The organism is Acinetobacter lwoffii, from assembly GCF_024129735.1.
Taxonomy (GTDB): Bacteria; Pseudomonadota; Gammaproteobacteria; order Pseudomonadales; family Moraxellaceae; genus Acinetobacter; species Acinetobacter lwoffii_H.
This window is the reverse complement of the sequence record NZ_JAMXXK010000016.1, coordinates 1-57671: the sequence shown is the minus strand read 5'-3', so window position 1 is coordinate 57671 and position 57671 is coordinate 1. Positions and strand designations below refer to the sequence as shown.

Below are 57671 nucleotides of genomic sequence, written 5' to 3'. Positions count from 1 at the left end.
ACGTTCGCTGCCGTTTATTATCCTGCTAATCGCAGTCATTCCACTGACCAAGTTAATTGTCGGCACATCGATTGGTACATGGGCAGCGATTGTTCCATTGACCATTTATGTCGGTCCATACATTGGTCGCCTGATTGAAACATCTTTACTCGAAGTGAATGAGGGTATTATCGAATCTGCCCAAGCCATGGGCGCGACGCCAATGCAGATTATCTTTAAGTTTATTCTGCCGGAAGCGCGTAGTTCCCTGATTCTAAACTTGACTACTGCTACCATCAGTTTGATTGGTGCAACGGCAATGGCCGGTGCTGTCGGTGCCGGGGGTATTGGTGACTTAGCGATTTCTTATGGTTATCAGCGTTTTGATACCTCTGTGGTCATCATGACGGTGATTGTATTGTTGATTCTGGTGCAGATTGTACAAAGCCTCGGCGACTGGTTATCCCGACTTCGTTAAGCTAGTTTCTATGTATGAATAAAGCCCTCTAAAAAGAGGGTTTTATTGTTTTTAATACTTACGAACCCTTTCTCATTATTTCAAAGTAAAGTCCTGCAACTATTTGATACGTGCCACGGCGACATGGATGCTGCCGTTGTTCTGTCTTGCACAAGCTTTAAAGCAATGCTTAAAGCTTGCTCAGGAAGTGCCATCAGATCAACAAAGGGGTTTTGTTACTTTTGTCCCGTCAAAAGTAAAAGAAAATATCTTCTAACAACTAACTAAATAATCAGCTTAAAAAATCAAATTCAAACTTGACCTAAAAGTTAGCCATTTCCCCTCAATTTCAAACTGAAACAATAAATCCCATGTTAAACTATTCAATGGTTTTAGCAGGGACTCATCTATGCACTTTGTTCATCTTGGTATTCATACAGAATTTTCGATTACTGAATCCATCGTACGGATACCTGACTTGGTCAAAGCTGCCGAAGAAGAACAGATGCCTGCCCTTGCGCTCACGGATCTTTCTAACCTGCATGCTGCCGTCAAGTTCTATGGCAAATGTCTGAGCAAAGGCATCAAGCCGATTCTGGGTTCTGAAATTCGCCTGAATGATGCCGAACATCGCATGACCTTATTGGCCATGACCAATACCGGCTGGCGTAATTTGACTGAATTAGTATCTGAAGGCTTTATCAGTGGCCAGCAACTGGATATTCCCTGCGTTCAAAAACAATGGATTTTAAATCAGTCTGAGGACATGATTGCCCTGCTCGGCATGCATTCCGATGTCGGCAAAATGCTGATGAGTTCAAATCCGCAAAAAGCGGAACCGCTGCTAGAAGAATGGGTCGAAAAATTTGGCAATCGTGTTTATCTTGCCCTGACCCGCACCAATCGTCCGGATGAAGACAACTTCATTCTGGAAGCCGTGAAGCTGGCAAAAAAATACAATATCGGTGTGGTCGCACATAATGATGTGCATTTCATGACCCGTGAAGATTATGAAGCGCATGAAGCGCGGGTATGTATTGCCGATGGTTACGTGCTCGGTGATAATCGCCGCCCTAAAACCTATTCACCTGAACAATATTTCAAATCTGCTGAAGAAATGACGGCGCTGTTCTCGGATATTCCCTCTGCGATTGAGAACACCTATCACATTGCCAAACGCTGTAATGTCACATTGCGACTGGGTCAATACTTTCTGCCGGATTATCCGATTCCTGAAGGTCATACCATTGATACTTTCTTTGCACACTTGTCCAAAGAAGGTCTGGAAGAACGTCTGAATTTCCTGTATCCGCCTGAACAACGTGATGAAGACTGGCCAGAGATTCGCAAGCCTTATGATGAGCGTATCGAATACGAGATTAACATCATTAACTCGATGGGATTCCCGGGCTACTTCCTGATCGTGATGGACTTCATTCAGTGGTCGAAAAGTAACGGCGTTCCGGTCGGTCCGGGCCGTGGTTCGGGTGCAGGTTCACTGGTCGCCTATAGCTTAAAAATTACCGATCTTGACCCGCTGCGTTATGAACTGCTGTTCGAACGTTTCCTGAACCCGGAACGTGTTTCGATGCCCGACTTCGACGTCGATTTCTGTATCGCAGGCCGTGACCGCGTGATTGACTATGTAGCACGTACCTATGGCCGTGATGCGGTCTCCCAGATTGCAACATTCGGCACTATGGCTGCCAAAGGTGCGATTCGTGATGTTGCCCGCGTTTTGGGTAAATCTTATGGCTTGGCGGATCGTATCTCGAAAATGATTCCGACCAAGCCTTTGGGTTTAAGCTTGCTTGAGTCACTAGAAGCTGAACCCCAGCTTAAAGATATCGTAACCAATCCATCCAATCCAGACCATGACGATGCAGCCGAAATCTGGGAAATGGCACTGAAACTGGAAGGTATTACCCGAAACACCGGTAAACACGCCGGTGGTGTGGTGATCTCGCCAACCAAAATTACCGATTTCTCTGCGGTCATGTGTGATGCCGATGGTACTGGACGCGTGGCACAGTTCGATAAAGACGATGTCGAATCTGCAGGTCTGGTGAAGTTTGACTTCTTGGGTTTGCGTAACCTGACGGTGATTGAAGATGCGGTTAAAAATATCAATAAACGCATCAAATCTGACAAGCCTTTAGACATTGCCTATATCCCGCTTGAAGATAAAGACGCGTATCTGGTCTTTGCCAATGCCAACACCACTGCGGTATTCCAGTTTGAATCCGTGGGCATGAAAAAGATGCTGAAAGAGGCACGCCCAAGCAAATTTGAAGAAATTATTGCTTTCGTATCACTGTACCGTCCAGGTCCGATGGATCTGATTCCTGACTTTATTCACCGGATGCATGGTGGCGATTTTGAATATCTGCATCCCTTGCTTGAAGGCGTACTAGAACCCACTTATGGGATTATGGTGTATCAGGAACAGGTAATGCAGGCTGCACAGTACTGTGCCGGCTATACCCTCGGCGGCGCGGATTTGTTACGTCGTGCCATGGGTAAGAAAAAACCGGAAGAAATGGTCAAACAGCGCCAGATCTTTATTGAAGGTGCATCGAAAAAAGACATTGATGAAGCCACGGCCAACCATATCTTCGACTATATGGAAAAGTTCGCCGGCTACGGTTTTAACAAATCGCATGCGGCTGCTTATGCTTTGGTTGCCTACCAAACTGCATGGCTGAAAGCGCATTATCCGGCAGAATTCCTGTCTGCGGTATTGACCTCGGAGATGCAGAACACCGACAACGTGGTATTCCTGATTGATGACTGTCGCAAGAATAATCTGGAAGTTTTGCCACCGTCAGTGAATATGTCGCTGTATCAATTCCATGCTATCGATGAGCAAACCATTGTCTATGGTCTGGGGGCGATTAAAGGCGTTGGTGAAGCGGCGATGCAGTCGGTGATTGACTCGCGTGCGCAAGAAGGTCCATTCCGTGACTTGTTTGATTTCTGTCATCGTATTGACCTAAAAAAAATCAATAAGCGTACTCTGGAAGCACTGATTCGTTCAGGTGCATTGGATTGCTTAGGCATTGACCGCGCCGACCTGATGGCGCAACTGCCTGAAGCGGTTCAAGCTGCGGAACAGGCACGTTCCAATCGTGAAACCGGCATCATGGACCTGTTTGGCGAAGTGGAAGAAGTTCAGCGCAAGCCATCTAAGCCAGTCAAACCATGGGCAGATGAAGTTCGTCTGAAAGGTGAAAAAGATACACTTGGTCTGTATTTAACCGGTCACCCGATTGATGTGTATCGCAATGAACTGAAAGCCTTTGTGCCTAGTCAGATCAATGAGCTGACGCCAACACGCCGTGGTGTGACCACCGTGTTTGCAGGACTGGTGGTGGATATTGCCAATTTCCCGAACCGGATGATGATGACCCTGGATGATGGTACGGCACGGATTGAAATTTCAGCCAATCACGAACGCTTCAACCGCTTTAAAGAGATTATCCAGCTCGATAAAGTGGTGGTGATTGAAGGCGAAATCTATGAGCGTGAAGGCTTTGACCGTCCGATGGGACGCCTCACCAAAGCATTCAGCCTGAATGAAATTCGCCAGAAACGTGCCAATAGCATCAAGATCACTCTCACAGCCGAGCATTTCAGCAAGAGCTTGAGCCGGGACTTGCAGCAGATTCTGACTCCTTATTGCAATGTTGATATGTCCGCACATATTCCGGTGATTCTGTATCTGGACTATCCGTATGCCACGACTGAACTGCATCTGGGTCTCAACTGGAAAGTCGCCCCACTGGATGAGCTCTTAGCCAAATTGCGTGACTATTTTGGTAAAGAAGCCTTGCATATTGAGTATCAGGTCAAGTCCAAAGCTGCCAAAGCCGTGTCCTATGAACAGGCCAAGCCGGTGGATATTCCTCCGCCGCCTGCGGGCATGAGCATGCATGATGCACTGGAGCTGTATCAGGCTGAATCCCAGCCGCAATATTCATAAATCCTGATCTTTAAAACACCTTAAAATTGGAATCCTCATGAGTCAAATTGACAATGCTGCTGTTTCAGCACATCTCTCCCATGTGCGTATTGTCATGGTCAATACCACTTTACCTGCCAATATCGGCAGTGCCTTACGTGCCATGAAAACCATGGGCTTGTCCAAGCTGGTTCTGGTGGCACCAAAAACCTATCCGCATCCGGATATTGACGCGCTGGCAGCGGGTGCCACTGACCTGATCGAGAAGATTGAGATTGTCGAAACCCTTGAAGATGCCATTAAAGACTGCCAGATTGTATTCGGCACCAGTGCACGCAGCCGTACTATTCCTTGGCCGCTGTTAGATGTGCGCCCTGCCGCTGAAAAAGCCATGTCCGCCGTGGTACAAGATCAGCAGGAAGTCGCGATTCTATTTGGGCGTGAAGACCGTGGTCTGACCAATGAAGAACTGGCGATGGCCAATTATCATCTGACTATTCCTGTGAATACTGACTATGGCGTACTGAATGTAGCTCAGGCGATTCAGGTAATCTGCTATGAAATGCGTATGGCAACGATGAGTCAAATTGAACAGCCACGTGATGCTAAAGCGACCATGCAAGTCATTGATGGCATTGAAATGGAATGGGATGAACCCTTGGTTAATCATGCCCAGATGGAACAGTTCTATCCGCACTTGGAAAAAATGCTGGCAGAAATTGAATTTATGGATCCAAAAAATCCAAGATTATTGCCTTTACGCTTGCGTCGTCTCTTCGGACGTATACAATTAGATCGTATGGAATATCACTTACTTCGTGGTATTTTCAGCCGTGTTCAGGCATTGAACAACGGTACCTGGAAAAAATCTTCACACACATCATCACAGGACGAGGATCAAATCTAATGCTAAAACAGCTCAAAGAAGATATACAAGCTGTCTTTGCGCGCGATCCTGCAGCACGCAATACCTTAGAAGTCTTAACCACTTATCCTGGCATTCATGCGCTGATCATGCATCGCATGGCACATGAGCTATGGAACAAAGACTGTAAAGGAACTGCGCGTGCGTTGTCTTCGTTTAGCCGCTTTGCCACCGGCATTGAAATTCATCCCGGCGCAAAAATTGGCCGCCGTTTCTTTATCGATCACGGTATGGGTGTCGTAATTGGCGAAACTGCTGAAATTGGCGATGACGTGACGCTTTATCACGGCGTGACTTTGGGTGGAACCACCTGGAATAAAGGTAAACGTCATCCAACGCTAGAAGATGGCGTGGTAGTCGGTGCTGGTGCCAAGATTCTTGGACCATTTACCGTGGGTAAAAATGCCAAAGTCGGTTCTAATGCGGTCGTCACCAAAGCAGTTCCTGAGAACGCCACAGCGGTGGGCAACCCGGCACGTTTTATCACCAAAGACAAACCTAAAGATGATGCTGAAGCGCGTCGTCGTGACTATGCAGAAAGTATCGGTTTCCAGCCCTATGCCGCAACTGAAGACCAGTCTGATCCGATTCTTGAAGGCATGCGGATTTTGCTGGATCGCATTCAGCAAAATGAAAAACGCATGAACAACTTGTGCAATCGTCTTTCTTTGTTAGATCCGACCTTTAACAAGCAGCAACAGGATGGCCAGCCTTTGAGCAAAAAAGAGTTGGAGATTCTGGAAGAAGCGCGCCGTGAATGTGAAGCGCAAACCAGCCAATCCAAGGCCTGAATATCACACTTCACTCTGTAACACGGGTTTACTTGCATGATGGTTATAGTTTTCATAGACTGACGATCATGCAATTTTTGAATAGATGTTTTAAAAATAACAGAATGGATGACTATTATGACCTTTAAGCCCTTGGCACTTGCTTGCTTAGCATTCACAATTACTGCGTGTTCCACCACTCCTCAGAAATCTGCTGAGAAACCTGTAGACCAAGTGGTTTTTGTAGAGCCTGAACTGTCCCCACCATTTTATGCTTTAAATCCATTCAATTATAATGAACCGCCTGAATTTGAAGTGCATTTGAAAAAGGCTGCGGCCCAGCCTGTAACCAAGATGGTGGTGACGGATCCTAATGATCCATCCAAGCAATTGACCCTGGATGTGAATAAACTGATTATTCCAGTGGTAGATAGCAATACCCGTGCAATGCGTTATGCAGCACTTGCCAATTCAAATGAAATCGATATCACCGAAATTGACGATTTCCTGCAAATGGTCGAAGGTAAGGCACGTCATTATCCACCACGTTTCAGCGATCGTCAGGAACGCCGTGGCTTTGAAGCCAAACTACGTGAAGTCACCCGACAACTGGATACTTTAGCGGCCCGTCCAAATGCCTCTTTTGATGTATTGATGCGTGCTTTTAAAGCCAGCGTGATGGCACGTAACCTGGATCTGGGTTCAGTCTATACTACCAATTCCCTGACCTATGCCCAGCGTATTCTCAAAATCAACCCGGATGATCCTGAAGTCAACTTCTGGTTTGGTTTTGGTCTGTCTGAAGGCGGTGGTCAACGAGAAGCCATCGCTTATCTGGACAAAGCCATGAAAGCTGGCGTTCAGGAGGCTTATCTTTCTGCAGCCAATAACTATATTGCATTAGAACAGAAAAAAAATGCCACTCAAACCTTGGCGAACTATAAGGTGAAATATCCGCAAGAAGCTGAAGTAGCCGACCGTCTGATTCAGGAAATTGAAAAAAATGGCCGCTGGAATGTTTGGCAAATTCTGCAAACATCAACACCCGCTCCGGCTACAGACCCAGCAACAGCACCGGTAACCCCATAATCAAGATTCGCTTCAATTTGATTACAAATAGACTGCTACGGCGGTCTATTTTTATGGGAAAAAATTAGTAAAATACAAAACATTATCCCGCTTTATAACTTGAATTCAGTGAAAAGTTTTATGCACGAAAAAATAAATAAAAGATTAATGCTGTGCACTTTACTCATCACCAGCGTACTCAGCGGCTGTCAGGTGGTCAGTGTTAAGGAACAGGCGATTAATGTCACGCTGAACAATGAGCGTGACAGCATCTTGACCCGCGACAAGCTTAGCGAAGCCAGTCTGAATGTGTTGTCCATGACAGGTCGTGAAGCTCAGATCTGTATTGATCAGCCCGAAGAATGTGTGGAAGATCTGAAAAGTATTCCCCAGATTTTAGATGAACAATTGCTTTCTACAGCAAGTGAATTATATCTAGCCAACTCCTTACAAAATGCCAAGTCTGCCGAATGCAACACCGGTGTTTTAAACAAAACCCGATCACCGGAAAAACAGCAACAACACAAGCAGAATATCCAGAAATGTCTGGATCAGCAGCTCACGATGCTGGATAAAAGCATTCGTTATAGCTATGCCTATCTATTTAAAACCGAGCGTGCGCCGCAAGAGCGTATTTTTGATAACCGCCAGGTTCAGATTCGTGATTTTTATAACCTGGCGATTGCTCATCTGATTCAACGCTATGCTGAACGTTATGAAACCAAGCGTTCCGGCCAACGGATTCAGGTGGGTAACAGTGTGTATAGCATTGATCTGGAAAATTTTCCGCAGCTGAAAAACCAGCCCATTGAGCAACTATTATCCACCTACAACATGAACTTCTCTGGGCTTCGTTCAATTACCCGTCGTGACGGTTTTGGTTCAGAATTTTTAGTGGTCTTACCTGAAGCACAGCAAACCGAGCAGGATAAAAAATATATTACTGACCCACTCAATCACAAATATCCGAATGGTATCAATCCCAATATCCACGCAGCACGATATCTGGCCACCACGATCACCGCTGTACCTAAATCAGCCAATAGTACTGAACAGATTTTATCGACCTCCGAATTTCATCTGAAACTCTATGATCCCTATAAATATGAAAAAATTAAGGTCGCTTCTAAGGAATATGCGCTGGCCGCCAACTTTTCTGCACCTTACGGCTTATGGCTGGCCGAGAACAATCTGGGGCGTTTAGCCTATCTGACCCTGATTAATCGCGAAGACAGTCTGAGCATGCCGCATCTGTATATGCTGGAACCTTATAATCCGGACAAGAAAGTGCTGGTATTGATTCATGGCTTGGCCAGTAGTCCTGAAGCCTGGATTCGTCTGACCAACGACATTATGGGTGATCCGGTATTAAGGGAAAATTTCCAGGTCTGGCAGGTATTTTATTCTACCAATATGCCGATTCTGGAAAGCCGTTTTCAAATTAATGCCCTGGTTCAGCAAGGCTTTGCCCGGGTTGCGAACAATGCACCAGCCAAAAAAGATGCGGTACTGGTCGGACATAGTATGGGAGGCGTGATTGCCCGTTTAATGGTCAGTCAGGCCGATATTACTCAAGATGCATTCAAGCTGGTACAAAATACCCGCATTGCACAATTTAAGGATAACCCGCTCTTTAAAGCACGCCTGCAAATGCAACCTATTCCGAATTTCACCCGGGCCATTTTCTTAGCGACACCGCATCGTGGGACGGAATATGCCGATCGCTGGCATACTAAACTGGCCCGTAAAATTATCCGCATACCAGGCGCATTTTTGGGTGCCTTTGCCGATACCTTACAAGGCGAAATCGGATTAAAGGACTTTGTCAAAGAACTGGGACATGACCTGATTCAGAATGGTCCAAGCGATCTGAGTGAAAATTCGAAATTTACTGCATTAACTAAGGATATTCAGCCTTCTAAAAATATCAAATTTCATTCTATTATCGGCAATACCGTAGATACGCAAGATACCAAGCTCATGAGCGATGATATCGTTTCATACGAAAGTGCTTACTTGGAAGGTGCTGTATCTAGCAAAGTCATTAAGGGTGGCCACTCGATTCAGGAAACGCCTGAAGCCGTACTGGAATTACGCCGGATTCTCAGATTACATCTGACCGATCTTGGTCTTTATGATCCGGAATAAACTATCGTCTTGATTTAGACTCACCACCGCATGCTCACATCCGGTGGTTTATTTTTTAAAATTGCAAATAGTGCTGAATAAGAAGCCATAGCGGCAGATCTGAGCGCTGACTTAAACATTCATCTGGAATTTCATTTCTTTCTAAAAATTAAATTTGATAGACTTGCTGCAATACAGCTTTAAAGCTGAATTGAATCAGCAGATTCATTTCACATTTTCGATCTCCTATGCTCAATCATGTGGGATTGGCCAGACTGAAAACGTGCTTTAAATTTTCCTGCATAGCCTATTGAGCAGTATTTGCATTTATCTCTTGTTGAAAGGATTTATTTTTAATGACCAGTTCAGAAATTATGGCTGATCTTTCTACCTTAACGCCCATGATGCAGCAATACATGTCGGTGAAAATGCAGCATCCGCATTCTTTGATGTTTTATCGTATGGGTGATTTTTATGAACTGTTCTTTGAAGATGCACACAAGGCAGCCAAGATTTTAGGCATTACCCTGACCCATCGTGGTAAAGCCAATGGTCAGCCGATTCCTATGGCGGGCGTGCCTTATCATGCAGCCGAGGGCTATCTGGCACGTCTGGTCAAAAAAGGCGAAACCGTGGTGATCTGCGAGCAGATCGGCGAGGTTACTGGGAAAGGACCGGTTGAGCGTGGTGTAGTTCGGATTATTACGCCGGGCACCCTGACCGATGATGCCATGCTCGGTGCACATCAAAGCTCGAATCTGGTGGCTTTATGTATTCAGCAGAGTCAGATTGGCATTGCACTTCTCGATCTCAGCGCTGGCTTATTTAAAGTACAGCAGCAGGATTATGATCTTAACCAGCTCATGATTGAACTGGCACGTTTGATGCCAAGCGAAATTCTGCTGGATGAAAATATCGCTGATCCGACATTGACCGAACAACTCAAACAGCAACTGGATATCTCGGTCACCAAACGTCCAAATGTTGATTTCAACCTGAATAATGCACAAAAAACCTTATGTGACCAGTTTGCCGTCAGCACGCTTTCAGGTTTCGGAATTGATCATTTACCTTTGGCTAAAGCAGCCGCAGCGGCACTGATTCACTACGCCAAAGAAACCCAGAAAACTGCGTTACCGCATATCCGCACGATTCAGCTAGAACAGAGTTCAGATTTTATTGCTTTAGATCCGGTCACACGCCGTAATCTTGAATTGATTGAGCCTTTATTTGAACATGGGACATCCTTATTTCAGCTGATCAATGATTGCCAGACTGCCATGGGGGGGCGCTTGCTCAGTCGCACCCTGATGCAACCTTTACGCGATACCGCCTTGCTGGATGAGCGCCTGGATGCCATTCAAGCCCTGCTGCAAGGTTTCCACGAAGTACCTGTACGTTTGGTACTTAAAGAGATTAGCGATATTGAACGGGTGCTGAGCCGTATTGCGCTTGGCAGTGCCCGTCCACGTGATCTGGTACAACTGCGTCAGGCCTGTGCGCAAATTCCATTTTTACGTCATGCCCTGCAACCGATTGTGAGTCAGCAACAGTCCAAGCTTTTAGTACAACTCAATGAAGAGCTAGGCGACTTCCATGGTCTACATCAACGCCTGATGTCAGCCATTGTTGAAAATCCGCCAGTCCTGCTTCGTGATGGTAATGTCATTGCAGAAGGTTTTGACAGTGAACTCGATGAACTGCGTCAGATTCGTGATCATGCCAGCCAGTTCCTGATTGATCTGGAAATCAAAGAGCGTGAAGCTAGTGGTATTCCGGGACTGAAAATTGGCTACAATCGTGTCAGTGGCTATTATATTGAGCTGACTCGCGCACAGGCCGAACAGGCACCTGAGCACTATATTCGTAGGCAAACCCTGAAAAATGCCGAACGCTACATCACACCTGAACTGAAAGCATTTGAAGACAAAGTCTTATCCAGCGAATCACGTGCCTTGGCCCGTGAAAAAATGCTGTTTGAAATGCTACTGGATGAACTCCGTCAGGATATCGGCAATTTACAGATGATGAGCAGCGCCATAGCCCAGATTGATCTGATTGCGAATTTTGCCCATCAGGCGCGTTTACGCAACTGGTCGCGTCCAAAATTCAGCCCTGAGGTCGGCGTAAGTATCACTGCCGGACGACATCCGGTGGTAGAGGCCCTGAGTAAAACCGCCTTTACCCCGAACGATACGCAACTGGATTTTTCTCATCGGATGGCCATCATTACCGGCCCCAACATGGGCGGTAAATCCACATTTATGCGCCAGACTGCATTGATCGTGTTGCTGGCTTATTGTGGTGCCTATGTTCCAGCGCAAGCTGCAACCTTAGGTCCGGTTGACCGTGTTTTCACCCGTATTGGTTCGGCCGATGATTTATCGACCGGCAAATCGACCTTTATGGTGGAAATGACCGAAACCTCGCAAATCCTGCATCATGCCACCAGCCAGTCTTTGGTACTGATGGATGAAGTTGGCCGTGGAACCAGTACCTATGATGGCTTGTCGCTGGCTTGGGCCTGTGTGCTAGATCTGACGAAACGCATTCAATGTTTGTGTCTATTCGCCACTCATTATTTCGAACTGACTGAACTGGATAAGGAAAGTGGCATTGATAACTACCATGTCACGGCCAAAGAGCTGAATGGCAATCTGATTTTATTGCATAAAGTACAGCATGGCCCGGCCAGTCAGAGTCATGGCTTGCAGGTCGCCAAACTGGCAGGCATTCCAGCTGCAGTGATTAAAGAAGCGCAAAACCGCTTGAAGATTCTGGAAAAGCAGCATCAGGCCAAGCCACTGAGCCCGCAGCATGATCTGTTTGCGATGCCTGAAATAATGGAGCCTGTAGAGCGTATCATCGAAATTGAGAAAGAATCGCCTGCACTGGACTTACTTGAAGATATCGATGTAGACAGTTTGACGCCACGGGAAGCCTTGCAGCAGTTATATGCGCTCAAAGACCTGATCAAACAGCCAAGTTAATTCTCGGTCCTCGACCTCATCTGGTATGGGGTCAAAGTGCTGAACATACCGATGAATGCTGTAATTCATCGGTATGCGACCTTTTTTCAAATTTAACAGCCCTATATATAACAAATATCAATAAAAGGAATTGTTAGTTCCCCCTGTTTTTGCCTAAAATACAGCATTCGTAATTAGAACCATATTTTTTAGGTAGCTGTCGCCATGACCTTCGTTGTCACTGAAAATTGTATTAAATGTAAATATCAAGACTGTGTTGAAGTTTGCCCTGTAGACTGTTTCTATGAAGGTCCTAACTTCCTTGTGATTAACCCGGACGAATGTATCGACTGTGCGTTATGCGAACCTGAATGCCCGGCAAATGCAATTTTCTCTGAAGACGAATTACCAGAAGGTCAGGAAGTCTTTATTGAACTGAATGCTGACCTGTCACAAAAATGGCCAAATATCACACAAATTGGTGACCAGCCAGCAGACCGTGAAGAATGGAATGGCAAAGCAGACAAATTACAATACCTTGAAAAGTAATTAGTTTAAACTTTAAAAGATCAGCACTTGCTGATCTTTTTTATACTCAACGCACACATTTCATTGCAATATTCTCCAAATTTCTCCCTATATTTAGTCTAAAATAGCGCTATTTTGTAAATATCTGATTTCTATAAATGAAGAACTTGTTAAAGGGATTATTGAGTCTTTGTATAATTCCTCTTGTTTTTGTGGGCTGTACTACGACTACAAAACAACCTGGACAGGCCACCACACCTGCTGGAAAACGGATTTACATTCCACAAGAACGTGTTCAATACGATCGTAAAGCCCACCCAAAAACTGTGCCTTATGTGTATACCCACTGGGTATCGGCACTGGATAATTTGTCACGCGTGCGTGAATATGAGGTTTTTCTGGAACGTCATGGGGTTGGCAATATCATTCCGAGTTTCGAATTGATGCGTACTGCACGTGATTGGGCCAAGTGTGGCCGTTCCCAATACATGATTCCAAGCCGTGAATTATGGGCCAATCAGATCCCAACTTTAAAAGTCTTTAAATATCTGGTTGCAGCCAATGTACTGACTGATTTTGAAGTCACGTCAGTCTATCGTGACCTGCCTTTAAACCAGTGTGCCGGTGGTGCCAACTCTTCACGTCATCTGTACAACTCTGCCATCGATTTCCGGATTGGGCCTGAATATCCGCAGGCACAAGATTATAGCTATATTGAAAATACCAAGTTCAAATTGTGTCAGTTCTGGGTACAGCATGGTCAAAGTCTGAATATGGGACTTGGCATGTATGCTTCAGGTCAAATCCACATCGATACCCAAGGTTATCGTACCTGGGGACCGAGTTTAGGCCGTAATTCCTCGATGTGTAATTACTAAGTCATGACAACCACTCTACAAAGTTCATTCAGGACATTGTAGAGCCTAAAAAATCATCACCTATAGAACAATAAATTGCGCTCTGCCGCGAAAAGTTTAAAATGCACGCATCGCAATCGAGGTGCTAAGACTATGCAACAAATGTGGACAGACATTGATCACTATATTGATTCACATTTAATTCCTGAAGACCCTATTCTGAATCAAACTCTTGAGAATACCGCAGCGCACGGTTTTCCTGATCATCTGGCTGTAGCACCGAACCAAGGCATGTTGTTGCAGATGCTAATCCAGATGAACCAATGTAAACGTATACTGGAACTCGGCACATTTGCAGCATATAGCACCATGTGGCTGGCACGTGCTTTGCCGGATGATGGCTATATCCTGACCATTGAAGGACGTGATACCCATGCAGCGATGGGTCAGGAAAATATTGATCGCGCGCAGCTTAAACAGACCGTCGAACTGAAATGCGGCCGTGCAGCAGATGTGCTTAAAGCCCTGCCTGAAGATACGGAAGCTTTCGATTTCATCTTTATTGATGCAGACAAACAGAGTTATCCGGAATATCTGGAACTCAGTTTAAACCTGTCGCACTCAGGTACACTTATTTTTCTGGACAATGTGATTCGTGCTGGCGAAATCATTAACCCGGACAATAATAAACCAAGTATTGAAGGCATTCGTGACATGTTTAAAGCGCTTCAAAATCATCCACGTATCTTGTCATGCACTGCTTTACAAACGGTTGGCAGCAAAGGACATGATGGTTTTGCACTCGCGATTGTGAAATAAAACAAGAAGAACAAAAATCACCCAATGACATATTTACCATAAATAACATTAACTTATAAATATTAACCACAGAGTTATCCACAATATATGAGGATAACTCTGGTCATTTTTAAATCAAGCTGTAACAATTTACGATTAGACTTCGCGCTTGGCTATTATATGCAATTCTCACTTCGCAACCAGTAAAGGCACTTTTGAATTCCGGAAAATCGTGGTCGCAATACTGCCCAAAAAGAACTGGTGAATTTTACTGTGACTAAATGCACCCAACACGATCAGCTGAATTCCGAGTTCCTGCTGATAGGTCAAAATATTTTCTGCGACATCGCCATAGCGGTATTGTGGCACCACATCTAAACCAGCCTGATTTAAATATTGCAAAGGCTCATTCAGAATCTCAGCATGATCACCGATATATAACAAATGGCATTGCAATAAGCGCAGCAGATCACTTTCCGCAATCCGTTTCATCATCTTGATACAGGTCGGTGAATATTCATAGGCGAAAATAAATCGTGTCGGCGGCTTAAACTGTTCTCCGACAGTCATCACGGTACAATTGGCCCCACGAATAAAATTTTCGACATTGGTGCCGATCGGTTTATTCTTTTCAGCTGAGCGCTCACCGAGCAATCCAATTAATGCGATATCATCCGGCTCAAGAATCTGGAAACTTTGCTCCAGAAAATCCCCTTTTTCCTGAATATGTGTGGTTTGAATACCATGTTCTGCCAGAATCCGCTCGGAAATGTGTTGCAGCAGGTTATTGCTATAATCCAGCGCAATTTCACTTTGTTTTTGTTCAAGCTCAGCCAACTCTTTGAGTAACATGGCATTGCTTTCAAAGCCAATAACCCCACTGATTTCCCCCAGATGATAACTGGCCGGGTAATAATCCAAAACCTGTAACAGGACCAGTTCACGGCCAGTCTGTTTGGCAATCCATGCCGCCGCGTCAGCCAGCGCGTTTATACATGGTGATGAGTCGATGCAGGCGATGACACGTTTCATGTTTAGCCTCTCTTCTATTTATGATAAAAATTTCTTAGTTATTTTTAACTTAGCATAAGCATTCAAAAATGTGCAGCGAAATCTGTAAGGCTTGACTTGAAATATGTTAACTTTTATGTGAACAAATATAGATCAATATATCGAATCATCTGCTGAGTCAGGCTGTTGCATCAAGCACTTGACTTCCAAAAGCTTATTCACGATAGCGAATGAATTGGGCCGGATTACCGGCGACAATCGCACGCTTCTCGACATCCTTGGTCACCATACTGTTCATTCCCACCACGGCCTGATCTGCGATTTTAATTCCGTCCTTGATACCGACATGCGCACCGAGCCACACATCCCGACCAATCTCGATGCCTTGCGAACGTACTGGCTGCTGATAAATCGGCTGCTCCAAATCCATGCCATGATCAAAGGCATAAAGATGACAATAAGCGGCGATGCGCACCTGATCATGCAGTTTAATCCCCACCCGGCCACCATCCAGAATACAGTGATGATTGATCGCCACTTCATTACCGATCTCTAGGGGGCCATGTAAGGTGCAATCTGCAGCAATAAAGCTATTATCACCAATAATGATTTTGCGTCCCGGCTCCGCGAAAATATGTGCCAGTGGTGAAATAAAACAGTTTTCACCAATCTCGATGGTTTCCATTTCCATCAAGTAAGCCTGATAGTCCTTTTGCCACGCTTCTGCCCAGCTACGATTTTTAGGCTTTAAAGACCAGTACAGCCAAGGCATATAATTCAGGCGATGTTTGTGCTGTTCACGATATTTCAGTAATGGATCTACGTCAGTCATCTGTCGCTTCTTCTATGATTTTGAGCTGTTCACGGCCGCGGGTCACATCTTGAATTTTTAAGGCAAAAGGTTGAATTTGATGTAACTGAAATAAGGCGCTGATCTGCACCCCTTCGGCTGTATATTCTTCCTGATAATCGATTTGCTGCTGATTCAATTCATATTGAAAGATGGCCCATTCATTGAATTGACAGGAAAATTGCACCTTCTTCTTTTCAATCAGTTCAATTTTTTCTGCCAACAACAAACATTGTCCAGCGCAACCGCCATAGGCACGTACCAAGCCCCCTGTTCCCAGCTTGATCCCGCCATACCAGCGATTGACCAGTACCAGCACATTGGTCAGCTCATTGCCTTCAATGGTCGCCAGAATCGGGCGTCCCGCTGTGCCTGAAGGTTCACCATCATCATTAAAGCGTACCTGATGGCCAATTTTCCAGGCCCAGCATTGATGCGTGGTGCTTGGATCACGATAAGTTTCCAGAAAATCTTTGACGTCCTGCTCATTCTCAACAGGGGTGGCAAAGGCCTGAAAGCGGCTTTTTTTGATGTCTTCCTCAAAACTGACCAGGCTGGCAATGGTAAATGGCATAACTTCAGGCTTTAAACTCTCACTGCTGCAGTATACCCGCTTTGCACAGACAAATAAAAAGCCTCTCCACGGAGAGGCCTGATTTTGATCGATTGTTTTACTCAATTGCTTGGCAAATATTACCGTTCACGCAAGGCTTCTTTGGCTTTATTAAATGGCTTGATCAGATAATCCATTACGGTTTTTGAACCAGTACGAATATCCACGGTGGCCACCATCCCTGGAGTAATATTGAACTCCTACCCGGCATTATTGCTGAGCTTGTCGCTATCGGTACGGATATACACCCGATAATAAAATTGATCCTGCTTGACTTCATCACGCAAGGTATCCGGTGAAATCATCGCAACTTTACCATTCAACCCACCATAGATCGAATAATCATAAGCTGTAATTTTAACCAATGCTTCCTGATCAGGGCGAATAAAGGCAATATCACGCGGCGAGATTCGTGCTTCAACCAGTAATTTTTCATCCAGTGGCACGATGGTCATCAACTTGCCATTTTGTGGAATCACGCCGCCCAGCGTCATCACATCAATCTCTTTGACGACACCGCGAACCGGTGATTTAAAAACAGTTCGGCTCAAAGTATCCGACTTGCCACGTACCACCTGTTGCTGGGTTTCTACATCAGTATTGGCTTTGGACAATTCTTCCCGCGCATTCACATAATATTGATTACGGATATCATTCATCTGATTACGCAGGTCATTGGCTTCACGTTTTAGACGCAACACTTCAACTTCACTGGCTGCCCCTTTGGCGACCAAGGGAGCGGTCATTTCCAGTTCTTGCTGCACCAGTAACAAAGCCTGTTCCAGGCCTGCAACAGATTCTTGCAAATTGGCTCGACGCGACTGATACAGGGCCGTTTCTTCTTTAACCAATTTGGGGTATTTCAACACATCTTCAGGAAAGACCAACGGTGCGCCGGTGACTTCCGCACGTAAACGGGCTGAAGTGGCACGTGATGACACCAGCAAGGATTCTGATTCACCGACGTTGGATTCAAAGCGGGTCGGATCAAGCTGGGCCAATACTTGCCCACACTCGACAATCTCACCTTCTTTGACATTAAGTTTAGTCAAAATACCGCCATCCAGAGACTGAATCACCTGCTATTTGGATGATGGAATTATTTTTCCAGTACCGGTAGATACTTCTTCCAATTTGAATAACCAGGCCCAGGTCAGTAATACCAGTAGGCCAATGCCGATAATCCAGATGATGACACTTGATTTGGGTAATGGCGGTTCCTGAAAGCTGACCTTGCTGGAACGTTTTAGTTGCTGTAGTTCACTCATGCACTTGCTCCCACAACCCGCTTATTACCACCCTGCGACTGATTCAGGATCTGATCCCGTGGTCCATCCATCACAATCTTGCCATCATTGACCACCAGAATACGATCCACCAGTTCCAATACCGCACGGCGATGAGTGGCGACGATCATCGTACGATGGGTTAAATAACCTTTAAGATGATCAATCAACTGTTTTTCTGACACATCATCAATGGCGGCAGTCAGTTCATCCAGCAGCAAAATCTTTGGTTGACGGATCAACAGCCGTGCCAATAACAAGGCTTGGCGCTGTCCACCAGAGAAGCCGACACCGCCCTCTAAAATGATATGATCCAGCCATTCTTTTTTCTCCTGTACAAATCCCAGTGCGCCGGTAATTTGTAAGGCTTCCAGAATTTGCTGATCGGTGGCCAACGGCGCACCCAAAGTCAGGTTTTCACGAATGCTGCCATAGAATAATTGTGAATTCTGATTCAGCAAGCCCATATCACGACGTACATCTGACGGGTCAATCAAGGTCAGATCAATACCATCCAGCTTGACCTTGCCCTGTAGCGGTGTCTGCATCCCAGACAAGAGCTGCAACAAGGTTGACTTTCCTGCACCGTTACGGCCCAGAATCGCAATTTTCTCTCCGGGCTTGATCTCTAGCTTGGGAATCATCAAACTCGGTTTCGGATCATCATCACCATATTTAAACACCACACCGTTAAGCTCATAATGCCCATCCAGTGCCGGACGATGAATCAGGTGCGAATAGTCCGGCTGGTCCACCGGTTTTTTCATCAATTCATCCAGACCGGATTTCGCTACTTTGGCCTGCTGCAAGCGACCCAGTACGCCCGTAATTTGTGAAATTGGTGCCAGCATGCGTGAAGATAGAATCGAACAGGCCACCAGTGCGCCTGTGGTCATGTCACCCTCCATCACCGCAAAAGCCCCGACCAAGACTACAATTGCAAAGGTCAGTCCCTGAATTTTTTGGGTCCAGGCGGTTATCAAGCCGACAATTTTACGTTGCTGCATGCTGACATCGGCTGACACTTCATTCATATGATTCCACTGATTCTGGAAACGCGTTTCAGCTCTTAACAGCTTGATGTCTTCAATTCCTTGTACAGCTTCTACCAGCAAGGCATTGCGGATGGCAGATTCACGCATCCCCAACTGGGCCAGCTGTGCCAGTTTTTTCTGCGCCAGAATCCCTGGAAGAATCATTAAGGGCACAACGAGTAACATGACCCAGAACAGATTGCCACCGATCACCCAGAAGATGCCTAAGAACAGGAAGAAAAATGGCAGATCGGCAATGGCCGTAACTGTGGTTGAAGTCACCAGCTCGCGGACGCCTTCCAGCTCGCGAATTTGTGAAATAAAAGTTCCTGTCGATTTGGAACGTTCGCTGTTTTTAATCCGTAATGAATGACCAAATACCCGGTCAGAAATTTTTAAATCCGCGCGTTTACCAATAATGTCTGAAAGATAAATACGGGATACCCGTAATACAAACTCAAAAATCGCAGCGATCAGTACACTACCTGCCAACACCCATAACGTCGGAATGGATTGTGATGGAATGACACGGTCATAGACATTCATCGAGAAGACTATCGTGGCCAATGCCAGAATATTGGCAATTAAAGACGCAAACATCACATCGATATAACGCTTCCAGTCATTCAGGACAATCGACCAGAACCAGTTTTTTTCAAAAGGTTTGATATATTCATCAACACGTGCATCCGGAACTGAAGATTCAGGACGCAGCACATAAAGATGCTTTATGCCAGTCTCTAACTGTTCAATCGTGAAACTTTGAGATAAACCCTCATCACCACTGAGCTGAATGCTGACATTGCCCTGCGTGTCGATGCGTTCGATCACGCCCACATCATCACTATCGAATTCAACTAGTAAAGGTAAACGCCATGGATTCAGCAGGCTGCGCTCAAATTTATTTTTACGGACATTTAAACCCATCTGACGACTGACTATCTTGAGCATGTCATCGATGTCATGATGCTGGTTCCAGTCCAGTTGCAGGCGTATCCGCTCCTCAGAAGGCTCGATCCGGTAATGCCGGGCAATATTTAAAACTGCCTGAAGCCAAGGTTGATAATTTATTATTGTAGTACTCATGGCTGAACTTCAAACCCCTGAATAGAAATGCTGTTAAGCGCGTAAATATCCCGTGTACGGCCCGTGACCTGAATGTACTGTACGATCGCCGAGTAAATGTCATAGCGTGCCGATTCAATTTCCTGCGCGGCACTATGAATGGCTTGCTCTGCATTCAGCAAATCCACCACGGTTCGGGTACCCAATTTATATTGTTCTTGATACAGCTCTTTGGTGCGTACCGTGGTTGCGCGGCGCTGGGATAAAACCCCCATTTGTTTTTGTTTATTTTCAATCTGCTCGCGGATCAAGCGCACCTGATCCAGCACATCCAGATAGACCGTATTGACCTGTGCGCGTGCAGCTTCTTCGGCATAGCTTGCGGCACGGGTCTGTGAACGCGTTGCACCACCCTGATACAAATTACTGCTGGCTTCAATCATGACTGAATTATAAAAGCCATCATCTTCATTATTATTTGGATTCCGTCCATTCATCGCCTGACTTAGACTACCTTTAACACTAATGGTCGGATAAGGGCTTAGCCGCGCCTGATCTTTTTGCAAACGGGCAACATTGACCCCGGCATGGGCCAGAATCATGTTCGGAATCTGGGTAAATTCCGGATCCTGATAAAGATCGGCCTGTGCCACAATACGCTCAGGAATATCCCATTCAACGGCGGATACATCAAATCCCAGCAAGGTACGCAAGCGTTGTTGATATTGTCTGAGCTGGGTCTGCTGTACAATCAGATTCGATTGCGCTGCTTCCAGATTGGACTGCGCCTGAATTGGATCGGCCTGACTGCTGATCCCGGCGCGGGCACGCAAATTGGCAATTTCTGCAATCCGTGCAATGCCCTGAATCTGCTGCTGGGCAATCTTGGTAATCTCCTGATAGCGCTTAATATTCACTATTGCATCAGCCACTTCAAATGCGACCTGGTCCAGACTGACCAGCACCCTGGCCTGTTGTTCTGCCAAGCGGGCTTCTTCCACATTGACATTGGTTTTAATTTTGCCAAAGTCATACAGCATCTGGGTGGCATTCAAAGAAACCATTTGTCGTCCACGTTCACCGGAAGTGAGGTCACCTGTCCCGATACCCCCGGATAACTGCGGATAATAACCCGATCTCGCCACATCAATATTCGCGGCCTGCGCAGATAATGTCGAAATACTCTGGGTGATTTCAGGACGGCGCTGCACCGCCCGATGTACGGCTTCCATCAGATTCATTTTCTGTGGAATGCCAGCTGTGATCGTAGAACTTAAAGCTGGCTGTCCTGACTGTGGCCGGGTAATTTGCGGCAGCTCAGCTACTTTTGATGTATCTAATGAATAATGACCAAGCGAGGTAATATCAATGGTATGCGCTGACCGTGTTGGTTTGGGTGCAATCAACTGGCCCAAGCCATTCTTGAGATTGGCAAAATAATGGGGTGAGCTTTCTGCATGCCCCAAAGACACAGATAAAGGCAAAAGAAGAAGTATCAATTTCCTTCTTTTTTGATCTGTTTTCCCCTGATTTTTTTAAAGTGTTCTGCCCTAAATCGCATAATTATGTAATGTTTCTTGTTTTAGCCTAACAATATATCAAATCCCTTTAAAAGAAATCTTTTTCACTTTGATTTGATCAAAAAAAACCCTGCATCCGACAACTGGCGCCTGATGCAGGGTTTTTATAGAAAGCAGGATTATTTAAACAGTGAAATCATCACCCAGATAAACTTTTCTCACAGTCTCATTCGCCAGGATTTCTTCTGGTGTACCTTCAGCAAGCAATGCACCCTCACTGACAATATAAGCATGCTCACAAATCGCCAGCGTTTCACGCACATTATGATCGGTAATCAGCACCCCAATTCCGCGATCTTTCAAGGTCGTAATAATATCCTTAATATCTCCAACCGAAATCGGATCGACACCGGCAAAAGGCTCATCGAGTAACATAAATTTTGGGTCGGCCGCAAGTGCACGTGCAATCTCGGCACGACGTCGCTCACCTCCCGATACACTCATGCCCAAAGAATCTTTGATATGAGTGATTTTAAAGTCTGCCAGTAACTCCGCCAGACGTTGCTGACGTTGTGCCTTGGTCATATCTTTACGGGTTTCCAGAATTGCCATAATATTTTCTGAAATCGTCAGTTTTCGGAAAATTGAAGCTTCCTGCGGCAAATAACCAATCCCCTTACGTGCCCGTTCATGCATTGCGAGGTCGGAAAGATCCAGATCATCGAGATAGATTTCTCCCTTATCCATCCGCACCAGACCAACCACCATATAAAAACTGGTGGTTTTACCGGCGCCATTTGGTCCCAGTAACCCGACAATCTGGCCACTTTCCATGCTGAACGATACATCTTTCACTACCCAGCGTTTATTATAGTTTTTCGCCAGATGTTTAATGGTGAGGGTTTGAACCTGCTGCGATTGCTCCATTAATCACGCGCTCCCGGGAAGGATGTTGAACTAGAGGGTGGAATCACGATTTGTACACGACCAGACGATGAACCGGTTTTGTTTGGTGTTCCGGTGGCTTCGATATCGCCTTTGTTCATGCTGTATTTTAAAGTCGCACCACGAATACTGGCACCGTCCTGTTGCAGGAAGGCATTGCCTGACAAGGTAATAATCCCGGTTTCAGCATTGTAGACAATTTTCTGCGCCTGACCTTTGGCAAGACCTTTGGCCGGATCCACTTTTTGCTGGAACTGTGCCGGGCTGCCAGTAGCCGTAATCAGGCTGATCTGACGCTTATTGTTCAGATTGGCCACAATCGAATTGGCTTGCAGCTTCATGGTGCCCTGTTCAATGATGACATTGCCCGAATACGTCGTCACACCCGTCCGCTCATTGAAAGTCGCCCGGTCAGCCAGCAAGGTGATTGGCTGGTTACGGTCAGATGGCAGCGCAAAAGCAGTGATTGAACCGAGTCCAACCACAGCCGCCAGCGTCATACGCTTCAGGAAAGTGTGCATCATTTTGGCTTTAGGAGTTTGGTTCATACTTTCCTCGAATATTAAAGAATTCGTATTGACCATCATTAAGATTGGCTTTAAGACCCTGGCTGACAAATTCAGCCTGTGGAGATTCCACAATCACTGTCTTGTCTGTTTCAATTTCACGTGTTTTCGGAAAAGCGGTCAGTTCTTCAGTACGAAACTGCATTTTCCCATTTTGCATGATTTTGGTGGCGAACACTTCTTGAGAGAGTACAACTTTTGTATTGTCATCATAACCATGCGCCATTTTGGCAAAGAAAGTTGCATCGACTTTGCCATTGTCATAAGTCGATGCTCGCAGATTTTCTAGCTTTGAAGTTTCTAGCTGCAGGTTCTGCTCAAGTCGGTCCACTTGGGCACGAACCGACACCTGGCCTGTTTCATCCGTCTGGGTTAAGTTAATATTTTGAGCGGAATAGGTCATGCTGCGCGCAGAATCTGCCTGCAGCTTGTTGCCCTTGCCGCTGTAATAGTAATAACCACCACTTATTGCGGCAATAATCACAGCCGTAATATATAAAACTTTAGTATCCATAAGCGGTGTACTTAATCCAAAAGATATGACTTATTAATAAGGCGCACGAGTATATTTTTCAAGTAACTCTTGGTACATGCCTTTGGACATTAACAGCATATCGCAGATTTCACGCACCGCACCACGTCCACCTTGGGCCTGAGTCACCAGATCGGCACGGCGGCGAACTTCAACATGACCATTAGGCACGGTCACTTTCATGCCGGCAATGGCAAAAGCAGACAGATCAGGCCAGTCATCGCCCATGTACAGGCAATCTTCAGGATCAATGTTGAGCTGTGCGCAGGCTTCACGAAGTGCTGTACCTTTGTCTTCACGGCCCTGATAGACCAGATCAACACCCAGATCCGACATACGCTTTTCTACGATATTGCTTTTACGTCCGGTGATAATAATCACCTTGATCCCTGCTTGCTGAACCAGTTTCATGCCCAGACCGTCACGAATATCAAAGGATTTGATCTCATCGCCAGTATTAGTCAGCGTTACAAAGCCATCACTTAAAATACCATCTACATCAAGCACCAGTGCTGCAATATGACGTGCCTGCTCTAATAATACATAAGATGCCATTTATTAATTTACCCCAGCCTGAATCAGGTCATGCATACTAATCACACCAATGACTTTATTGGCATCATCAACAACTACAAATTGATTAATTTTATGCTCATTCATACGTTCCAGTGCCACCACTGCACGTGCTTCCTGAGAAATGGTCAACGGATTTTTGGTCATCACGTCCTGAATAGCCAGATTGACATCAAAACCTTGCTGCTTATCAATCAAGCGACGCAAGTCACCATCGGTAAAAATCCCCAGCAACACATCATTTTCATCGACGACTGTGGTTAAGCCCAAGCGCTTGTTGGAAATTTCGTACAATACTTTATTCATGGCGGTATCAGGCGAGACTTTCGGCAAATCGGCTCCAGTACGCATCAGATGCTTCACATGCAATAACAGACGCTTACCCAGTGCACCTGCAGGATGTGAGCGTGCAAAATCATCCGAGGTAAAGCCGCGAGCGTCCAGTAAAGCCACCGCTAAAGCATCACCCAAAGCCAATGTTGCCGTCGTTGACGATGTCGGCGCTAAACCCAGTGGGCACGCTTCCTGAATATTACCCAGCGTCAAAGCTACATCAGCATTTTGTGGCATTGGACCACGATCATCACCACTGATGGTAATCAGCGGAATTTCCAGATGTTTGATGAGTGGCATCAACATCATGATTTCATCACTCTTGCCCGAGTTTGAAATCGCAATCAGCACATCACCAGCCACCAGCATACCTAAGTCACCATGACCGGCTTCACCAGGATGCATAAAGAATGAGGGAGTTCCGGTCGAAGCAAATGTCGCCGCCATTTTACGGCCAATATGACCTGACTTGCCCATTCCGGTAATCACCAGACGGCCGGTACACTGTAGAATAATTTCACATGCCCGGCTAAAACGGTCATCAATCTGTGTTGCTAAAATCTGTAGTGCATTTTCTTCGATGCGCAGTGTTTCAAGTGCGACTTTCTGGAAATCTAGTTGATTCGCTGTTTTTTGTGGATTCAAAGCCTGTTTACCTACGCTAAGGACAGAGAAAAACTCTGGTTTGATGGGCATAATTTTCGCAATTTTAGCATAGCTATGCAATTGTAAGCTTTCTAAATGTAGAAGATTCGACGGATTTTTAATATATTCAGATTGTATTTAACTTGCACAATCTGGTATCTCCACCTCTACATTCGCTTCATTTTTGACGCTGTAAAAGGCGCTTGTTTTTATTTTTTAGGGGAACGCGCTTACGCTATCCAAAATAGGTTTGGTTCAAATCAGACCAGACTCATTCAAATATAATTTAATCATACTGGCAAACATTACCTCTGAAAATGTAAGCTCAATATCGCTATTTCACTTCCTGAACCTCTTCTTTCTAAATCACTCTCGTTGCCTAACTATCCTAAATAACTGAGGCTTTTTGCGCTTTTATCTTTATGAATAATTATGCTTAGGTTAAGATGATTCATCCTTTTATTTGAAGTCTTTTGAACAGCTATGCAACCATTTGTTCTATATAACTCAGAGCAACGCAAAAAAGTAGAATTCGTACCTCGTGTTGAAGGTCAAATTGATCTGTATGTCTGTGGTATGACGGTTTATGACTACTGTCATATTGGACATGCACGTACAGTGGTTGCATTTGACTATATTATCCGTTTCCTGCGTAGCCAAGGCTGGAAAGTCAAATATGTGCGTAATATTACGGATATTGACGACAAAATTATTAAACGTGCCAATGAAAATGGCGAAAGTATCTCAGAGCTAACCAGCCGCTTTATTGATGCGATGAATGAGGATTTTGCCAAACTGGGCTGCCTTGCACCTGATGTAGCACCTAAAGCCACAGATTACATCGATCAGATGCAGGATATGATCAGCAACCTGGTCGACAAAGGTACGGCTTATCCATCCAATAATGGTGATGTCTACTTTGAGGTCGAGAAGTTTGCCAAATATGGTCGTCTTTCTGGCCGTAAACTAGAAGATATGCAAGCCGGTGCCTCTGAACGTGTCGATGTTGAAGTCGAAAAGAAACATCCGTTTGACTTTGTCCTCTGGAAACACGCCAAAGAAAATGAACCGTCATGGGCATCTCCTTGGGGTAATGGTCGTCCAGGCTGGCATATTGAATGTTCAGCAATGTCGACCTGCTGCCTGGGTAATCATTTCGATATTCATGGCGGCGGTGCCGATTTAACCTTCCCGCACCATGAAAATGAAATTGCACAATCTGAAGCTTCTACTGGCGAACAGTATGTCAATTACTGGATGCATGCCGGATTTATTAATGTCGATGGCGAGAAAATGTCGAAGTCTTTAGGCAATTTCTTCACTATTCGCGACGTGATTGAAAAATTCCATCCGGAAGTGGTGCGTTATTTCATTGTCTCTTCCCATTATCGTAGCCCGGTGAATTACTCGGATGTTGCCTTAAAAGAAGCAAAAAATACCTTGTCTCGTTTCTATCACTCGTTTAAAACCTATCAGGCGGTTTATGGTGATCATCTGATTGAAACTCTGGATGAGGCTTTTGTTGAACGTTTTAATACCGCTATGTGTGATGATTTCAATACGCCTGAAGCGATTGCGGTATTGTTCGAAATCAATAAAGAACTGAATCGTGCCGTGAAAGAAGAAAATGCGGAACAGGCAGCGATTTATTATGCAACTTTACGTCACCTGACCAATATTCTCGGTCTGGTACAGCAGGATGTAGAAGAGTTCCTCAAGTCTGACATTGGTCAGGAAGCTCTAGGGTTGTCACCTGAACAAATTGAAGATTTAATTCAACAGCGTCAGGATGCCAAGAAAGCCAAAGAATTCGCACGTGCGGATGAGATTCGTCAATCTTTACTTGATCAAGGTGTTGTTCTTGAGGATACCCGTCAAGGTACGGTTTGGCGCCGTGCTGATTAATTAATCAAACAGATTTATAGAGAGTTGACACTGCTGTGGAATTCTCTATAATTCACCTCATTGCGGGAATAGCTCAGTTGGTAGAGCATAACCTTGCCAAGGTTGGGGTCGGGAGTTCGAGTCTCCTTTCCCGCTCCAGAATACGAAAAACCCTTATCGAAAGATAAGGGTTTTTTATTGTGTTTGAAAAAAATTTATTAATAAAATGCATATCTCAAATCACTTATTCATCCTCTTTTACCCTGACAATTTTTTTGGGTTATTTATGACAAAGTGCTATTGTGGATAAACTTTAAAACTTTCAATCCCTTTCATAACGATATCGTTTCATGACTTATAAATTAAATGCTCGTCATCTAATTCTAGATCTTTTATATGCCTCTAAAAACTCCACCCTGTCTATTAAGCGGATATTAACTGCTGCTGAATTATTGGGTATATCTGACAATGGGATCCGTGTCGCTGTGGCCCGATTAAATCAGGAAAATGTGATTCAAGCTGTAGAGCGCGGCGTGTATCAATTATTAGAGAAAAAGTTCGATACTTCTTTTATCAGCTTAAACAAACATCCTGATATGCAAACGGCGACTACATGGAACGGAAAATATGTATTGGTCTATACCGGTGCTTTAGGACGTGTAGACCGTACCGCCTTATCTAAAAGAGAAAAAGCGCTGCGTTATTATGGTTTTCAGGAACTAGAGCAAAATGTTTTTATTCGTCCCGATAATTTAACACTAAACCTAAGTCCATTAAAAACAGCTGTAATCCAGTTTGGATTAGATCCTGACGCACGTTTTTTCCAGGTCAGTCAACTGGAAAGTGAAACCGAAGTTCGTGATTTATGGGATATCGAAGCGCTACATCAGACCTATCATGCAGTACAGCATGATATCAATGACTGGTTTGAGAATTACCAAAATCTGACTTTAGCAGAGGCTGCAAAAAGTGCCTTTTATCTAGGTAAATCTGCCCTATTTAGTTTACGTGCTGATCCTTTGCTTCCTGCAGAATGGATAGACACCGATGCCCGACAACAATTTGAGCTCACAGTCCGCAAAATAGAAAAACAGGGACAATTTTTATGGCAACACTATTTTAAAGACCAAGGGGTCTAATTTATTTCTTTTTTATACACAAAAATAAATTGACTGTAATATTCCCTCCAAATATATTGAATACAGCAATAAGAACTAAATATAGGCAGAAAAATGAACAGCAAGGTCAGTGTCACAGAACTTTTTAGTCGTGATGAAATTAAAGAGCTCACCACGACCTCAGACTTGCATGGTGCTTGGGCAGTAGGTTCAACCTGGACCGTAATTGTCATGACCTTTGGCACGGTAGCCTATAGCTGGGAATATTTACCTACGTGGGGAAAAGTCCTGATGTGTGCATTGGCATTGGCCATTTTGGCTGGCCGACAACTTGCGCTGGCCATACTGATGCATGATGCTTCGCACCATAGTCTATTTAAAACCAAATGGTTGAACACTCATTTGACTGACTGGCTCTGTGCACGCCCGATCTGGAATGATGTCAGCAAGTATCGTCCTTATCATCTAAAACATCATGCTAAAACCTCGCAGCCAGATGATCCTGACCTGGGGTTGGTAAAAAATTTCCCCATTACTCAAAGCTCACTATTCAGGAAATTCTTCCGTGACCTGAATGGGCAATCTGGACTTAAGTTCCTTGCAGGTCGAGTATTAATGGATCTTGAATTACTGGAATGGAGCGTTTCCAATGACCCCAAGCCAATTCCGCGTGGTGATCGCAGCAATTTAGAGTTAGCAAAGAATCTGTTTAAGAATAGTTCCGGTATGCTCATCTCAAATGCAGCAATTTTTTCTGCTCTTTGGGCCAGTGGGCATCCTAAACTGTATTTATTATGGCCTCTAGCCTATATCACTCCATTTCCCTTGTTTATCCGCATCCGCGCCATGGCTGAGCATGCGGGCCTAGAAACCAGTCATTCTGCCCTTAGCAATACCCGCACCACCCGTGCAGACTGGCTGGCACGTGCTTTTGTAGCCCCAATTCATGTGAACTATCATATTGAACATCATTTGATGGCCTCTGTGCCGCATCAAAAGCTGGCGAAAATGCATCAGATGTTAAGGGAGCGTCAGTATGTCGATGCTCCGCCAAGTTATCTGGATGTGATTCGCTCACTTTTAAAAAAATAATCAACTTTCCCGACGCTTAGATTATTCCACTTCAATGCTGATGGGTTTCAGCATGTGAATGCGGATGTGAGGATTGTCCCCGATGTTCCGGCGGGCAATCTTCCGCTTCAATCTGCAAGGTCATCTCGGTAATATGATGCTCATGGTGAAGCATCTCAAAGGTCTGATGCCGCAGTTTCTGATAATCCACATTCGGTGCAACCAGATGCACGGTCAGCATGACTTTTTTGGAAGTAATCGCCCAGACTTTGAGCTGATGAATATCCTGGACCCCATCAAGCGCCAAAAGATCGTGACGTAATTTTTCAATATCAATTTCCTCCGGCACACCTTCAAGCAGAATATTGATGCTCTGTTTCAGCAAAATCCAGGTCCTTGGCAATACCCAAAATCCGATTAATACTGCAATGAGTGTATCTATCCACATCCAGCCGGTGAAATAAATCACTAGTGCTCCAATAATCACGCCTACAGATCCCAGTGCATCACTGAGCACTTCCAGATAAGCACCTTTGACATTGAGACTTTCCTGACTACTAGACACCAGAATTTTCATGGAAATCAGATTAATGATCAGCCCCAAAACAGCAACAATCATCATGCCAAGGCTTTGAATTTCTGGTGGATGACTCAAACGCTGATAAGCTTCAAACAAGATATAAATCGCAACCACAAACAGCATTAAGGCGTTAAACAAAGCAGCCAAAATCTCAAAGCGCTGATAACCAAATGTCCGTTTATTGTCTGCCGGTTTTTGTCCAATTTTGATAGCGACTAAAGCGATAGCCAGTGCAGCAGCATCGGTAAACATATGCGCAGCATCAGAAAGTAAGGCCAAACTTTGAGTTAGAAAACCAGCAATCACTTCCACAATTAAAAAAGTGGTGGTTAATCCCAGTGCTATTGATAATTTTCTGGCATTTTTTGCAGTCACGGTGACATGACTATGCTCATGATGATGTGAATTTCCCACCGGCCACTCCTTCCTTCTTATTCAACGAGGACTGTATCCTCAGCATCTTTCAAGTCTTGTTCTGATTCATATTACGCTTGAATTTTATCTATTTAAGTAGGTTTTTTATGAACTGTTTTATCAGTCGACATTAGATTAAAGTTTTAGCTTTTTCATGCTCTGCCAGCCAAGCCTGTACCGAAGCCCGCTTAAAATTACGCTCGACATATTCTATTATTTTCACAGGAAGTTTCACCTGATGACTCAGCAGACGATGCAACATAAAGGCCAGATCAAAGTCTGCAATGGACCAGTGTTCAGTCAACCATATGTCCTCCAGCATATGTTCTGCCACATTCACCAAGCGCTGAATTTCTTCGGTGATCGGAGCTGTAAGAGATGTAGATATTTTTGGTGGATGAAATACCGAATCGGAAGGCATTTGTTGGCGGATTTGCATAAAATCGGTTTTGACCAAGGCTTGTATGGCGCGACATTTGGCTCTCGCCTGAATTTCCTTTGGATATAGTGCCGGATAACTTGGAGCCGAAAAGACATCTTCCAGATATTCAGTGATCGCCCATGATTCAAACAGGCTAAAGTTATCTACTATTAAACACGGAACTTTAGCACTTGGACAAATGGCTTGATAAGCCGCAGATTTCTGTTGCTGCTGATCTAAATCAATCACGATTTCCTGAAAATCTAAACCCTTTTCTTTTAAAGCAACATAAACCGACATGGCATAAGGGCTGATTCTATTTTTATCGACATATAAACGTATATTCTGCATATCCTTGTTCCTGATGACCTTGTTGTTTTTATTCAGTACGGCAGCCTTACTCTACTCTCTTTTCTATATAAAAGGAAAAATGAACTGCTTGATGTAGCGATCACACGAAAAATGTTTACACACTTACTGATAGTGCAGAGATGCTTATTATTTTTTATTTTGCACGTGATGTGGGGCATAAAGCCTTTTATTTTGCTTTTGATTCACGTTAAATTAAATCATTCTCTTGATATCAAAAAACTATGTTGAACTTAGCCCACCTCCCCGATACCGTGTATGCCATTCAACATCTGGCCTTTGAAGACTTAGGTGCTTGGGAAGATATTTTTTATCAGCTCGGCTTACGTGTGCGTTATTTCGAAGCCGGTATCGATGATCTCACTAAGGCTTTTGAACATCCCGGATTAACAGTCATTCTCGGTGGCCCGATTGCAGTCTATGAAACTGAGGATTATCCTTTTTTACAACAGGAAATAGACTTACTTAAAGTTCGCCTACAAAAGAATTTACCGACATTAGGCATCTGTTTAGGTGCGCAGTTAATTGCTGCTGCATTGGATGCCAAAGTCTATCCAGGAGATGTAAAAGAAATTGGCTGGTCTAAACTCAGTCTTACTTCTATTGAAAATAATCCACTAAAAGCTCTGGAAGATATTGACGTCCTGCATTGGCATGGTGATACCTTTGATCTACCTGAACAGGCAGAGTTACTGGCCAGCTCTGACCTTTATCCAAATCAGGCCTTTCAGGTAGGACAGAATATTCTGGCACTACAATTCCATGCTGAAGTGGTCAGTGAAAGTTTAGAGAAATGGCTGATTGGACATACCTGTGAGTTACGCAAAGCCCAGATCAATATCCCTGCATTGCGGACGGATCATCAAAGCTATGCACCCGCGCTTGAACAGGCCGCCAGTTCGGTATTGCTGCATTATTTAGAAAACTTGCAACTTAAATAACCGTAATAAAAAAGCACCCAGTTGGGTGCTTTTTTAATTTGTCATGCTTATTTTTTCGGAGCAGGAACAAAAGCCTCGGTAGTAATGTTCACTGTAATTTTATCGCCCACATTTGGAACATAACCGCCTACCCCAAAGGCTGAACGGTTAAATGAAGTGGTTGCATTAAAACCAATCGTTTGTAATTTGGTCATTGGGTGTACACCTTGTTTATTTAAAACTGCATCCAGTACCACAGGTTTAGTGACATCTTTCACGGTTAAGTTACCGGTGATTTTGTATTTGTTTTTGCCTAAAACCTGAACTTTAGTACTTTTAAAAGTGATATTCGGATATTTGGCAGCATCAAAAAATTCTGCTGTCTTAATATGGTCATCCAGTGCTTTCACATTCGTATTAATGCTTGCAACCGGGATGTTCACATTAACCGAAGAATTCGCAGGTTTTTCATTATCAACATTAATGGTACCTTGGATGTCACTGAAGTTTGCAGATGGTGTAGAGAAACCAAAGTGGCTCCAAGAGAAAACAGTTGCTGAATGAGTCGGGTCAATCGTATAGCCCACTGGTTTTGCCATAGAAACTGTTGCTACAGATGCGACCGCCAAGCCTAATACTAATGTTTTGAAATTCATGTTTTTATCTCACGTTTTGGATGTTATTAAGTGTATAGAATCTGGAACCGTTTACAGCCCTAAAGATAAAACGTTTTGTTGCAGTGATGAAACGATAAAATTGTAAGTTATTTTTTTTAATTTTTGAGCTTTAATCCATACGGTACTGGATGAATCCAGTTTTCTTGGCGACTTTGTTATACAACGCTTGTGCCTGATGGTTTAATTCATGAGTCAGCCAGTAAACCCGGTCGCAATTACGCTGCTGTGCAACCTGATAGACATGTTGAATCAACTTACGCGCCACGCCTTGTCCGCGATAGTCCGGATGGGTAAATAGATCCTGCAAATAGGCATAAGGTCTTACTGTCCAGCTACTGTTATGTTCGATGACATGCACAATCCCTACGACCTTTCCATCCATTAGCGCAGCAAAACCGTACATTGAATCTAATTCATAATTGGTTAATTTATCCCAGGTATTTTTACTCACCTCATCCGAAATTTGCGCCTGATAAAAGCGTTGATAGTCTTGCCATAAAAATAGCCATTCTGCCTGTGATATTTGCTCTAAAGATTTGATCTGGATCTGGGGCTGTATATTCATGTTTAACCGCTTCTTTGGCTTATTTCTTTAATTTAAGTCATTTCGATAGTAGTCGCTGAATTTTTATAGCGGCCTAAACTTAGCTTTATCTCATCTGGTGCTCATAAGCAACCTGTCAGATGAAAATCATCCGGCATAAAAAAAGCCCCAATCAGGGACTTTTCATGCTTTATGTTTAAAGTTTTTCAACCAGAATACGATCAACTTGTTTTAGGCCAGTCGTCTTTTCATGATTTTTACGACGCACTTTAATGACCTTTTCTTCGGCTAATTCTTGCAGCATTAAATCAACTGCAACCATCGCTTCAAGAGCTAACTCCTGTCCAATCCACTTGAGTTCGCCTGCATCCATTAAAGTAATTTCATCGTTAATTTGTTCATACAAGCTCATGTTCATCTCACTCTTTCATATCGACTATGGGAGAACTTTCTAACGGTTGCCACATGAAAACAACGCTAAAAAGCGAAAAACAAAAGACGCCCCAAAACTGGAGCGCCTTTTAATAAACCGCCGAATCAGTTGATTATGCAGTAATCTCTTTTACAGCTGCTACAACTGCTTCAGTGGTAATCCCGAAGAACTGGAACAGATCTTTTGCAGGTGCAGATTCACCATATGTCGTCATACCGATGACGCGACCATCAAGACCTACAAATTTCCACCAGTAATCTACATGTGCAGCTTCAACAGCAACACGTGCACGAATATTCGATGGAAGAACCGCTTCACGATAAGCCGCATCTTGCTTCATGAATTCTTCAGCACATGGCATAGATACCACACGCACGCCTTCAAGCTGTGCGTAAGCTTCCATTGCCAGAGAAACTTCAGAACCAGTTGCAATGATGATGGCTTTCAATTCGCCTTTTTCTTCAGCCAATACATAGCCACCTTTCGCAGCGTTCTCAATTTGAGCTTGAGTACGGGTTTGGAATGGCAAGTTCTGACGAGAGAAGATCAATGCGGTTGGACCTTCAGCACGCGTTAATGCAGATTTCCAAGAAATTGCTGCTTCAACGGTGTCACATGGGCGCCATGTATTTAGGTTTGGTGTACCACGAAGGGATGCGATCTGCTCAACAGGTTGATGCGTTGGGCCATCTTCACCCAGACCAATTGAGTCATGCGTATACACATGGATCACGCGCTGTTTCATTAATGCAGACATACGTACCGCATTACGTGCATATTCCATAAACATCAGGAATGTTGCTACATAAGGGATGAACCCGCCATGCAGTGCAACACCATTCGCGATTGCAGTCATACCGAATTCACGTACGCCATAGTGTACGTAGTTACCTGCCGGATTGTCCTGTACGCCTTGCGCGCCTTTCCAAAGGGTCAGGTTAGAACCTGCAAGATCCGCAGAACCACCTAGAACTTCTGGCAATAATGGAACAAGTGCTTGCAATGCATTTTGGCTGGCTTTACGCGTTGCAATTGTTTCAGCTTTGACATTCACTTCTGCAATATAGGCATCCGCTTTTGCAACGAAGTCAGCCGGTAATTCACCAGATAAACGACGTTTAAATTCAGCGGCTTCAGTTGGATATTTTGCAGCATAAGCAGCAAATGTTTCGTTCCAAGCTGCTTCTGATTCAGCACCTTTGGCTTTCGCATCCCAAGCTGCATAAACATCTTCAGGAATCACAAATGCTTCGTCAGTCCAACCTAGCGCTTCACGAGTCAAGACGATTTCGTCATGACCGAGTGGTGCACCATGACTGTCTTCTTTACCTTGCTTGTTTGGTGAACCCAAACCAATCACGGTTTTACAGATAATGATGGTTGGTTTAGCAGTTTCAGCTTTCGCCTCAATCGTTGCCTGACGGATTGCATCTGCATCGTGGCCATCAACTTTAATCACTTGCCAGCCGTACGCCAGGAAGCGTTGTTCTGTATCGTCAGAGAACCAGCCTTCCACTTCGCCATCAATCGAGATGCCATTGTCATCATAGTAAGCAATCAATTTGCCCAGACCCAATGTTCCTGCCAAAGAACATGCTTCGTGAGAAACACCTTCCATCAAACAGCCATCGCCAAGGAAGCAGTAAGTGAAGTGATCTACAACTTGGATATCGTCTTTGTTAAATTGTGCAGCTAGGGTTTTTTCAGCCAGTGCAAAACCAACAGCATTCGCGATGCCTTGACCTAAAGGACCAGTCGTCGTTTCAATTCCTGGCGCATAGCCCAATTCCGGGTGACCAGGTGTTTTAGAATGAAGTTGACGGAATGCTTTTAGATCTTCAATCGAAAGATCGTAGCCCGTTAAATGAAGAAGCGCATATTGAAGCATAGAGCCATGGCCATTTGACAATACAAAACGGTCACGGTTTGCCCAATTCGGGTTGGTCGGGTTGTGGTTCATGAATTCACGCCAAACCACATCAGCGATATCTGCCATCCCCATTGGAGCACCTGGATGTCCTGAGTTTGCTTTTTGCACAGCATCCATTGCCAATACACGAATTGCGTTTGCAATACGACGTTCATTAAGCGGGGTTGTCATAAATCAGAGTCCAAAATATTCAGAAATAGGAAATGATGAAAAGACTTTCAAAACTGCTGTCTATTGTCTTAAAAAAACAGCGAGGGGTAAAGACTAACCAACAATATTTATCAGTTTATTGAGTGTCTCTTGCCTTATCGTACAATTATTCCACATTTCTTCTTCGGCTTTGATTCGCTCTACTGGTTTACAGATTGAATTATCCTGCATTTCAAAAGCGACTTTAATTTCTGTATCTGGATTTCAAGCTGATAAACAGGATTGAATTTACGCTGATTTTGTTTCTATTTCATATGTCTCACACCATTATTTTTGAAGAAAATTCATACAATTCTCTGATCTATTCATAATGTAATTTATATTAAATTTTATAAAATATTGGCAGGATTGTTTGATATACAGGTGAAATCTAATTTGCTTAGGCTAATTTCCAACCTCGGCAGACTTATTGTCCTTGACAATCTTTAGGCAAATAGCGCTGCTGAATATCAGTGGAATAACATTTGCCACTATGAACATCAAAAGCGACTGATTTCCCGCGAATGGCCATATCGACTCCCTGCTCTCGTATCTTGAACTCTATCCGGCAAGCGGCATTAATAATGACTTTTTCGATATATTGACCATGCCCACCAATCTGGCGTCCGGCATCACAGTGCTGATCCGAAGCAATAAACTGGGTTCGATATGCTCCAGCCTGTTCAAACACTTCGGCCAATTGATTACGCACGACATAAGCTTGATAACTCATAAAAGCCATCGTCACTAAAATCGCGATAATGATGAGCACGATCAGCACTTCAATCAGGGTAAATGCCTTTTGATACATGATTTCTGATCTCCGTACAGTCTTGCTCCAAGAAGTCCATAGCAAAAGATATCGCCATTCCTAAACAGCCAATGCTGAAGACTTAGCGCTAATATGAAGATATACCCGAACATCAACAAGACATTTGGTCGCAAGGCGCACAGCCTGAATCTGCTTTATTGATGTAATGATCACTTGCTTAAGTAAATTTTGAATTTTGAGCTTTGTATTTTTTCTATCGTCTATTTTTTTAAGATTTAATCGGAAATCTAAGCATTTAATTTTCTGACAGTCTGACGGATTAAAATATTGTTGCTTCATATTCCCCAATCAATAATGCTGTCTCAATAGACATATCAATTTTTTTAATTCTATTAATCAATTAAAAACACAATAATTTGAAACAATTTCGACCAATTTTGTCGTGTTAAGCTAGTCCTAGAGCGCAACTCGATGTAACATATCGGGTCTTTAAAATTAACTGTGATAGGACTATGCGCGAGTACGCTGTATTTACTTCGGAATCTGTAAGCGAAGGCCATCCAGATAAAATGGCTGACCAAATCAGTGACGCTATTTTGGATGCAATCTTAAAAGAAGACCCATATGCACGGGTTGCTTGTGAAACGCTTGTAAAAACAGGTGCGGTTGTACTTGCCGGTGAAATCACAACGACAGCAAATGTTGATTTTGAGGCAATTGTACGTCATACCGTAAACGGAATTGGTTATCACCATTCTGATCTTGGTTTTGATGGTTCAACCTGTGCCGTGATCAACATGATTGGTAAACAGTCACCTGAAATTGCTCAAGGTGTCGACCGCCAGAAACCTGAAGATCAGGGTGCCGGCGACCAAGGTTTAATGTTCGGTTACGCCAGCCGCGAGACTGATGTATTAATGCCTGCGCCGATTTCATATGCGCATCGCTTGATGGAAAAGCAGGCTGAATTACGCCGTAATGGCACCTTGCCATGGTTACGCCCAGATGCAAAAAGCCAGGTAACGTTTGCTTATGAAAATGGCGTACCAGTTCGTTTAGATGCAGTCGTTCTTTCGACTCAACATGATCCTGAAATCACTCAAGCGAACCTGAAAGAAGCTGTGATTGAAGAGATTGTGAAGAAAATCATTCCTGCTGACATGTTCCATGCAGACACCAAATTCCACATCAACCCAACGGGTATGTTTGTGATCGGTGGTCCTGTGGGTGACTGTGGTTTGACTGGCCGTAAAATTATCGTAGATACCTACGGCGGTATGGCACGTCACGGTGGTGGTGCTTTCTCTGGTAAAGATCCATCTAAAGTTGACCGTTCTGCTGCGTACGCAGGTCGTTATGTGGCGAAAAACATCGTTGCTGCTGGCCTGGCTGACAAGTGTGAAATTCAGGTGTCTTATGCAATTGGTGTTGCTGAGCCAACTTCAATTTCAATCAATACCTTCAATACTGCAAAAGTCTCTGAAGAATTGATTATTGCACTGGTTCGTGAACATTTCGACTTACGTCCATATGGCATTACCCGTATGCTTGACCTGATCCAGCCGATGTATAAGCAAACTGCTGCTTATGGTCACTTCGGTCGTGAAGGTTCTGATACTGCCTTTACCTGGGAAAAAACTGACAAAGTGGAAGCGCTTAAAGCCTCTGCTGGTCTATAAGTTTTTCTTAAAAAAAGCCTGCATCATGCAGGCTTTTTTTATGTCTTTTATTTTTTCATTTTTAGAATTATCTCTAGGTCCTGATGACAAATATTTAAATGCCAAGCTTCATACTATAACCTGCCTTTAGAATGATACTTTTGAAACTCCCCTCTCTTTGAATATCGCTATTCCATGAAACTTAAAATAACTTCAGACTAAGCCATTACATTATAAGTATCGAAAAAAGTTACAGTTAATCAACAAATGTTGATCTATTTGCTAGCATAAATCTAAATAAATGGCTGCTAAATTAGATTGCAGCTCTACAACAACAAAAGGATATTACTCGATGAATAAATTACTAATTGCTTTAGGTTTGGCGACCACTGTTGCCTTAGTCGGCTGTAGTAAAGAAGAAGCGCCTGAAACTGGTGCAACCACAGGTGAGCATTTAGAAAATGCAGCCAATCAAGCCGGTCATGATATGGAAGATGCCAGCCGTGAGGCTGCGGTAGAAACCGAACGAGCAATGGATAATGCCGCAGAAAATACTGCTCAGGCAGCGGACGAAGCAGCTGCTGCAACGTCTAGAGCAGCAGATGCCACTGCGGAAGCAGCACGTAAAGCAACTGCAGCAACTGCTGCGGCAGTTGAAGAAGGTGCCGGAGAAGTTCGGGAAAAAGCTGAAAACTGATTTTAGCATTCAGTTTGACGTTTAAAAGCCTGCAATTGCAGGCTTTTTTTATCAGAGATGATTTTAAATAGCGAATGATCTAAATTGAAATTGCATTATTTCTTGATAGGATCAATTTTTTATCTAAGTGAGTGGATAAAATCAGATAAACTGATAAAACTTATCAAGTATTAGAATGACTTAATTGTAATTCACTCGGTAAAATGGGCTGCATTTAAACTGAAATTCAGTAGAATACCAGCCTTTATTTTTAAAATTTAATCTCCCATGTCAGTCATTGTTGCTGCTTCCCAACGGTCGAATATTTCGGTCTGGGCAGCTTTTATCTTGCTTATCATAGGTACAATCGGTGCCTATCAAATCGTAGGCTTAAATCAGGCTCTATTATTCTTGATTGGTGGTGCACTGGGCATGACCCTGTACCATGCTTCATTTGGTTTTACTTCGAGCTGGCGTGTCTTTATCAAGGAACGTCGCGGCCGTGGTTTACGTGCGCAGATGATTATGCTGGCGCTGGCAGTTTTACTGTTCTTCCCCGCTTTAGGTGCAGGTGAATTGTTCGGCAACCCAGTCAAAGGCAATGTTAACCCTGTTTCCATGTCAGTCATGATTGGTGCCTTTATTTTCGGTATCGGTATGCAGCTCGGTGGCGGTTGTGCATCAGGTACCCTGTATACCGTAGGTGGCGGTAGTGCACGTATGCTGGTGACGCTCTTGTTCTTCTGTATCGGGTCTGTGATTGCGACCTCGCACCTTGACTGGTGGTTTGCTCTGCCACATCTTGAGCCTATTTCACTGGTAGAAAGTTTAGGCGTTCTTCCTGGATTGCTGTTGAGCTTTATCGTTTTTGCCATCATTGCTGCGGCAACTGTTTATTTCGAAAAGAAACGTCATGGCAGCCTGGAAATTGAGCCACGCAGTGAATATCAGGGCTGGAAGCGCTTTGTTCGTGGTCCATGGCCTCTGATTTGGGGCGGGATTATTCTGACCTTACTCAACTTTGCCACTTTGGCACTGGCAGGTCGTCCTTGGGGCGTGACCTCTGCACTGGCAGTTTGGGGTGCCAAAGGTGCTACGCTTGTGGGTGTTGATGTAGCTTCTTGGGATTATTGGCAAAAAGCAGGCAATGCTAAAGCACTGGCAGAATCATTATGGTTTGATATTACCTCAATGATGAACTTCGGTATCATGCTGGGTGCTTTGTTGGCAGCAAGTTTGGCAGGTAAATTTGCGCCGAATTTCAATATTCCAAAACGTTCACTGATTGCTGCTGTTGTAGGTGGCATAATGCTGGGCTACGGCGCACGCTTAGCTTATGGGTGTAATATCGGTGCATATTTCAGTGGAATTGCGTCGGGTAGTCTGCATGGCTGGTTATGGCTGGTCTTCGCTTTTATTGGTAATGGGATCGGGGTAAAACTTCGTCCGATTTTCTTCCCGAATGAAAAACCGCAGCCTGAAAAACTGACCGGTTGCTAATGCTTAAAATCAAAAAAGCCCATCTGTGATGGGCTTTTTTCTGGCTTTAGGATTTACAGCGCAGCTTTTAAATTACAGCCATAACCCATGGTCTGCTGAACCTGACGATAAGTCGTATAACGATCCAGAATAAAGGTATAAAAATGATCAGCATCAGAGAAATTAGCTTTTAAATTTTCATTCTTGGCATTGGGCAATTTAATGTCATCGACCAGTTCCAGATTGTAATGTCCCAAACGGAACATATCGGCAAAATAACTATTCATCATATCGCAATAGGCGATTTTACTAGGTTTTAATGCGGTACTGCTAACGAGATGCTGGTTCAAGCTTTGCAGATTATTGACATCTAAAGGAAACTGGTGCGCGAAAGCAATGCTTTCGACTTTCTTAAATTCCTGAAAGTCTTGGGCTAACTGGACATTGAGTGCATCAAAACGTTGCTGCAGTTCCTGTGCGGTCTGAACCTGATATTTGGCTGGATCTACGACCGGTTTTTGTGGTTGTTCCGAACATGCAGTTAATCCAGTGAGCAGCGCTAATGACGTTAGCCATACCTTCATGTTTATACACTCAATTTAAATATACCAATGCTTATTATATCTGAAAGCAGCTTGATGTACTGTTTAAAGTAATTTCTCATTCATATAACGCCAGTAGCGCTTTGGCACATATTGAATATGCAATTTCATGTTCTTGCGCGCCTGAATATTCACACTGTTAAAATAGTCTTTCCAGAGCTGATCATATAGCAGCTCTTGATCATCCAGTTCAATACTGAATGATTGACTATGACCAATCCGGATTTGTGGATCGATTATTTCAGCGTTCATCTCGACCTGATGCATCTGCCTTAAATCATAATAAATACCGTAATTACGCTGCTCGTCATAAATCAGCCAGCTTTGATCCTGATAACGCTCCTGAAAATGTCGGGAAATAATCGGCAAGACATTAAAATCCGGTCTGACCAGACTCAGAAACAAACCATCTTTGGCTTTTTTAAAGCGTACAAAAGCCTCCATACGATGCTTTTCCCGCCCCACTTGCTTGGCCCATTGCGACATGCCGATCACCGCAGTATGACCATAATCTTTATCGACTGGACGCTGGTTTTGAAAGACATAGACTGCAAAATCAAAAAGAGTCTGGAACGCTGCTTCCTGCTCTGACAAAAACGTATAGTAAAAAGCACGCAAACTGCTGGAAGATACTTTCTGCTTTAATCCCTGCCACACCCGCTGCCCATGCTGATCATTAGAGGCCACATGGATAAATTCATCAAATAAACCTGTTTGTGCTTGAGGATTGGCCGTCACTATCACGTTAAATTCTTTAAACTCGAAAGCACGAAATACACAACTGAGCAGACCAGTCATGCTGCCATCAAAACAGTAACTTGCCACTAGAAACCAAATCCTAATTGAGGTGAAAGTTGCTGCTGATATTTGGATTGCCCTGACATCAAAATTTGCTGGCGAATCTGATGGGCGTGCTGATCTTTCTTAAATTTCGGTGTATCCGCACAGCGAATAAAATGCTGCGCCCGGTTATAAGCCACGCCCATGCGCCTTAGCTGGTCAATATGAATCTGTCCAAAACGGCGTGCCTGTACAATTTTCTGGGCAGAACGCACGCCTATGCCGGGTACCCGTAGAATCATTTTATAGTCGGCACGGTTAATATCGACTGGAAAGGCTTCAGAATGACGCAAGGCCCAACTGAGTTTAGGATCAATCTCCAGCTCCAGATTCGGATGCTGATCATCGACAATTTCATCAGCAGCAAAGCCATAAAAACGCATCAGCCAGTCAGATTGATACAGACGGTTTTCTCTTAATAATGGCGGTGCTGAGCCGATAGCAGGTAAGGCTTTATCTTCAGGATTAATCGGGATATAGCCAGAGAAATACACCCGCTTCAGCTTAAATTCCTTGTAATGCCGGTCAGCCATTAAAATAATGTCCTGATCGGTTTCACTATGCGCGCCCACCACCATTTGTGTAGTTTGTCCGGCAGGTACAAATTTTGGAACGGACTTGATCAGCTTGCGTTCATCTTTGAGCTGGATCAACCGGTCACGCACAATGCCCAAGTCTTTTTGTACTTCGGCATGGGTTTTCTCAGGCGCAAATTTTTGCAGTCCCGCCTCCGTCGGCATTTCCAGATTAATACTCATACGATCGACATACAGTCCAGCTTCGGTAATGATCTCCTGTGATGCACCCGGAATAGTTTTCAGATGGATATAGCCATTAAAGTTTTCTTCGAGTCTAAGTTTTTTGACCACCTGTAGCATCCGTTCCATGGTGTGATCGGCCGATTTAAAAATCCCCGAACTGAGAAACAAACCCTCAATATAATTACGCCGATAAAAGTTCATGGTCAGATCGACGACTTCCTGCACGGTAAATGCTGCACGCTGGACATCATTGGAACGGCGCGAAACACAATAGGAACAGTCAAAAATACAGACATTAGAGAACAGAATTTTCAATAAGGACACACAGCGGCCATCTTCGGTATAACTATGACAAATGCCATTCCCGGTATTGCCCACACCCTTTTCTTTATTTTTACGGTTGCTACCGCTTGATGAGCACGACACATCATACTTGGCAGCATCGGCTAAAATTTGCAGTTTTTCACGGATACGATCAGACATGAGCTCAAAAAATATTTGACCAAAAAGCTATTATAAAGTGTTCAATTCTAAGCTAATAAAAGTTCTATCTTTTTGGCGACGTAGCGTGTCGCAAGAAATGTAAATAATACGTAACCCATGCTGCAGTATTTCAAAATAAAATAACCAATATGATTTGCTTAATTTTGTGCTCAAGGGCAAAGTAAAAGCATAACAAGGAGCAAATCTATGTCTTTATTAGAAAATCTCGGAATTAAACATCCTATTTTCTTGGCACCGATGGCAGGTGTCTCTACACCTGAGCTTGCTGCCGAAGTTTCCAATCAGGGCGGCTTGGGCTCACTGGGTCTGGGGGCCAGCAGTATCGAGACTGCACGACAACAGATTTTAAAAACTCGAGAACTGACAGATTGCCCTTTTCAGGTCAATTTTTTCTGTCATGAGAGTGTGCCTATAGATGAAACTGTAGCGCAGGCATGGATTGCACAGTTTAAAGATAAATTTGCCGAATATGGCGCTCAGGCACCAGATCATTTGGAGTGTATTTATCCGAGTTTTAAAGACAATGATGACTTTCTGAATCTGGTATTAGAAATCAAACCGCGAGCAGTCAGCTTTCATTTTGGGATTCCACATCCGCATCAGATTCAAGCCCTAAAACAGGCCGGGATTCTGACCATGGTATCTGCCACCAATTATGCCGAAGCTAAAGCCATTGAAGCAGCCGGAATTGATATCATTATTGCGCAGGGTATTGAGGCTGGTGGCCATCGCGGGATTTTCTCGACCAAGTTTGATGCTTCAGTCAAAACCTCCAATCTGGTGAAGCTGATCAAACAGCATTCTTCCTTGCCGATTGTAGCGGCAGGCGGGATTATGACGGGTGAGCAAGCGCGTCAAATGATGGATTTCGGTGCAGATGCCGTGCAACTTGGGACTGCATTTGTGCAGTGTAAATCTTCTAATGCCAATGATGCCTATCGTAAAGCCTTATTTTCCAAGCCACTCACTCAGGTGAGTGCCAGTATTTCCGGTCGTCCTGCACGTGGCATTATTAACCACTGGCATATTGAGGTGGATACACCCGATCGGCTGGATGTTCCCGCTTATCCATATACTTATGATCTGGCCAAGCAATTACATGCTGCTGCTACCAAACATGGGGATCAAGGTTATGGTGCATTCTGGGCAGGTTCGAACGTGGCACAGATTCGTGAAATGGAAGCTTCCGATCTGATTAACCAGCTCATACTGGAAATGAAGCATCTTTAATACTTGAATCATAAAAAAACCTCTCCACATGGAGAGGTTTTTAATTTATCTAGAATTAGCGTGTGACACGATGCCAGGCATCTTTAACTGCAAATTTCGCTTCTTCCCAGTTGAGGCGGGACTCACCTTTTAACTGTTCCCACTTGGTACGCAGTTCAGGTTCGGCACGGTCAAAATCCGTATCATGCTCATACATCGGACGATTTTCATAACCGACCCGGTAAGCACCGCGATAATCACGATCATAATCTAGATCGCCATATGTGCTACGCGTTTCATTGAAATACGGGCGATTATGATACTCATCTCTCCAGTAATTATCTTCTGCACTCAAATGATCTGGATGTCGATAGTTATCTGCCTCAGGAAAGTTCTCTGGGTGCTGGTAATTATCTGCCTGTTTCTCATGATCAGGTGTTGCAATGTCATTACCTGCAATACCGCCAACAACACCACCGATAATACCACCCACCACTGCACCTGGAGGGCCACCTACCAGACCTGCAACTGCGCCTACCGCAGCTCCACCCAAAGTACCGGCACTGGTCGCAGCCAGATTATCCTCACCTTCATTCATGTCTGGAACACGAGGATTGTCTTTCACGGGTGTATTCAAATCTGGACGTGCATTGGTATCAGTTGGATTTATATTCAGGCCTTCACTGCGTTCTTGTGGCAATTCCGTTGACGTTTTATGGCTAAACTCTGTGACTGGACGATTGGTATTTGTCATTACAGATCTCCCTCAATGATGACGATAAACAAGATGGATCACATCTGGTTTATATCTGGATAGATTCATCATAGAGGAAGCTTGAGTAAGCAATGTCCAAGTCCTGTCCAGTTTAAGTGAACAAACTGTGCTGCTATGTATTAGACAGGCTGAAGTGTAAACAGAATGCAAAAATCAGCCTGCTCAAGATAAAAAAGGTAGGGATTTCACACAAAAAATATTACTTGATTCGCTGAATTTTGCCCGCCATTACTTGGTTTCCAGTAAATTCACCTGCTCGACTTGTACATCATTCATGGTTAAACCATGTTCTAGCAGTGCATTAAAATAATCCTCTACTACCCGATACTGGTCAGCAGTATTTTCTACCTGATACATGCTTTGACGAAATTCATTACTAGAACGCAGTCCTTTGGTGTACCAGGCAATATGTTTACGGGAAATCCGGCAGCCGGAATACTCGCCATAGAACTCGTATAATTCTGTCAAATGTCCCAATAGAACATCTTTCACTTCTGTAATACTCGGTGCATCAAGATGTTGACCGGTTTTCAAATAATGGGCAATTTCACGAAAAATCCAGGGCCGACCTTGTGCTGCACGACCAATCATAATTGCGTCTGCACCAGTATAATCCAGCACATATTTGGCTTTTTCCGGACTGTCGATATCACCGTTAGCAATCACGGGAATCTTCAACATTTCCTTTACGTCTTTGATTAAAGAATAACGCGCGGTATTCAGGTACATATCTTCACGGGTACGGCCATGTAAAGCCAGTGCCGCAATTCCGGCTTGTTCAGCCCGTTTGGCGACCCGTATAATATTTTCCTGGCCGTTCAAATAACCAAGACGGGTTTTTAAGGTCACTGGCACATCAACTGCAGCCACAACTGCATCCAGAATACGCGCAACTAGATCTTCATCCTGCAATAAAGCAGAACCGGCGAGTCGGTTACAGACCTTTTTGGCTGGGCAGCCCATATTAATATCAACAATTTGCGCACCATTGGCCACCTGATAACGTGCCGCTTCAGCCAGATCATGGGGATCTGAACCAGCAATCTGCGCTGAAATCGGTGCCAGCTCTCCATCAAAATTGGCACGATATAAGCTCTTTTTACTCATGCGCAAAGTTTTGTCAGATGTCATCATTTCACTGACCGCATGGCCTGCACCAAAGTATTTGCACAAGGTTCTAAACGGACGATCGGTCACACCTGCCATGGGAGCGACAATCAAATTGTTTGACAGTTGATATGGACCAATATACATATAAATTCATCACTTTTTTGATGGGCATAGTATACTGCATCTGCCTTATTCGCTCATCTTTTCAATTAATTTACGACACCATGAATAAAACTTTCGCTTCTTGTTTTTCTTTTAAGTCATTGTCTGTACTTGTACTTTCTCTGGGTCTTGCCGGTTGTGGCAATGGTTCATGGTGGTCAAAAGATGATGAACCGACACTTGAAGTTGAACATATTCGCAAAGCTATTCCAAACCGTGTCAACCAACGTGAGTCTTGGGCACAAGATATTTATGACATTACCGAACAGCTCGGCATTCCTCAGACCAAGGAAAATGTTTGTACGATTGTGGCAGTGGTTGATCAGGAATCTAACTTTGTTGCAGATCCTACTGTTCCGGGTTTGGGTGAAAAGGCGGTTAAGGAAGTCCAAGGTCGCCTTGATGAAAAATTCAAAGATAAGCTTGGTCAAGCAATTGGTGGCACAGTTGCAGGATATTTCCAGGAAGTTCTCAAGAACCATCCGAGTCCTGAAGACAACTACTTAAGCCAGATGCGCCGGGTCAAAACCGAACGTGAACTCGACGAATTATATCGTGAAATATTTGATTATATGTCAAAGCATTATCATGTTAGCGCCCTGACTGGTGCTGCCAAACTGGTCGGCCAGAATATTGGCGAGAAAATGAATCCAATTACCACCTTGGGTTCAATGCAGGTACATATCAGCTATGCGAAAGAACATAAACGCCAAGGCGGCAATATCGCAGAGTTACGTACCGATCTCTACAGTCAATATGGCGGTCTGTATTATGGGATTCATCGCCTGATGATGTATCCGGCGGATTATGACAAGCCAATTTATCGTTTTGCGGACTATAACTCGGGCATGTATTCCAGTCGAAATGCCGCTTTTCAGAGCATGTTAAATGATTTAACTGAAGCCGAACTTGATCTGGATGGCGACTTATTGCTCTATACTAAAGATGGCGCGATCCGTTCGCAGAAGAGTCAATCTGAGCGTGAGTTAATCAGTGTTTTTGCCAAAAATAATTTTATTATCACTGAACGTCAAATCCGAGCTGATTTAAAGAAAGAAAAAGATAAAGACTTTGAAGATACGATGACTTATCGTGGTGTCAGCAAGCTTTATCAGGAAAAAACGGGTAAAGATCCTATCTATGCCATTATGCCTGAAGTGGTCATTTCCGGACCAAAATTAAGTCGTGATTATAATACTAACTGGTTTGCTACCCGCGTCGATGGTCGATATCAAACATGCATGCGCAAAATCAAAAATCTAAAACTCTAGCCTTATTTGATTTTGATGGAACCCTGTATCTACATGATAGCTTTACCGGGTTCATTTTCCATGCCTTAAGAAAACGGCATATTGTGAAACGCGGCATGCAAATTTTGCCATGGATACAGGCCTATTATTTAAATTTCTATCCGGCACACCGCATGCGACCCAAATTGTATGCCAGCATGTTTAAAAACAGTGATGCAGAGGAAATTCTGCAATTAGCTCAGGATTATGCACAACAACTAATATTCAAGTTGAATCCGAAATTATTAGAACAACTTAAACAGCATCAACAATTAGGACATGAAGTCGTGCTGGTATCAGCCTCATTGGATTTGTATCTTAAACCGGTGTGCAGTTATTTAAATATCGATTTAATCTGTAGCGAAGTTGAAATCAAAGCTGGGAAATTGACAGGGTTTTATCAAACTCCTGACTGTAGTAACACACAAAAGAAAATTAGAATTCTAGAAAAATATAATCTGGATAATTATGCTGAAATTTATGCTTATGGGAATAGCAAGGAAGATATAGAAATGCTCAGTCTGGCGCAGCAAAGCTATTTTGAGGGTCAAGATCAACAGCTTCCAAAAATTAATATTTCAGCTCATTCGATGCCATATTAGTCCTTTCTATTTTATCTGGCTGACCCTACTAAACACCTTTAGACAATGCTATAAATGGCAGATTAACTTTTTACTTTATGCCTTGAAATTATCTTAAATAGCTTCGCAATCAGGGCTTTTACTTCCTGTAAGTATTAGCCTCCTAAATAAAAAAAACCACTTCAAATGAAGTGGTTTTTTAGCTTTAAGAAAAATTATTTCTTAAACGGAAATGCATATTTCACAATACGTTTGATCACACTGCCGTACTGTTTTACCAAGCTGGCATTGTTATAGTTCAAACCATATTTTTCACAAACAGCTTGGACTTTTGGTGCCATTTGACGATAGCGACGTGCAGGCACATCAGGATACAGATGATGTTCAATCTGATGACTTAAATGGCCGGTTAAAATATGGAAAGCCTCAGAACCAGTCAGATTGGATGAACCACGAATCTGGCGCATATACCAGTGACCACGACTTTCATTTTGCAGTACCGATTTCGGGAATACTTCCACATCTTTGGTAAAGTGACCGCAGAAAATAATACTAAAGGTCCAGATATTACGCAGACCGTTGGCCACCATATTACCGGTCAAAACCGGTAAAGCCGCAGGACCTGCTATCAATGGAAAGAATACATAATCCTTAAACAACTGTTTACCAATTTTGCTCTGCATTGGACGCCATTCTTCTTTGGTCTGCTCTTTGCTTTTGCGACCTTTGAAGTATTTACCCAATTCAAGATTCTGAATCGCAACACCCCACTGGAACAATAAACAGAATGGCACTGCATAAATTGGTTGTAGTAAATAACCCGGTTTCCAGCGCTGTTCCGGGAAGAGGCGTAATAAACCATAACCGATATCATCATCCATACCCTTGATATTGGTATAGGTATGATGCTTAAAGTTATGTGTTTGACGCCAGTTGTCTGAAGTCCCTACGATATCCCATTCATAGGTCTGACCATTCAATTTAGGATCATTCATCCAGTCATATTGACCGTGCATGACGTTATGACCCAGTTCCATATTTTCCATGATTTTGGCAAAGCCCAACAGGCCTGTCCCCAACAACCACGCTGGCGGGAACCAGCCTGCAAACAGCAAAGCACGACCGGCAATCGATGAATAGCGAATGGTTGAATAGACACGACGGATATATTTGGCGTCTTTTTCACCCAGATCATCTAGCACTTCTTGTTTAATTGCATCAAGTTCACGTGCAAGTTCATCAAGTTCAAACTGGGTTAATTCACGGTTTTTAGGATTTTTAAAATACTGTAATTTTACTGGCATATTCATAGGATAAAACTCGCTTATAAGTCGATGACAAGGTCAGTCTGCGCTGAGTTAATACAAATTTTGAGCAGGTTACCGGGTTCGGTATTTTGCGCACCGTTGACCAAATTCTTGGTCGAACCTTCTACTTTATTGCAGGCACATTTATTACAAATGCCCATACGGCAACCATGGGTCGGTTTAATATTTTGCTGTTCCAGACTCACCAAAATGGACTGGCCTTTTGGAATGCTGACAATTTTTTTCGACTGGGTCAGGGTGACATTAATAAAGCCGGTATCTGATAGATCCGCCAAACTCATGCTAAATGCTTCACCTTTAAACTGTTTTGCCTGAGCAAAAAGCTGTTCTGCTTTAGATACAAAACCTGAAGGACCACAGCAATATACGATGCTATTTTCCAGATTTTTCAGATCGGTCAGATAGGTTTCATCCAGACGCGCAGCAGCTGGCTGTTCTTGAGTGGCATACACATGAAATGAGAAATTTGCATGTTTCTGAGCAAGCTCTTCAAACCGTGCTTTAAATGCGGCATCCTGATCTTTCTTCACCCAGTACCAGAGAGTGACTGGTGCAGATAGTTCACCTTTTTTGCTCAAGCTTTCCAGCATACTGAGCATTGGGTTAATACCACTCCCTGCTGCAAGCAAAATCAATGGACTCGTCTGCGCAGGCAAGGTCATATCACCATAAGGGTGACCAAATTCGATGACATCACCCACTTGTGCCTGTTCTGCAAACCATGTGCTGACTTTACCAGCATCGACTTTTTTCACGCTCAGCAATACATGCTGAGAATCGACACGGGTCAAGCTATAGCTACGTTCATAACGGATGCCATTCACCACCACATAGACCGGATGATGCTGCCCTGCTTCACCAAACTTAAATAAGCGATTCACCTGAATTTTCAGACTTAGCATATCCTGTGCTGCATTTTCTATATGCACGATCTTGCCTAATGGCTGATTCAACGACCATACAGGATTGAGTTTCTGAATCCAGAAATTAATCGCATGCTGATCGATTACAATGTCAGACAGTGCATTCAACGGCGTTTTAAGTTTTTGGAGTACATGCATCGTTTGCGACATCACCTTGGGTTTTTAATTATTATACACATGTATATATATTTGTATATACAACTGTATTGTTTCTAATCATTTCACAAGCTTGACTGGCTCGGTTATAATAAAATGATTCATGCATGAACCTATTGATGAACGAGCCTTCAATGAAAATAAGCAGTGACGCATCTTTATTACAATCGAAAAGCATTGATGAGCCGATTATCGTACGGAGTGTCGGTCGCAAGGCCACCATTACCAAGGAAGAACTGTTTCAGGCTGCGTTGAATCTGATTGGGCCACAAAAAAGTATTTCCTCTTTAAGTCTGCGTGAAGTCGCGCGTGAAGCGGGTATTGCACCGAACAGCTTCTATCGTCATTTTAAAGACATTGATGAACTGGCCATTGAGCTGATTGATCGTGCCGGGATTGTATTGCGTCAGATTTTGCATGAAGCACGTCTGCAAGCTTCTCGCCAGAACAGCATTATCCGCAGTTCTGTAGAAGTCTTTATTGCCCAGCTGGATGCCGATGAAGGCAATCTGAGCCTGTTATTACGTGAAGGCTATACCGGTTCTAAATCTTATAAACAGGCAGTAGAACGCCAGTTAAATTATTTTCAGCAGGAACTTCAAGAAGATTTGATTCGTCTGGAACGCCTAAACAACAAGAAGTTATTTCATCCGGATATTGCCGCCAAAGCCATTACCCAACTGGTCTTCAACATGGGCGCCAATGTGATTGATATGCCTGCCGAAGACCGCAAAGAAATTGCCGAACAGACCATGATCATGATCCGGATGATTCTGGAAGGTGCACGTCATCTGGAAGATTCTCAGCTACGTTAATTTTCCGATTTGCATGAAGTAGTATAAAAAGAGACGCAATCAACGTCTCTTTTTTTATGATAATTACAAAAGTACAAGTTGGGCTTTGACCGCCTTTGCAGTGGCCTCCGGATACTCAAGCGGGAACATATGCCCGCCCTCAACCACAGAATAATTAATCCGATAAATCTTCTGCATACCTTGTGGCAAACCCTGCTGATAAAACTGGCTCTGCTCAGCAGTCATCAGATGAATTGGCACTTCAGGCGGTCGGCGTGGCGTTCTCCACCACCAGGCTGGCACAGTCCGGAAGATTTCCACTTCTATCTGTTTTGGAATAGTTAACGTCACCCCACCACGTTCAGGTTCTGGCTGAATGCCGCTCTCGATATAATCAGCAAAACACTGCTCATCGAAATTTTTAAATAAGCGGTTAAACCGGAGTGCTTCAATTGCGACCTGTTTCGATGGCCAATAATCTTTGCGTTTTAGCGTAATTCCTGCGGGTGTATAACGATCGACACTTTTTAGATTCAGCTTTTTGATCAGTTCAAACATGGCGCTGTTTTTTCCAATCACAAATGGTGGATCCATAATGATCAGCTTGGAAAACAGTTCGGGACGTCGATACGCCGCCATAAGGGTCACCAGACCACCAAAGGAATGTCCTAAGCCAATCACTTGCTGCTGAGGAAACTGCTGCTCGATATCTGCAATGACTTCATCGACCAGATAACGCCAGTCTCGCGTAATTGGATATTGTGGGTTCATGCCGATAAAGGGAATCGCTTTGACCTCATAGTCTTGCTGAAAACAGTCCAGAAACTTCCGATAAGTTGCCGAAGGGATACCATTGGCATGGGTAAAATGTAAGGCTTGCTTCATTATTTTTAAACGCAGTGCGTATTCATCCTGAAATCGTAAGATGAGCTTACCGCTTTAAAGATTTATTCGGCAGCTCAAAAATGCTCAAAGCATGACCTCAAAGTCATTTCTCTGTATTCCTTCAGAATTTAAAGTCTATTTCTGCGATACAGTCAAATGTTGCATCGGTAGAAAAGTCGCGCCGCAACTGGCCTTATCCCCCGCGATGACCACTGCCCGTCCTTTGACAGTAATAGACAAATTGCTGGAAATTGCGGTGACCATAGTCTGGCATTTGGGACAATAATGCTTCATACCATTTAAATGCACGGCAATACCATTGATCAAAAAAGAGAGTTCGCATTCAGTCACCATGCCGCCATGACTGGTCTTTGTGCCAAGGGTAATCAGTGCTTTTGACATACTTTGTCATTCTTATTATTCAGTAGCCTAATTTTAAACAGGAGGAAAATAACAGACCAGCATTCTCCGACCAAATAAATAATAAACCCGGATTTTGCCTATAAAAAAAGCAGCCCGAAAGCTGCATTTTTTAATGATTTAAAGCTTAAGGCTTGACCACGACCATCACCTGAATTGCTTCCGGTGTTACCGATAGACCATCCAGCAGGCTTAGACCTTCTTTCTGCAACTTCTGTAAACGCGCAATTTCATCTTCACGGATACTTGGGTTGAACTGCTTTAGATAGGTCAGGCGATCAATTTCGTATTGCCATTTGTTGCCATACACTTCTTTAGCTTGCTGCTTGAAGCCCGGCAAAGCACTGCGTGCCAGTTCAAGTGCCTGCTGATAACGCGCTTCAATCACATCACGACGTGCTTTCACCACCTGACGACAGCTATTGCCATCCAAATGATGTAGATAAGGCTTCAGGATTTCTGGTGCAATCTTCTGGGAGAGATCCTGACCTTTTTCACTGAGCAAGACACGGATTAACTGTTGCGGCAAGCTAGATGGCAAGTTCAATGCTTTCGGTGCCACCACATCGACCTTGAACCATACTTCAAGTAATACCGAACCCTGTGGCAGTGCTGCAGATTTTAGTACCGCAACGTTAGTGCTACCAAAGCCTTGCGTATTGATCATTTCCATCACACTTTCAGTGAATGGATGTTCCAGTGTCAGGTATTGCGCATCTTCGCGGATTTGTGCCTGATCACGATAGAAAGTCGCTGTAATCCCTTCTTCATCCAACGTCAAACCTTGAACCTGCATTTGATCGGTTGGCTTGATGATCACTGTACCGTTACTTTGCTCGTCAAAGTCGATATTTGTGGATGCCATAAAGCGCTTCATGAAAATCGGCAAAGTGGTATTGTCATCATAATCTTCAAGCGCGTTGACAATTTCCTGCGCCACCACCGGACGGCAAGAATTGTATTCAAGCAAACGGTCACGACCTTCCTGCAATTCAGCTTCCAGCGCTTCACGTTGCACGCTAACTTCTTCCAGCAGGTCTTCAAACTCTTGACCTTTGTCTGCCAATAGACAGTCTTTCAAGCGAACAATAAAATTTTCTTGCAAGGTTTGTGCAGCTGGAGAAATATTGCTGAAGATATTCAGCGCTTCGTTATACCAGCGGAACATACGTTCTTGTGCAGTTCCCACCAGATAAGGCACATGAATCTGAATGCGGTTTTCCTGACCGATACGATCCAGACGACCAATACGCTGTTCCAACACGTCCGGGTTCGCAGGTAGGTCAAACAGAATCAGATCAGAGGCAAACTGGAAGTTACGTCCTTCTGAACCGATTTCCGAACAAAGAAGAATCTGCGCGCCATACGAATCTTCAGCAAAATAAGCTGCGGCCTGGTCACGTTCTAACAAGCTCATGCCTTCATGGAACATCGCCGTACGAATACCGGCATGTAAACGCAGTACATTTTCCAACGCCTCAACCACTGGCCCGCTACGCGCAATCAGTAAGACTTTCTTGTGTTTTAAATCGGTACGCAAACGCTCCATCAGCCACATCACGCGTGGATCGGCTTCCATCCACGAGCCATCTAGCTGAGCTTCTTCAGGCCACATTTGCTCACGTAATTTACCATCTTTAGACCAGTGTTCTGGTGCTGGCAATGGCGCTGGCTGACAGTCACGACCCGGGAAACCTTGAATCGCTTCACGCGTATTACGGAACAGGATACGGCCTGTACCATGACGGTCTAAAAGTTCATGAATGGCACGGAAACGCTGTTCAGGATGATCTTCAATCGGATGACCTAACAAGGCCTCAATCGCAGTAAGATGCTCAGCTTCTAGCGGCATGTCTGACATCAACACTTCTGCAATTTTAGCCGTATGCTGATATTGCGCTTCTTCATCGAGGAAACGATCCAGCGAGTTAAAACGCTGCGGATCAAGCAAACGTAGGCGTGCAAAGTGACTTTCTACACCGAGCTGTTCAGGTGTCGCTGTCAATAACAACACGCCCGGCGTATGTTCAGCCAGTTCTTCAACCAGATCATAACGGTCATTACCGCCATCTTCTTCGCTCCACATCAAATGATGCGCTTCATCAACTACCAGCAAGTCGAAACCTGCTTCAAGTGCCTGTTCACGAAGATCTTCATGGTCAACCATCAAATCGACAGAGGCAATAATTTTTTGTTCGGTCAGGAATGGGTTCTGTTCAGGGTCATGTTCTTTGATCGACGCAGTACGGGTCAAGTCAAATAGCGAGAACTCAAGATTGAAACGACGGCGCATCTCGATCATCCACTGATATTGCAGTGAATCCGGCACTAAAATCAGGATACGTTCAGAACGGCCAGTTTTCAGCTGTTGATGGATGATCAGACCCGCTTCAATAGTTTTACCCAGACCCACTTCATCGGCCAGTAATACACGCGGTGCAAAACGCTGACCAACTTCATGCGCAATATAAAGCTGATGCGGAATCAGACCGACACGTGAACCCACCAGACCACGCAGTGGACTGCTTTGCATATTGGCCTGCATCAGCAGTGCTTCAATACGCAGGTCATACCATTCTTTATAATCGACCTGACTGGCCAATAAACGGTCTAGAGGCTTAGACAGCTGGATGGTGGCACCAATACGGGTTTCATTCAGCGATTTACGTTCTTCAGTTCCATCCTCCAAGGTACGAACGACATGATAACGTACCACGCCATTGCGGTCTTCAACGGATTCTACAATCCACTTGGTCCCTTCCTGATCCTGTAATTCATCTTTCACATTAAATACGATACGAGATAAGGGTGCATTGCTGCGTGCATAGACGCGGGTTTCATCGCTTTTCGGGAATAAAATGCTGACCGACCGCTCATCAACATCAATAAGAACGCCTAAACCGAGTTCTGTTTCAGTATCTGATAACCAACGTTGACCAATAGCAAATTGCTGCAATTTTTCCACCTTTATCTTAAGTACAAGATTATGAATATTAGGCTCAATCACGAAACGTCATTGGAGCAAAATTCCACACCTTCAAGCAATGTATTTTGACATAAAGCCCACTAAAAAGTGAGCATAATTCACGCCGATTAAAGAAGTATTTCCTAGAACGGCGCCGGACAATAAAATTCGACCAACTGCTCTGTTTGAGGATGATAAAAACTCAAACGTTCCGCGTGTAAACATAAACGCGAGCTGAGCTGTTGCTGTTCGGATGTCGCATATAAGGTATCGCCAATAATCGGATGTCCGAGATATTGCATATGCACCCGTAGCTGATGTGAACGGCCGGTAATTGGGATCAGTTTCACCCGGGTCACAGGCTGTCCCTGAATATTAAAATGTTCAATCGCCTGCCAATGCGTGATGGCCGGCTTATGATGTGTGGGATCTGCGATATGTAAAGGCGGACGGCTTGGATCATACACCACTGGCACTTCAATAGTGCCTTCACCTTCGAGTGTACCTGCAACCACAGCCTGATAGGTTTTATCAGTCTGGCGTTCCTGAAACTGGCGGGAAATGGTTTTTTGACCCCATTTGCTTAGAGCAAACACCAGAATGCCGGAAGTGTCGCGATCCAGTCGATGAATCAGTAAGGTTTTTGGTTCTATTTTTACTAATCTGCTGATCAGGCAATCTTGTAAATCTTCTGTTTTACCGGGAACTGTGAGTAAACCTGCAGGTTTGTGGATGACCATAAAATCGTCATCACGATGTATCAGATGTTCGGTTAGAAAATTACTCAAAGTTCAATCCCAGGCTGATCGCGAAAAACAAGGCGGCAATGATAGAAAGCTTAGCCAAGAATTACAATGCGCATTTATGTAAATGACGATGAAATTTCCGATTTAGCGCATAAAAATGCTCAATCGCAACGCATCAACCTGAGGATTGTAAAATGAAGCCTGCCAATTCATGCAAAGACGGATGTTTTAGCACATCTTCATAACGGATATTGGCACCATGTGCACGCCATATACCGATCAGACTCACCATCGTTACCGAATCCAGACCATAATTTTTTAGATTGACATAGGGATCAATTTCTAGAGCATCCATATCCAGCTGTTCTGCGATAGCCAACATAATACCTTTGGTCGACAATACATATTCGGAAGGTGCGCTTAAATCCCATAAGCGAGTCAGGCTATAGGTATTTAAGTGATGTATCCCCTGTGCCGAAATATTTTCAATCCACTGAATATGCTGATCTTGATTCGCCAATAAAATCACATCATCGACCACACCGATTTGATCCGTCACACTCATCAGATGCGGCAAAATCTGTTTCAGCATCGGTGTAACCTGCCCGGCAAAAATCAGTTGCGGATGCATTGAGGCATATTCTCCCAATTGCTGCATGCCTTGCATCAGGTCATCACCATATAAGTCAACAATCGGAATATCGAGTGCTTTGGCTTTATTACTGATCTGGATCAGATGACTCATTAGGTCGCTGTCTTGTATGCCCTGTTGCATACGCAAGTTTTGCAATCCGACTAAAACCAAAACAGATTCATTTGATGCAAGCTGCCATTTGGCTTGGGATGGAGCAAATTGGATTTTTTTGGGCATGGAGTACAGCATGGGAGGCTCTTATAACTACAAAATAGCATGATGATTCATGCTATTTTAGTTTAGCATCGATTTGAAAAACACTTTGATTTCACAGAGGTTTATTGTTCTATGTTATTCACCAATTAAAATGTCTATGCGATAAACCATTTAAAATGTCCTGTTTTTAACCACAAGAGTCAAGCACAGGATTTAACTTTCTT

The 57671-nt window shown here is 44.0% G+C and carries 51 protein-coding genes, 1 tRNA gene and 1 pseudogene (1 of these 53 running past the window's edge); 22 read left to right on the top strand and 31 right to left on the bottom strand.

Translation table 11 applies throughout. The features are described 5' to 3' along the window. From NI469_RS06615 to NI469_RS06570, 10 genes are all read left to right on the top strand, one after another. Positions 1-457, top strand: the 3' portion of a protein-coding gene (locus NI469_RS06615; RefSeq protein WP_004279923.1) for a methionine ABC transporter permease. Its footprint begins 239 nt before the window's first position; the window shows 457 of its 696 coding nt (coding positions 240-696); the start codon falls outside the window, past its left edge; its stop codon occupies positions 455-457. Between the two features lie 388 nt (positions 458-845). Beyond that, positions 846-4418, top strand: a complete 3573-nt coding sequence (gene dnaE / locus NI469_RS06610) for a DNA polymerase III subunit alpha (RefSeq protein WP_253174666.1) — start codon at positions 846-848, stop codon at positions 4416-4418. A 37-nt stretch (positions 4419-4455) separates the two neighbouring features. Beyond that, positions 4456-5304, top strand: a complete 849-nt coding sequence (locus NI469_RS06605; RefSeq protein ID WP_253174665.1) for an RNA methyltransferase — start codon at positions 4456-4458, stop codon at positions 5302-5304. Beyond that, positions 5280-6113 (top strand): serine O-acetyltransferase, encoded by an 834-nt coding sequence (cysE, locus tag NI469_RS06600; protein ID WP_228127940.1) that lies wholly within the window; start codon positions 5280-5282, stop codon positions 6111-6113. Before NI469_RS06605 ends, cysE begins: the two co-directional genes overlap by 25 nt. Before the next feature lie 117 nt (positions 6114-6230). Beyond that, complete coding sequence (locus NI469_RS06595) at positions 6231-7181, top strand: ABUW_2363 family tetratricopeptide repeat lipoprotein (protein ID WP_004646689.1); 951 nt, start codon at positions 6231-6233, stop codon at positions 7179-7181. A 120-nt stretch (positions 7182-7301) separates the two neighbouring features. After that, positions 7302-9308, top strand: coding sequence for an esterase/lipase family protein (locus tag NI469_RS06590; protein WP_253174664.1), 2007 nt, complete (start codon positions 7302-7304; stop codon positions 9306-9308). A 335-nt stretch (positions 9309-9643) separates the two neighbouring features. Next, the gene (gene mutS / locus NI469_RS06585) at positions 9644-12277 is read left to right on the top strand and encodes a DNA mismatch repair protein MutS (protein ID WP_253174663.1); all 2634 of its coding nucleotides are present in this window, start codon (positions 9644-9646) and stop codon (positions 12275-12277) included. A gap of 204 nt (positions 12278-12481) precedes the next feature. After that, positions 12482-12805, top strand: a complete 324-nt coding sequence (gene fdxA / locus NI469_RS06580) for a ferredoxin FdxA (protein ID WP_004279936.1) — start codon at positions 12482-12484, stop codon at positions 12803-12805. A gap of 137 nt (positions 12806-12942) precedes the next feature. Further along, the gene (locus tag NI469_RS06575) at positions 12943-13662 is read left to right on the top strand and encodes a D-Ala-D-Ala carboxypeptidase family metallohydrolase (RefSeq protein WP_004279938.1); all 720 of its coding nucleotides are present in this window, start codon (positions 12943-12945) and stop codon (positions 13660-13662) included. Positions 13663-13794: 132 nt separating this feature from the next. After that, positions 13795-14460, top strand: a complete 666-nt coding sequence (locus tag NI469_RS06570) for an O-methyltransferase (protein WP_004646686.1) — start codon at positions 13795-13797, stop codon at positions 14458-14460. A gap of 168 nt (positions 14461-14628) precedes the next feature. Here NI469_RS06570 and NI469_RS06565 read toward each other — a convergent pair whose 3' ends face one another. The 11 genes and pseudogenes from NI469_RS06565 to NI469_RS06515 form a co-directional block, all read right to left on the bottom strand. Further along, positions 14629-15471 carry a universal stress protein gene (locus NI469_RS06565; protein ID WP_253174662.1) on the bottom strand — a complete coding sequence of 281 codons (843 nt, stop codon included), beginning with the start codon at positions 15469-15471 and terminating at the stop codon, positions 14629-14631. A 193-nt stretch (positions 15472-15664) separates the two neighbouring features. Further along, positions 15665-16282: a DapH/DapD/GlmU-related protein gene (locus NI469_RS06560; RefSeq protein ID WP_253113097.1), complete on the bottom strand. Its 618-nt coding sequence runs from the start codon at positions 16280-16282 to the stop codon at positions 15665-15667. After that, positions 16275-16874: an IMPACT family protein gene (locus NI469_RS06555; RefSeq protein ID WP_004646684.1), complete on the bottom strand. Its 600-nt coding sequence runs from the start codon at positions 16872-16874 to the stop codon at positions 16275-16277. The genes NI469_RS06560 and NI469_RS06555 overlap by 8 nt, the downstream gene beginning before the upstream one ends. Positions 16875-16993: 119 nt before the next feature. Then, a pseudogene (locus NI469_RS06550) lies at positions 16994-18181 on the bottom strand (beta-barrel domain-containing protein). Beyond that, entirely contained in the window at positions 18178-20319 is a 2142-nt protein-coding gene (locus NI469_RS06545; protein ID WP_253174661.1) for a type I secretion system permease/ATPase, read from the bottom strand. The pseudogene NI469_RS06550 and the gene NI469_RS06545 overlap by 4 nt, the downstream one beginning before the upstream one ends. Beyond that, positions 20316-21797 carry a TolC family outer membrane protein gene (locus NI469_RS06540; RefSeq protein WP_420909170.1) on the bottom strand — a complete coding sequence of 494 codons (1482 nt, stop codon included), beginning with the start codon at positions 21795-21797 and terminating at the stop codon, positions 20316-20318. Before NI469_RS06540 ends, NI469_RS06545 begins: the two co-directional genes overlap by 4 nt. A gap of 204 nt (positions 21798-22001) precedes the next feature. Further along, the gene (gene lptB / locus NI469_RS06535; RefSeq protein ID WP_005104345.1) at positions 22002-22745 is read right to left on the bottom strand and encodes an LPS export ABC transporter ATP-binding protein; all 744 of its coding nucleotides are present in this window, start codon (positions 22743-22745) and stop codon (positions 22002-22004) included. Then, positions 22745-23311, bottom strand: a complete 567-nt coding sequence (gene lptA / locus NI469_RS06530) for a lipopolysaccharide transport periplasmic protein LptA (RefSeq protein WP_253147048.1) — start codon at positions 23309-23311, stop codon at positions 22745-22747. Before lptA ends, lptB begins: the two co-directional genes overlap by 1 nt. After that, complete coding sequence (lptC, locus tag NI469_RS06525) at positions 23295-23843, bottom strand: LPS export ABC transporter periplasmic protein LptC (protein ID WP_004729873.1); 549 nt, start codon at positions 23841-23843, stop codon at positions 23295-23297. The genes lptA and lptC overlap by 17 nt, the downstream gene beginning before the upstream one ends. A 33-nt stretch (positions 23844-23876) precedes the next feature. Continuing rightward, positions 23877-24416 (bottom strand): KdsC family phosphatase, encoded by a 540-nt coding sequence (locus NI469_RS06520; protein WP_004279958.1) that lies wholly within the window; start codon positions 24414-24416, stop codon positions 23877-23879. 3 nt (positions 24417-24419) lie between these two features. Beyond that, positions 24420-25463, bottom strand: coding sequence for a KpsF/GutQ family sugar-phosphate isomerase (locus NI469_RS06515; protein ID WP_004279959.1), 1044 nt, complete (start codon positions 25461-25463; stop codon positions 24420-24422). Positions 25464-25895: 432 nt separating this feature from the next. Here NI469_RS06515 and cysS point away from each other — a divergent pair, with 432 nt between their 5' ends. From cysS to NI469_RS06495, 4 genes are all read left to right on the top strand, one after another. Continuing rightward, positions 25896-27317, top strand: a complete 1422-nt coding sequence (cysS, locus tag NI469_RS06510) for a cysteine--tRNA ligase (RefSeq protein ID WP_004729875.1) — start codon at positions 25896-25898, stop codon at positions 27315-27317. Positions 27318-27379: 62 nt separating this feature from the next. After that, positions 27380-27455 (top strand) — tRNA-Gly (locus NI469_RS06505). Positions 27456-27646: 191 nt separating this feature from the next. After that, the gene (locus tag NI469_RS06500; RefSeq protein ID WP_253174660.1) at positions 27647-28435 is read left to right on the top strand and encodes a hypothetical protein; all 789 of its coding nucleotides are present in this window, start codon (positions 27647-27649) and stop codon (positions 28433-28435) included. Positions 28436-28528: 93 nt separating this feature from the next. Then, a complete protein-coding gene (locus NI469_RS06495; protein WP_253174659.1) occupies positions 28529-29506 on the top strand; it encodes a fatty acid desaturase family protein in 978 nt (325 codons plus the stop codon). A gap of 31 nt (positions 29507-29537) precedes the next feature. On the opposite strand, the gene NI469_RS06490 is transcribed toward NI469_RS06495, so the two are convergent. Together NI469_RS06490 and yfcF are read right to left on the bottom strand one after the other, a co-directional pair. Then, entirely contained in the window at positions 29538-30479 is a 942-nt protein-coding gene (locus NI469_RS06490) for a cation diffusion facilitator family transporter (protein WP_004279963.1), read from the bottom strand. Between the two features lie 130 nt (positions 30480-30609). Beyond that, the gene (gene yfcF, locus NI469_RS06485; protein ID WP_253174658.1) at positions 30610-31251 is read right to left on the bottom strand and encodes a glutathione transferase; all 642 of its coding nucleotides are present in this window, start codon (positions 31249-31251) and stop codon (positions 30610-30612) included. A 242-nt stretch (positions 31252-31493) separates the two neighbouring features. Between yfcF and NI469_RS06480 the strand changes: the two genes are divergently transcribed. Further along, positions 31494-32210 carry a glutamine amidotransferase gene (locus NI469_RS06480; protein WP_253174657.1) on the top strand — a complete coding sequence of 239 codons (717 nt, stop codon included), beginning with the start codon at positions 31494-31496 and terminating at the stop codon, positions 32208-32210. 47 nt (positions 32211-32257) lie between these two features. Here NI469_RS06480 and NI469_RS06475 read toward each other — a convergent pair whose 3' ends face one another. From NI469_RS06475 to NI469_RS06450, 6 genes are all read right to left on the bottom strand, one after another. After that, entirely contained in the window at positions 32258-32845 is a 588-nt protein-coding gene (locus tag NI469_RS06475) for a YceI family protein (RefSeq protein ID WP_253174656.1), read from the bottom strand. Between the two features lie 130 nt (positions 32846-32975). Then, positions 32976-33431 carry a GNAT family N-acetyltransferase gene (locus tag NI469_RS06470; protein ID WP_253174655.1) on the bottom strand — a complete coding sequence of 152 codons (456 nt, stop codon included), beginning with the start codon at positions 33429-33431 and terminating at the stop codon, positions 32976-32978. Between the two features lie 175 nt (positions 33432-33606). Continuing rightward, the gene (locus tag NI469_RS06465; RefSeq protein ID WP_180038561.1) at positions 33607-33822 is read right to left on the bottom strand and encodes a hypothetical protein; all 216 of its coding nucleotides are present in this window, start codon (positions 33820-33822) and stop codon (positions 33607-33609) included. Between the two features lie 133 nt (positions 33823-33955). Then, on the bottom strand, positions 33956-35944 hold the full coding sequence (gene tkt / locus NI469_RS06460) for a transketolase (protein WP_253174654.1): 1989 nt from the start codon (positions 35942-35944) through the stop codon (positions 33956-33958). A gap of 445 nt (positions 35945-36389) precedes the next feature. Continuing rightward, positions 36390-36773 (bottom strand): prepilin-type N-terminal cleavage/methylation domain-containing protein, encoded by a 384-nt coding sequence (locus NI469_RS06455; protein WP_253174653.1) that lies wholly within the window; start codon positions 36771-36773, stop codon positions 36390-36392. A 60-nt stretch (positions 36774-36833) separates the two neighbouring features. Beyond that, a complete protein-coding gene (locus tag NI469_RS06450) occupies positions 36834-37073 on the bottom strand; it encodes a hypothetical protein (RefSeq protein ID WP_253174652.1) in 240 nt (79 codons plus the stop codon). A 173-nt stretch (positions 37074-37246) separates the two neighbouring features. Between NI469_RS06450 and metK the strand changes: the two genes are divergently transcribed. From metK to NI469_RS06435, 3 genes are all read left to right on the top strand, one after another. After that, positions 37247-38413, top strand: coding sequence for a methionine adenosyltransferase (metK, locus tag NI469_RS06445; RefSeq protein WP_004646663.1), 1167 nt, complete (start codon positions 37247-37249; stop codon positions 38411-38413). Positions 38414-38744: 331 nt separating this feature from the next. Continuing rightward, on the top strand, positions 38745-39089 hold the full coding sequence (locus NI469_RS06440) for a hypothetical protein (protein WP_005104359.1): 345 nt from the start codon (positions 38745-38747) through the stop codon (positions 39087-39089). A 267-nt stretch (positions 39090-39356) separates the two neighbouring features. Further along, entirely contained in the window at positions 39357-40568 is a 1212-nt protein-coding gene (locus tag NI469_RS06435; protein WP_253174651.1) for a YeeE/YedE family protein, read from the top strand. A gap of 53 nt (positions 40569-40621) precedes the next feature. Here the strand turns inward: NI469_RS06435 and NI469_RS06430 are convergent, their stop codons facing one another. From NI469_RS06430 to NI469_RS06420, 3 genes are all read right to left on the bottom strand, one after another. Continuing rightward, positions 40622-41131, bottom strand: a complete 510-nt coding sequence (locus tag NI469_RS06430) for a hypothetical protein (protein WP_253099615.1) — start codon at positions 41129-41131, stop codon at positions 40622-40624. A gap of 63 nt (positions 41132-41194) precedes the next feature. Further along, positions 41195-41974, bottom strand: coding sequence for a TIGR03915 family putative DNA repair protein (locus NI469_RS06425; protein WP_004279976.1), 780 nt, complete (start codon positions 41972-41974; stop codon positions 41195-41197). Further along, positions 41974-43233 carry a putative DNA modification/repair radical SAM protein gene (locus NI469_RS06420; RefSeq protein WP_253174650.1) on the bottom strand — a complete coding sequence of 420 codons (1260 nt, stop codon included), beginning with the start codon at positions 43231-43233 and terminating at the stop codon, positions 41974-41976. Before NI469_RS06420 ends, NI469_RS06425 begins: the two co-directional genes overlap by 1 nt. A gap of 207 nt (positions 43234-43440) precedes the next feature. Between NI469_RS06420 and NI469_RS06415 the strand changes: the two genes are divergently transcribed. Continuing rightward, positions 43441-44484 carry an NAD(P)H-dependent flavin oxidoreductase gene (locus tag NI469_RS06415; protein ID WP_253174649.1) on the top strand — a complete coding sequence of 348 codons (1044 nt, stop codon included), beginning with the start codon at positions 43441-43443 and terminating at the stop codon, positions 44482-44484. 55 nt (positions 44485-44539) lie between these two features. Here the strand turns inward: NI469_RS06415 and NI469_RS06410 are convergent, their stop codons facing one another. Both NI469_RS06410 and dusB read right to left on the bottom strand, forming a co-directional pair. Further along, positions 44540-45217, bottom strand: a complete 678-nt coding sequence (locus NI469_RS06410) for a hypothetical protein (RefSeq protein ID WP_253113048.1) — start codon at positions 45215-45217, stop codon at positions 44540-44542. A 249-nt stretch (positions 45218-45466) separates the two neighbouring features. Next, entirely contained in the window at positions 45467-46492 is a 1026-nt protein-coding gene (dusB, locus tag NI469_RS06405; RefSeq protein WP_004646654.1) for a tRNA dihydrouridine synthase DusB, read from the bottom strand. An 80-nt stretch (positions 46493-46572) separates the two neighbouring features. Here dusB and NI469_RS06400 point away from each other — a divergent pair, with 80 nt between their 5' ends. Beyond that, on the top strand, positions 46573-47781 hold the full coding sequence (locus NI469_RS06400) for a DUF1615 family protein (protein ID WP_004646653.1): 1209 nt from the start codon (positions 46573-46575) through the stop codon (positions 47779-47781). Further along, positions 47748-48401: an HAD-IB family hydrolase gene (locus NI469_RS06395; protein WP_004729896.1), complete on the top strand. Its 654-nt coding sequence runs from the start codon at positions 47748-47750 to the stop codon at positions 48399-48401. Before NI469_RS06400 ends, NI469_RS06395 begins: the two co-directional genes overlap by 34 nt. A gap of 194 nt (positions 48402-48595) precedes the next feature. Here the strand turns inward: NI469_RS06395 and NI469_RS06390 are convergent, their stop codons facing one another. Both NI469_RS06390 and NI469_RS06385 read right to left on the bottom strand, forming a co-directional pair. Further along, the gene (locus NI469_RS06390; protein ID WP_004646650.1) at positions 48596-49690 is read right to left on the bottom strand and encodes a fatty acid desaturase family protein; all 1095 of its coding nucleotides are present in this window, start codon (positions 49688-49690) and stop codon (positions 48596-48598) included. A 14-nt stretch (positions 49691-49704) separates the two neighbouring features. Next, positions 49705-50769: a flavin reductase family protein gene (locus tag NI469_RS06385; protein ID WP_253174648.1), complete on the bottom strand. Its 1065-nt coding sequence runs from the start codon at positions 50767-50769 to the stop codon at positions 49705-49707. Positions 50770-50921: 152 nt separating this feature from the next. On the opposite strand from NI469_RS06385, the gene fabR reads away from it, so the two are divergent. Beyond that, complete coding sequence (fabR, locus tag NI469_RS06380; RefSeq protein WP_004646648.1) at positions 50922-51602, top strand: HTH-type transcriptional repressor FabR; 681 nt, start codon at positions 50922-50924, stop codon at positions 51600-51602. 63 nt (positions 51603-51665) lie between these two features. On the opposite strand, the gene NI469_RS06375 is transcribed toward fabR, so the two are convergent. The 5 genes from NI469_RS06375 to NI469_RS06355 all read right to left on the bottom strand — a co-directional run bounded on the left by NI469_RS06375 (position 51666) and on the right by NI469_RS06355 (position 57480). Then, positions 51666-52466, bottom strand: a complete 801-nt coding sequence (locus NI469_RS06375; protein ID WP_253174647.1) for an alpha/beta fold hydrolase — start codon at positions 52464-52466, stop codon at positions 51666-51668. A 135-nt stretch (positions 52467-52601) separates the two neighbouring features. Then, the gene (locus tag NI469_RS06370) at positions 52602-52868 is read right to left on the bottom strand and encodes a PAAR domain-containing protein (RefSeq protein ID WP_004646645.1); all 267 of its coding nucleotides are present in this window, start codon (positions 52866-52868) and stop codon (positions 52602-52604) included. Between the two features lie 145 nt (positions 52869-53013). Beyond that, a complete protein-coding gene (rapA, locus tag NI469_RS06365) occupies positions 53014-55851 on the bottom strand; it encodes an RNA polymerase-associated protein RapA (protein ID WP_114540805.1) in 2838 nt (945 codons plus the stop codon). Between the two features lie 143 nt (positions 55852-55994). Next, on the bottom strand, positions 55995-56639 hold the full coding sequence (locus tag NI469_RS06360) for an RluA family pseudouridine synthase (RefSeq protein WP_253174646.1): 645 nt from the start codon (positions 56637-56639) through the stop codon (positions 55995-55997). A 133-nt stretch (positions 56640-56772) separates the two neighbouring features. After that, positions 56773-57480 carry a phosphopantetheine-binding protein gene (locus NI469_RS06355; protein ID WP_253174645.1) on the bottom strand — a complete coding sequence of 236 codons (708 nt, stop codon included), beginning with the start codon at positions 57478-57480 and terminating at the stop codon, positions 56773-56775. Positions 57481-57671 lie beyond the last annotated feature (191 nt).

Excerpts from the sequence above, each read along its gene's own strand:
- dnaE (WP_253174666.1), top strand. The coding sequence starts at position 846 with ATGCACTTTGTTCATCTTGGTATTCATACAGAATTTTCGATTACTGAA.
- NI469_RS06605 (WP_253174665.1), top strand. The coding sequence starts at position 4,456 with ATGAGTCAAATTGACAATGCTGCTGTTTCAGCACATCTCTCCCATGTG.
- NI469_RS06595 (WP_004646689.1), top strand. The coding sequence starts at position 6,231 with ATGACCTTTAAGCCCTTGGCACTTGCTTGCTTAGCATTCACAATTACT.
- NI469_RS06590 (WP_253174664.1), top strand. The coding sequence starts at position 7,302 with ATGCACGAAAAAATAAATAAAAGATTAATGCTGTGCACTTTACTCATC.
- mutS (WP_253174663.1), top strand. The coding sequence starts at position 9,644 with ATGACCAGTTCAGAAATTATGGCTGATCTTTCTACCTTAACGCCCATG.
- fdxA (WP_004279936.1), top strand. The coding sequence starts at position 12,482 with ATGACCTTCGTTGTCACTGAAAATTGTATTAAATGTAAATATCAAGAC.
- NI469_RS06575 (WP_004279938.1), top strand. The coding sequence starts at position 12,943 with ATGAAGAACTTGTTAAAGGGATTATTGAGTCTTTGTATAATTCCTCTT.
- NI469_RS06570 (WP_004646686.1), top strand. The coding sequence starts at position 13,795 with ATGCAACAAATGTGGACAGACATTGATCACTATATTGATTCACATTTA.
- NI469_RS06565 (WP_253174662.1), bottom strand. The coding sequence starts at position 15,471 with ATGAAACGTGTCATCGCCTGCATCGACTCATCACCATGTATAAACGCG.
- NI469_RS06560 (WP_253113097.1), bottom strand. The coding sequence starts at position 16,282 with ATGACTGACGTAGATCCATTACTGAAATATCGTGAACAGCACAAACAT.
- NI469_RS06555 (WP_004646684.1), bottom strand. The coding sequence starts at position 16,874 with ATGCCATTTACCATTGCCAGCCTGGTCAGTTTTGAGGAAGACATCAAA.
- NI469_RS06545 (WP_253174661.1), bottom strand. The coding sequence starts at position 20,319 with ATGAGTACTACAATAATAAATTATCAACCTTGGCTTCAGGCAGTTTTA.
- lptB (WP_005104345.1), bottom strand. The coding sequence starts at position 22,745 with ATGGAGCAATCGCAGCAGGTTCAAACCCTCACCATTAAACATCTGGCG.
- lptA (WP_253147048.1), bottom strand. The coding sequence starts at position 23,311 with ATGAACCAAACTCCTAAAGCCAAAATGATGCACACTTTCCTGAAGCGT.
- lptC (WP_004729873.1), bottom strand. The coding sequence starts at position 23,843 with ATGGATACTAAAGTTTTATATATTACGGCTGTGATTATTGCCGCAATA.
- NI469_RS06520 (WP_004279958.1), bottom strand. The coding sequence starts at position 24,416 with ATGGCATCTTATGTATTATTAGAGCAGGCACGTCATATTGCAGCACTG.
- NI469_RS06515 (WP_004279959.1), bottom strand. The coding sequence starts at position 25,463 with ATGCCCATCAAACCAGAGTTTTTCTCTGTCCTTAGCGTAGGTAAACAG.
- cysS (WP_004729875.1), top strand. The coding sequence starts at position 25,896 with ATGCAACCATTTGTTCTATATAACTCAGAGCAACGCAAAAAAGTAGAA.
- NI469_RS06500 (WP_253174660.1), top strand. The coding sequence starts at position 27,647 with ATGACTTATAAATTAAATGCTCGTCATCTAATTCTAGATCTTTTATAT.
- NI469_RS06495 (WP_253174659.1), top strand. The coding sequence starts at position 28,529 with ATGAACAGCAAGGTCAGTGTCACAGAACTTTTTAGTCGTGATGAAATT.
- yfcF (WP_253174658.1), bottom strand. The coding sequence starts at position 31,251 with ATGCAGAATATACGTTTATATGTCGATAAAAATAGAATCAGCCCTTAT.
- NI469_RS06480 (WP_253174657.1), top strand. The coding sequence starts at position 31,494 with ATGTTGAACTTAGCCCACCTCCCCGATACCGTGTATGCCATTCAACAT.
- NI469_RS06475 (WP_253174656.1), bottom strand. The coding sequence starts at position 32,845 with ATGAATTTCAAAACATTAGTATTAGGCTTGGCGGTCGCATCTGTAGCA.
- NI469_RS06470 (WP_253174655.1), bottom strand. The coding sequence starts at position 33,431 with ATGAATATACAGCCCCAGATCCAGATCAAATCTTTAGAGCAAATATCA.
- NI469_RS06465 (WP_180038561.1), bottom strand. The coding sequence starts at position 33,822 with ATGAGCTTGTATGAACAAATTAACGATGAAATTACTTTAATGGATGCA.
- tkt (WP_253174654.1), bottom strand. The coding sequence starts at position 35,944 with ATGACAACCCCGCTTAATGAACGTCGTATTGCAAACGCAATTCGTGTA.
- NI469_RS06455 (WP_253174653.1), bottom strand. The coding sequence starts at position 36,773 with ATGTATCAAAAGGCATTTACCCTGATTGAAGTGCTGATCGTGCTCATC.
- NI469_RS06450 (WP_253174652.1), bottom strand. The coding sequence starts at position 37,073 with ATGAAGCAACAATATTTTAATCCGTCAGACTGTCAGAAAATTAAATGC.
- metK (WP_004646663.1), top strand. The coding sequence starts at position 37,247 with ATGCGCGAGTACGCTGTATTTACTTCGGAATCTGTAAGCGAAGGCCAT.
- NI469_RS06440 (WP_005104359.1), top strand. The coding sequence starts at position 38,745 with ATGAATAAATTACTAATTGCTTTAGGTTTGGCGACCACTGTTGCCTTA.
- NI469_RS06435 (WP_253174651.1), top strand. The coding sequence starts at position 39,357 with ATGTCAGTCATTGTTGCTGCTTCCCAACGGTCGAATATTTCGGTCTGG.
- NI469_RS06430 (WP_253099615.1), bottom strand. The coding sequence starts at position 41,131 with ATGAAGGTATGGCTAACGTCATTAGCGCTGCTCACTGGATTAACTGCA.
- NI469_RS06420 (WP_253174650.1), bottom strand. The coding sequence starts at position 43,233 with ATGTCTGATCGTATCCGTGAAAAACTGCAAATTTTAGCCGATGCTGCC.
- NI469_RS06415 (WP_253174649.1), top strand. The coding sequence starts at position 43,441 with ATGTCTTTATTAGAAAATCTCGGAATTAAACATCCTATTTTCTTGGCA.
- NI469_RS06410 (WP_253113048.1), bottom strand. The coding sequence starts at position 45,217 with ATGACAAATACCAATCGTCCAGTCACAGAGTTTAGCCATAAAACGTCA.
- dusB (WP_004646654.1), bottom strand. The coding sequence starts at position 46,492 with ATGTATATTGGTCCATATCAACTGTCAAACAATTTGATTGTCGCTCCC.
- NI469_RS06400 (WP_004646653.1), top strand. The coding sequence starts at position 46,573 with ATGAATAAAACTTTCGCTTCTTGTTTTTCTTTTAAGTCATTGTCTGTA.
- NI469_RS06395 (WP_004729896.1), top strand. The coding sequence starts at position 47,748 with ATGCATGCGCAAAATCAAAAATCTAAAACTCTAGCCTTATTTGATTTT.
- NI469_RS06390 (WP_004646650.1), bottom strand. The coding sequence starts at position 49,690 with ATGAATATGCCAGTAAAATTACAGTATTTTAAAAATCCTAAAAACCGT.
- NI469_RS06385 (WP_253174648.1), bottom strand. The coding sequence starts at position 50,769 with ATGCATGTACTCCAAAAACTTAAAACGCCGTTGAATGCACTGTCTGAC.
- fabR (WP_004646648.1), top strand. The coding sequence starts at position 50,922 with ATGAAAATAAGCAGTGACGCATCTTTATTACAATCGAAAAGCATTGAT.
- NI469_RS06375 (WP_253174647.1), bottom strand. The coding sequence starts at position 52,466 with ATGAAGCAAGCCTTACATTTTACCCATGCCAATGGTATCCCTTCGGCA.
- NI469_RS06370 (WP_004646645.1), bottom strand. The coding sequence starts at position 52,868 with ATGTCAAAAGCACTGATTACCCTTGGCACAAAGACCAGTCATGGCGGC.
- NI469_RS06355 (WP_253174645.1), bottom strand. The coding sequence starts at position 57,480 with ATGCTGTACTCCATGCCCAAAAAAATCCAATTTGCTCCATCCCAAGCC.